Source organism: Pseudomonas sp. MWU16-30323 (assembly GCF_020515595.1).
Taxonomy (GTDB): domain Bacteria; phylum Pseudomonadota; class Gammaproteobacteria; order Pseudomonadales; family Pseudomonadaceae; genus Aquipseudomonas; species Aquipseudomonas yamanorum.
In genome coordinates this window covers 169484-227154 of the sequence record NZ_JAIWYM010000007.1, presented here as the reverse complement: position 1 = coordinate 227154, position 57671 = coordinate 169484, and the positions used below count along the sequence as shown (strand labels likewise).

The 57671-nt window shown below is 62.6% G+C and carries 29 protein-coding genes and 1 pseudogene (2 of these 30 running past the window's edge); 15 read left to right on the top strand and 15 right to left on the bottom strand.

Annotated features, from left to right (window positions below):
* Nucleotides 1-426 carry the 3' portion of a biliverdin-producing heme oxygenase gene (locus tag LIY45_RS11640; RefSeq protein ID WP_226476415.1) on the top strand. 162 nt of this gene lie to the left of the window's left edge, so only the last 426 of its 588 coding nucleotides appear in the window; the start codon falls outside the window, past its left edge; it ends in the stop codon at nucleotides 424-426.
* The gene (locus LIY45_RS11635) at nucleotides 423-2618 is read left to right on the top strand and encodes an ATP-binding protein (protein WP_226476414.1); all 2196 of its coding nucleotides are present in this window, start codon (nucleotides 423-425) and stop codon (nucleotides 2616-2618) included. Before LIY45_RS11640 ends, LIY45_RS11635 begins: the two co-directional genes overlap by 4 nt.
* On the opposite strand, the gene LIY45_RS11630 is transcribed toward LIY45_RS11635, so the two are convergent.
* The 4 genes and pseudogenes from LIY45_RS11630 to LIY45_RS11615 all read right to left on the bottom strand — a co-directional run bounded on the left by LIY45_RS11630 (nucleotide 2596) and on the right by LIY45_RS11615 (nucleotide 6734).
* Nucleotides 2596-3504 (bottom strand): alpha/beta hydrolase, encoded by a 909-nt coding sequence (locus LIY45_RS11630; RefSeq protein ID WP_226476413.1) that lies wholly within the window; start codon nucleotides 3502-3504, stop codon nucleotides 2596-2598. The genes LIY45_RS11635 and LIY45_RS11630 overlap by 23 nt on opposite strands.
* 254 nt (nucleotides 3505-3758) lie before the next feature.
* A pseudogene (locus LIY45_RS11625) lies at nucleotides 3759-4032 on the bottom strand (hypothetical protein).
* 82 nt (nucleotides 4033-4114) lie between these two features.
* Nucleotides 4115-5941, bottom strand: coding sequence for a glycoside hydrolase family 15 protein (locus tag LIY45_RS11620; protein WP_226476412.1), 1827 nt, complete (start codon nucleotides 5939-5941; stop codon nucleotides 4115-4117).
* Complete coding sequence (locus LIY45_RS11615) at nucleotides 5934-6734, bottom strand: SDR family oxidoreductase (RefSeq protein ID WP_226476411.1); 801 nt, start codon at nucleotides 6732-6734, stop codon at nucleotides 5934-5936. The genes LIY45_RS11620 and LIY45_RS11615 overlap by 8 nt, the downstream gene beginning before the upstream one ends.
* A 160-nt stretch (nucleotides 6735-6894) precedes the next feature.
* Between LIY45_RS11615 and LIY45_RS11610 the strand changes: the two genes are divergently transcribed.
* From LIY45_RS11610 to LIY45_RS11595, 4 genes are all read left to right on the top strand, one after another.
* Nucleotides 6895-7638 carry a helix-turn-helix transcriptional regulator gene (locus LIY45_RS11610; RefSeq protein WP_226476410.1) on the top strand — a complete coding sequence of 248 codons (744 nt, stop codon included), beginning with the start codon at nucleotides 6895-6897 and terminating at the stop codon, nucleotides 7636-7638.
* Between the two features lie 114 nt (nucleotides 7639-7752).
* Entirely contained in the window at nucleotides 7753-9201 is a 1449-nt protein-coding gene (locus LIY45_RS11605) for a TolC family protein (RefSeq protein WP_226476409.1), read from the top strand.
* Entirely contained in the window at nucleotides 9198-10328 is a 1131-nt protein-coding gene (locus tag LIY45_RS11600) for an HlyD family secretion protein (protein ID WP_226476408.1), read from the top strand. The genes LIY45_RS11605 and LIY45_RS11600 overlap by 4 nt, the downstream gene beginning before the upstream one ends.
* Nucleotides 10318-11829 carry an MDR family MFS transporter gene (locus tag LIY45_RS11595; RefSeq protein WP_226476407.1) on the top strand — a complete coding sequence of 504 codons (1512 nt, stop codon included), beginning with the start codon at nucleotides 10318-10320 and terminating at the stop codon, nucleotides 11827-11829. The genes LIY45_RS11600 and LIY45_RS11595 overlap by 11 nt, the downstream gene beginning before the upstream one ends.
* A 653-nt stretch (nucleotides 11830-12482) precedes the next feature.
* On the opposite strand, the gene LIY45_RS11590 is transcribed toward LIY45_RS11595, so the two are convergent.
* Nucleotides 12483-13067: a TetR/AcrR family transcriptional regulator gene (locus LIY45_RS11590; protein ID WP_226476406.1), complete on the bottom strand. Its 585-nt coding sequence runs from the start codon at nucleotides 13065-13067 to the stop codon at nucleotides 12483-12485.
* Nucleotides 13068-13200: 133 nt separating this feature from the next.
* Here LIY45_RS11590 and LIY45_RS11585 point away from each other — a divergent pair, with 133 nt between their 5' ends.
* Nucleotides 13201-14373 carry an MFS transporter gene (locus tag LIY45_RS11585; RefSeq protein ID WP_226476405.1) on the top strand — a complete coding sequence of 391 codons (1173 nt, stop codon included), beginning with the start codon at nucleotides 13201-13203 and terminating at the stop codon, nucleotides 14371-14373.
* Here the strand turns inward: LIY45_RS11585 and LIY45_RS11580 are convergent, their stop codons facing one another.
* Nucleotides 14374-14730, bottom strand: a complete 357-nt coding sequence (locus LIY45_RS11580) for a type II toxin-antitoxin system HicB family antitoxin (protein WP_017476869.1) — start codon at nucleotides 14728-14730, stop codon at nucleotides 14374-14376.
* Entirely contained in the window at nucleotides 14727-14978 is a 252-nt protein-coding gene (locus LIY45_RS11575) for a type II toxin-antitoxin system HicA family toxin (RefSeq protein ID WP_226476404.1), read from the bottom strand. The genes LIY45_RS11580 and LIY45_RS11575 overlap by 4 nt, the downstream gene beginning before the upstream one ends.
* A gap of 189 nt (nucleotides 14979-15167) precedes the next feature.
* On the opposite strand from LIY45_RS11575, the gene LIY45_RS11570 reads away from it, so the two are divergent.
* From LIY45_RS11570 to LIY45_RS11550, 5 genes are all read left to right on the top strand, one after another.
* Entirely contained in the window at nucleotides 15168-16151 is a 984-nt protein-coding gene (locus tag LIY45_RS11570; protein WP_226476403.1) for a TauD/TfdA family dioxygenase, read from the top strand.
* A gap of 155 nt (nucleotides 16152-16306) precedes the next feature.
* Entirely contained in the window at nucleotides 16307-22852 is a 6546-nt protein-coding gene (locus tag LIY45_RS11565) for a non-ribosomal peptide synthetase (RefSeq protein WP_226476402.1), read from the top strand.
* A gap of 2 nt (nucleotides 22853-22854) precedes the next feature.
* A complete protein-coding gene (locus tag LIY45_RS11560) occupies nucleotides 22855-30771 on the top strand; it encodes a non-ribosomal peptide synthetase (RefSeq protein ID WP_226476401.1) in 7917 nt (2638 codons plus the stop codon).
* 129 nt (nucleotides 30772-30900) lie between these two features.
* On the top strand, nucleotides 30901-41292 hold the full coding sequence (locus tag LIY45_RS11555; protein ID WP_226476400.1) for a non-ribosomal peptide synthetase: 10392 nt from the start codon (nucleotides 30901-30903) through the stop codon (nucleotides 41290-41292).
* Between the two features lie 60 nt (nucleotides 41293-41352).
* The gene (locus LIY45_RS11550) at nucleotides 41353-42312 is read left to right on the top strand and encodes an alpha/beta hydrolase (RefSeq protein WP_226476399.1); all 960 of its coding nucleotides are present in this window, start codon (nucleotides 41353-41355) and stop codon (nucleotides 42310-42312) included.
* 76 nt (nucleotides 42313-42388) lie between these two features.
* On the opposite strand, the gene LIY45_RS11545 is transcribed toward LIY45_RS11550, so the two are convergent.
* From LIY45_RS11545 to pvdM, 5 genes are all read right to left on the bottom strand, one after another.
* Nucleotides 42389-44848 carry a TonB-dependent siderophore receptor gene (locus tag LIY45_RS11545; RefSeq protein ID WP_226476398.1) on the bottom strand — a complete coding sequence of 820 codons (2460 nt, stop codon included), beginning with the start codon at nucleotides 44846-44848 and terminating at the stop codon, nucleotides 42389-42391.
* A gap of 95 nt (nucleotides 44849-44943) precedes the next feature.
* On the bottom strand, nucleotides 44944-46602 hold the full coding sequence (locus LIY45_RS11540) for a cyclic peptide export ABC transporter (protein ID WP_226476397.1): 1659 nt from the start codon (nucleotides 46600-46602) through the stop codon (nucleotides 44944-44946).
* Between the two features lie 203 nt (nucleotides 46603-46805).
* Nucleotides 46806-47654: a formylglycine-generating enzyme family protein gene (locus tag LIY45_RS11535; protein ID WP_076014346.1), complete on the bottom strand. Its 849-nt coding sequence runs from the start codon at nucleotides 47652-47654 to the stop codon at nucleotides 46806-46808.
* Nucleotides 47655-47741: 87 nt separating this feature from the next.
* On the bottom strand, nucleotides 47742-49022 hold the full coding sequence (locus LIY45_RS11530; protein ID WP_226476396.1) for an aminotransferase class V-fold PLP-dependent enzyme: 1281 nt from the start codon (nucleotides 49020-49022) through the stop codon (nucleotides 47742-47744).
* A gap of 9 nt (nucleotides 49023-49031) precedes the next feature.
* Nucleotides 49032-50378, bottom strand: a complete 1347-nt coding sequence (pvdM, locus tag LIY45_RS11525; protein WP_226476395.1) for a pyoverdine-tailoring dipeptidase-like protein PvdM — start codon at nucleotides 50376-50378, stop codon at nucleotides 49032-49034.
* Nucleotides 50379-50550: 172 nt separating this feature from the next.
* Between pvdM and LIY45_RS11520 the strand changes: the two genes are divergently transcribed.
* Nucleotides 50551-52179, top strand: a complete 1629-nt coding sequence (locus LIY45_RS11520; protein WP_226476394.1) for a PvdJ/PvdD/PvdP-like protein — start codon at nucleotides 50551-50553, stop codon at nucleotides 52177-52179.
* 16 nt (nucleotides 52180-52195) lie between these two features.
* Here LIY45_RS11520 and LIY45_RS11515 read toward each other — a convergent pair whose 3' ends face one another.
* Genes LIY45_RS11515 through LIY45_RS11505 form a run of 3 tightly spaced genes read right to left on the bottom strand, consistent with a single transcriptional unit; the run spans nucleotide 52196 to nucleotide 56738 of the window.
* Entirely contained in the window at nucleotides 52196-53590 is a 1395-nt protein-coding gene (locus LIY45_RS11515) for an efflux transporter outer membrane subunit (RefSeq protein ID WP_226476393.1), read from the bottom strand.
* 7 nt (nucleotides 53591-53597) lie between these two features.
* Nucleotides 53598-55565: a MacB family efflux pump subunit gene (locus LIY45_RS11510; RefSeq protein ID WP_226476392.1), complete on the bottom strand. Its 1968-nt coding sequence runs from the start codon at nucleotides 55563-55565 to the stop codon at nucleotides 53598-53600.
* On the bottom strand, nucleotides 55566-56738 hold the full coding sequence (locus LIY45_RS11505) for an efflux RND transporter periplasmic adaptor subunit (RefSeq protein WP_226476391.1): 1173 nt from the start codon (nucleotides 56736-56738) through the stop codon (nucleotides 55566-55568).
* Between the two features lie 270 nt (nucleotides 56739-57008).
* Between LIY45_RS11505 and LIY45_RS11500 the strand changes: the two genes are divergently transcribed.
* Both LIY45_RS11500 and LIY45_RS11495 read left to right on the top strand, forming a co-directional pair.
* Nucleotides 57009-57491, top strand: coding sequence for a sigma-70 family RNA polymerase sigma factor (locus tag LIY45_RS11500; protein WP_167663060.1), 483 nt, complete (start codon nucleotides 57009-57011; stop codon nucleotides 57489-57491).
* A gap of 128 nt (nucleotides 57492-57619) precedes the next feature.
* Nucleotides 57620-57671 carry the start of a SidA/IucD/PvdA family monooxygenase gene (locus tag LIY45_RS11495; RefSeq protein ID WP_226476390.1) on the top strand. It continues 1286 nt past the right edge of the window, so 52 of the gene's 1338 nt are visible here — the first part of the coding sequence; it begins with the start codon at nucleotides 57620-57622; the stop codon falls past the right edge of the window.

Genomic DNA, 57671 nt, shown 5'->3' with positions numbered 1-57671 from the left:
GCGCCGTGGGGTGAAATCATCCCTGACCTGGAATGGGGACGGCGCAGCAAAACTCCGTACTTGCAGGCTGATTTGCGGGCGCTGGGCCTGGAAAACTCGCAGATCGACGCCTTGCCGTTGTGCTCCGAACTGCCCGCCATCACCAACGTGGCCCAGGCCTTGGGCGCCCTCTACGTGCTGGAAGGCGCAACCCTCGGTGGCCAGGTGTTGCGCACGCTGATCGAGATCAAGATTGGTGTCGGCTCCATCAATGGAGGGGCGTTCATGAATGTGTACGGAGCACAAACCAGCGCACTGTGGCAGCGCTTTCTTGATTGCCTGTACCCGCTGCAATCCCCGACCGAACGCCTGGAAGCGGTGGAGGTTGCCGAGTCGACCTTCCTCTGTTTCGAGCAGTGGCTGGACCATTGCGGAGTGCTGCGATGAGCACGGTCGATACGCTGATAGACGACTGCGCCAACGAGCCCATCCACATTCCCGGATCGATCCAGCCCCACGGCTTGTTGTTGACGCTGAGCGAACCGGCGCTTGAGGTACTGCAAGCCAGCAGCAACCTGACCGTCGCCCTGGGCCTGGGCGCGGAAAGTGCGTCGGGCCAGGCGCTGGCCAGTGTGCTGGGTAGCAAGGCCGCAGCGCAGGTGAGCCGTGCCCTGGCAGACCTGGACGCCGACGAAGATGAGATGCATCAACTGACGCTTGATGGGTACGCCTACGACATCCTTCTGCATCGTCATCAGGGCCTGCTGTTCCTCGAGCTGGAGCGGGCCATGACCCTTGAGCACCGCGCCGTGGGGCAACTCGCCCGCACGATGCGCCGCTTGCAGTCCGCCAAGACGCTCGAGAGTTTGTACCAGACCTGCGTCACCGAGATTCGTAGCCTCACCGGTTATGACCGGGTCACCTTGTACCGCTTCGAGCAGGAAGGCCATGGCAAGGTCATCGGTGAGGCCCTCAGCGAGGGCATGCAGCCGTACTTGGGATTATGTTTCCCCGCTTCGGACATCCCGCCCCAGGCGCGTGAGTTGTACCGGCTGAACTGGATCCGCGTGATTCCCGACGCCGAGTACCAGCCGGTGCCGATCCTGCCGGCCCTGCGCCCCGACAACAGCCAGCCCCTGGACCTCAGCTTCGCCGTGTTGCGCAGCGTGTCGCCGGTGCACTGCCACTATCTGAAGAACATGGGCGTGCGTTCCTCCATGAGCATTTCTCTGCTCAAGGACGACCAGCTCTGGGGCCTGATCACTTGTGGTCACCGTGAGCCGTTGCGTGTGCCCTATGAACTGCGCACCGCCTGCACCAGCATCGGCCAGCTGTTGTCGATGCAGATCACATTGCTCCAGGAGCAGCAGGAGCGCCGTCAACAACGCGACAAGGCCGCCATGGTCGAAGAGATGGTCGCGGCCATGTCGGCCGTTCAGTGCGATGTGATGGAAAGCCTGCTGCCGTACGCGCAAACGTTGCTGAACCTGGCGGCCGCCGGTGGCCTGGCGATATTGGTGGAAGAGCGTCTGCATGTGTTCGGCGTTTGCCCCAAACGTGCTGAAATCCACGCCTTGTACCAGTGGGTGCGCGGGCAGGGCAAAGGCGTGGTGCACAGCCATCAACTGTCTGTGGATTTCCCGCCGGCGGCGGCCTATCAGGCCCACGCCAGCGGCCTGTTGGCGTTCTGCCTGCCCAAGCCGGTGGACAACGCGGTGATGTGGTTTCGCCCGGAGGTCAAGTCCACGGTGGAGTGGAGCGGCCAGCCGGTCAAACATCAGGAGCCGGGCAGCACGACCTTGAGCCCGCGCCTGTCGTTTGAGCTGTGGAAGCAGCAGGTCGACGGCAAGGCCCTGTACTGGTCACTCTCGGAGTTGCTGGCGGTGGAGAGCCTGCGGCGCAATGCCCTGGAGCATGACCTCGCCCGCCAGGTCATGCGCCAGGATGAAGCCGTACGGGCGCGCGATGAACTGGTGGCGGTGGTCTCCCATGACCTGCGCAGCCCGCTGACGATCCTGCTGATGCAATGCGGCATGATGCGCAGCCTGGTGCCCGCCGAGGACAGCAAGGCTGGCCGACGCCTGTCCAGTGCGATTGAAACCATGCAAAACGCCACGTCCCGCATGAACACGCTGCTGGAAGACTTGATCGATATCTCGCGCATCGAGGCCGGGCGCTACAGCGTGTCACTGCAACCACTCGATGTGGCCGCGACTCAGGAGCAGATCTGCTCGATGTGGCAGCCGCTGGCGGCCGCCAAAGGGGTGGACCTGGCTTGGCGCTCCGTGCCCGGGCTGAGTGTGCAGGCCGATCCGGAGCGGCTGTTCCAGGTGTTTTCCAATCTGCTGGGCAACGCCCTGAAATTCACCCCGGTGGGCGGTGTGATCGAGGTGATTGCCGAGGCCACGGGGGACGAGGTGCTGTTTCGGGTGTGCGACAACGGCGTCGGCATCGACCCTGCGCAGCTGCCGTACATCTTTGACCGCTACTGGACCTCCCGCGTGGGCAACCCCACCGGCAGCGGCCTGGGGTTGTACATTTCCCACGGCATCATCGAGGCCCACGGCGGCACCCTGTGGGCTGAAAGCGTGCTGGGGCAGGGCAGCGTGTTCAGCTTCAGGATCTCGGCGGGGGGCTGAGGCTCAGCAGCTCGAATATCGCCTCAAGGGTCGCTTGGGGCGCTTCCTGGGGAATATTGTGGCCCACACCGGCCAGCACTTCGCGTCGATAAAACCCGCTGAAATTTTCCAGGTCGTCATCTTCAACCGGGGCCGGACCTACGCCGTCATCGGCGCCACACAACGAGACGCTCGGCACCGAAATCGGCGGTGGCTGCACCAGGGCCTGTTCGATGCTTTCCAGCGCAGGATCACCCGGTGCGTACATGAAGCGATGACGGTAAGAGTGGACCACCACCTCGACAAAATCCGGGTTATCGAACGACGGTGCGGTCTTGTCATACAGGCTTGGCCCCTCAGCCCAGGACGGCGACCAGAGCGCCCACAGCAACTGGCAGAACTCACGCCGGTTGGCGGTCAGTCCGTCGACACCCCGTTGGGTATGAAGGTAAAACTGATACCACAGCCGATGCTCTGTTTCCGGCGCCCGAGGCTTGATCGACGCAGCGATATCCTGAATGTTGTAGCCATCGCCCGTCACCAGCCCGCGCACCCGCTCCGGCCACAACGCCGCGACGATACAGGCGGCGCGTCCGCCCCAGTCATAGCCCACCAGCGTGGCTTTTTCGATGGAGAGGGCATCCATGAAATCCCGCAAATCCTTGGCCAGTGCCGCTTGTTGGCCGGAGCGCATCACCTGGGCGTTGATAAAACGCGTGGGTCCATAACCCCGCAGGTACGGCACCAGCACCCGGTAGCCACGTGCGGCGACCACCGGGGCGATCTCGTCGTAGCCGCGAGGATCATAGGGGAAGCCGTGCAGCAGGATCACCACCTCACCGCCTTCAGGGCCATGGGCTTCGTAGGCGAGATCGAGCATGGGCGTGCGGATTTGGAGGGTGGGCATGGTGGCTCCAAGGGTGGAGGAAACGTGTTGGAACTGTAGACCAAGCGGATTACTGAACGTCGTGGGAATGACGACAATTGCTTTACTTGTGATGTTTGCCAAATAACCTGTGGCGAGGGAGCTTGCTCCCGTTGGGCTGCGCAGCAGCCCCAGGTTTTGTTGACGGTGTCCTTTAAATTAGAGGGCGATGAGCTTTTTGGGGCCGCTTCGCGCCCCAGCGGGAGCAAGCTCCCTCGCCACAGTGAGGGGCGGACTTAAATCTCTGGGTGGCTGATGAAGTGATGCCGCCACAAATCCGCGCCCAGTTTTCCCGAGCGATCCAGCGGCGAGCACACAGGTGTCAGTTTGGATGCCACACACCAGCACCCGGTCCGGCGCGAGGCTTTTGAGGTGGCTGATGGTCTCGGGCGTCGGGGCGTTCACCCGCCAGTCGGGCGGGGTGAAGGCGGGTTGTACGTCGATGATCAGCAGAACCTGGCGCGGTCTATGTGGGAGCTGGCTTGCCTGCGAAAGCGGTGTTTCAGTCATTGATGTATGAGCTGATCCACCGCCATCGCAGGCAAGCCAGCTCCCACAGGGTTACTCCTGTGCCTTCAGATTGTGCTCAGCCTCAAGGCTGCCAAACCGTCTTCACCCCACTCAACTTCCGGTCCAGAAACGTCGCTGCGCTGATCAATGCCAAATGGCTCAACGCCTGTGGGGTATTGCCCAAATGCCGTGCCTGGTTATCGAACTCTTCGGCATACAACCCCAGCGGGTTGGCATAGCGCAGCAACTGTTCAAACTCCAGATGCGCCTTCTCCACTTGACCGGCCCGGGCCAGGCATTCCACGTACCAGAACGAACACGCCGCAAACGCGCCTTCGGTGCCTTGCAGCCCATCAATCTGGCTGTCGTCGTTGCGGTAGCGGTACACCATGCCGTCACGCACCAGACTTTTCTGGATCGCTTCCAGGGTCGACAACCAACGTGGGTCCGTCGCCGCGACGAAGCGTACCAGCGGCATCAACAGCATCGAGCCGTCCAGTGCCGTGCTGCCGATATGCTGCACAAAGTGGCCGCGTTCTTCGTTCCAGAAGTTGCTCCAGATATCCGCGTAAATCGCCTGGCGGGTTTGGTCCCAGCGGGCAAACGGCGCCGGCAGCGAGCGCTTGGACGCCAGGCGAATCGCCCGGTCCAGGGCCACCCAGCACATCAGCCGCGAATGCAGGAAGTGATGCTGCTCACCGCGCATTTCCCAGATGCCGACGTCTTTGTGATTCCAGGTTTCGCAGACCTGGTCGGCCACTTCCACGGTGTGTTTCCAGCCCTCGTGGGAGATGGCTTCACCGTATTTGTTGACCAGGTATACGGCATCCATCAGCTCGCCGTAGATGTCCAGTTGCACCTGGTCGTAGGCTTCGTTGCCGATGCGCACAGGTTGCGCGCCGCCGTGGCCGCTGAGGTGGCTCAGCTCGGTTTCCGGCAGCTCCTGGCGGCCATCGATGCCGTACAGGATGTTGATTTTCATCGGCTGATCGCAGCAGTCACCCACCCGGCCTTTCAGCCAGCGCATGTAGCCGTTGGCTTCTTCGATAAACCCCAGGCGCATAAAGGCGTAGACGGTGAACGAGGCGTCGCGGATCCAGGTGTAGCGGTAGTCCCAGTTGCGCTCACCGCCAGGTGTTTCCGGCAGGCCGAAGGTGGCAGCGGCGAGGATGGCGCCGTGTTTGCGCGAGGTCAAAAGCTTCAAGGCCAGGGCCGAGCGATTGACCATCTCGCGCCAGCGCCCACGGTAGTTGGACTGGGCGATCCAGCCGCGCCAGAATTTCAGGGTGCGCTCCAGGCACAGGTCGGTACAGTCGTTTTTGACCCGTACATCGTCGAGGCCGCCGAGGACAAATTCGGCGCCTTCTTCCTGGCCCAGGTCAAAGCTCGCCACCGCGGCATCACCTTCCAGCTGCATGGCGTGGCTGCCCGCCAGGCGCAGGCCGGGTTGGTCTGCGGCCTCGAACAACACGTCGCCGTCAGCTTCAGTGGCCCGGGTCTGGGCGCGGGCGTAGTCATGGCGCACCGCGCAACGCATATGAATGCGCGCCTTGCCGCTGACCACCCGCACCCGACGAATCAGGATGGGCAGGTCGTCGACTTCTTCACTGATGGTCAGGAAGTCGGTGATTTCCACCACCGCCTCATCGCTCAACCAGCGGGTTTGCAGCACGTTGGTGTCCGGCAGGTAAATCTGCTCGCGGCGAGCGTCGGGCAGGTCCGGGGTGAGCTGGAAGATGCCGGCGGCGGGGGAGTCGAGTAACGAGCAAAAGATTGAGGGGCTGTCGAACTCCGGCCAGCAGAAAAAATCGATGCTGCCCTTGTCGTTCACCAGCGCCGCACTGCGCATGTCGCCGATGATGCCGTGGGCATCAATGGCACTTTGTGGTTCGTTTTTCAGATCAACCATTGCCACGAAACTCCGGATAAAGGCTCATGCCGCCGTCAATAAACAAGGTGCTGCCCACCACGTAGTCGGAGGCATCACTGGCCAGCCACACCACCGCATTGGCCACGTCCTCGACGTCACCCACGCGGCCATAGGGAATCAATTTGAGTAGCTCCACCTCGGCCGCGCCTTCGGTGGCGGCGCGGTTGATAGCCGTGCGGATCGCCCCCGGCGCAACGCCGTTGATGCGGATGCGCTGCTGGCTGACTTCCTGGGCCAGGGTGCGCATCAGCATTTCCACGCCGCCCTTGGAGGCGGCGTAGTTCACGTGCCCGGCCCAGGGGATTACCTGATGGACCGAACTCATGTGAATAATCTTCCCGGCGGCCCGGGACACCCCTTCGCGGATGCCCTGGCGATTGAAGATGCGCAAGGCGGCGCGGGCGCAGAGGAACTGGCCGGTGAGGTTGACGCCGATCACCGCGTTCCAGTCGTCTAGCGTCATGTCGACGGCCGCTGCGTCTTTTTGCATGCCCGAGTTGGCCACCAGAATGTCCAGGTGGCCAAAGGCATCGAGGGTTTGTGCAAACAGCCGCTCGACATCCGCTTCTTTCGACACATCGGCGCCAATTGCAATAGCCCGCCCGCCGTCGGCATTGATCTGTGCCGCCAGTGCTTCAGCCGGCGCCGCCTGGGCGTTGTAGTTCAGCACCACGGCGGCTCCGGCCTCCGCCAGGGCCTTGGCGGCCCCCGCGCCGATCCCGGAACTGGCGCCGGTAACCAGCGCCACTTGTTGCTCCAATGAAATGCGCATTGCCCACCAACCTTTTTCAGAGTGCCCACTTAGCTGACTGATGGCGTGGGCCACAAGTTCACCGGATGTCTGGAATGCGACGATGGCTGTCTATATCTATCGTTTTCGCCACAGGGCTTTTCGCTAGAATCAAGGCCTGAACGACGCGAGACCTGAGCCAATGACCTGCCAACCCCGCCCATGGCTTGAAGCCTACGCCGACAACTACCGCAACGATGACGTGGTGCACCCCCATTGCCACGCCCAGGCGCAACTGATCCATGGTGTGTCCGGGGTGATGGTGGTCAGCACTGCCCAGGGCAGTTGGCTGGTGCCGTCCGGGCATGCGCTGTGGGTGCCGGCCGGCACCCCGCACGAAATCCGCATGGCCGGCGATGTGCACATGCGCACGCTGTTCCTGATGCCCGACGCCGAGCCGGGGCTTGGGCGTACCTGCCAGGTGATCGAAGTGTCGGCGCTGCTGCGGGAACTGATCGTTGCTGCTACCCAGATTGCCGGGCACCACAGCCCGCGCCTGCAGGCCATGATCGAATTGATCCGCATGGAACTGCTCGCCGCGCCGGTGGTGGCGATGCACGTGCCGGTGCCTGGCGAGGCTCGTCTGGCCAGGCTGTGCACGCATTTCATCCGTAACCCGTCCGACGACAGCAGCCTGGAGTCCTGGGCCGACAGCCTGAACATGAGCGCCCGTACCTTGAGCCGGGTGTTCCAGCGTGAGTTGGGCATGAGTTTCGGCGAATGGCGCAAGCGCGCGCGGTTGGCCTTGAGCTTGAAGTTGTTGGCCCAGGGCGTGTCGATTCTGGAGGTGGCGCTGGAGCATGGTTACCAGAGCCCGAGTGCGTTCAGTGCGATGTTTCGCAAGTCGTTGGGGTATCCGCCGAGTCATTTCCGGCCGGGGGCTTAGTGTTGCGTCGAGTAACGCTATTGTCCGTTTAGCGACGATACATGGCCCTGACGCGGGCGAATCGGACAGGCCATCTGCCTAATCTGCAAGGCTCTTTCTTGAGCGAGCCTTGTGATGCACAGCCCTTCCTTTCATCCATGGATACCCATCGCCCTGTTGAGTGTGCTGGCCGGGTGCAGTGGCGTGTCCGGCCAGCCGTCGACCGTCACGGCGCAGCCCGCGCCGCAGCTTTCCGTCGAGTCGGCCGAGGCGTTGCCCGCCCGTTGGTGGCAGCTGTACCGTGACCCGCAACTGGACGCCCTGGTGGCGCGGGCCCTGCGCCAGAACAAAGACCTTGAAGCCGCTGCCGCCCACGTCGACGCGTTGCTGGCGCGGCTGGAGCAGGTGGACGGCGAGCGCCTGCCGTCCACCTCTCTGGACTACGGCGTGGCCTACGGTCGCAGCCGGGATGACCAGACCCTGGCCCAGGCGACCCACCGTCATGCCGGTGCCGAATGGAGCCACACGCCTGCGTTTTCCCTGAGCTACACCCTCGACCTGTGGGGCGAGGTGCGTTATCGCATTGCCGCCGCACGGGCGGATGCCCAGGTGGCGCGGGCGCAGGAAGACGAGTTACGGGTGACAGTGGCCGCGCAGACGGCCCGCGCGTATGCCCAGGCCTGTGTTTATGGATTGCAGGAGCAGGTGCAGGCCCATTCGGTGCAGTTGCTGGAGCAGAGCGTCGCGGTCACGCAAAAACTGCAAAAGGCCGGCGCGGCGACGGACCTGGACCTGACTCGCTTGCAAGGCCTGCTGGAAGAAACCCGCGCACCGCTGCCGATGTTCAAGGCCCGGCGCAGCAGTGCGTTGTATGAGTTGGCGGTGCTCAGCGGGTTGCCGCCGGAGCAGGTTGCCCCACGCAGCTGCGGCCAGAGCCCGCAGTTGCAGGCGCCGTTGCCGGTGGGCGAGGGGTGGGCGCTGGTGCAGCGGCGGCCGGATATCCGTCGTGCCGAGGGGCAACTGCACTCGGCCACCTCGACGGTGGGCCTGTCCCGGGCCGAGCTTTACCCGAGGATTACCTTCGGCGCGATGCTCGGTTCATCCGCCAGCAGCCTGGGCAAACTGGGGGACAGCTACGCGACGGTGTATTCCGTCGGGCCGCTGGTGTCCTGGCGCTTTCCCAACCGGCAGATCGCCCAGGCGCGGGTCAAGCAGAGCCAGGCCGAAGCACGCCAGGCCCTGGCGCAGTTTGACGGCACAGTGCTCAACGCGTTGAAGCAGGTCGAGCAGGCCATGGCCTTGTACCAGGGCGAACAGCAGCGTCGCCAAGCCCTGGCCGCCGCGCTGGACAACAACCGCCGCGCCTTCGACCTGGCCTCCCGTGGCTACCACGCCGGCGCGCTGGATGCCCTGCAATTGCTGGACAGCGAGCGCAGCCTGGTGGGCCTTGAGGCCCGCGTGGCCGAGTCCGACCTGCGCCTGATCAGCCGCCAGATCGACCTGTTCCAGGCCCTCGGTGGCGGCTGGCAGCGTGACGATCCAACCGACCCCTTATCTGTCGCTGTCAATGGAGCCACACCATGAACCAGGCTGTTGAACCCATTCGCCTGACCGTTATGCAACGCCATCGTCGCGCTCTGGTGACCACGGCTTCCCTCGCTACGTTGCTGGGGCTGGCCACCTTTGCCGGGTATTGGTGGCAGTGGGGGCGTTTTCTGGAAGAAACCGATGATGCCTATGTACGCGCTGATTGGGTTGCCATCAGCCCACGGATCGCCGGGTATGTGGCCCAGGTGCTGGTGGAAGACAACCAGCCGGTCAAGGCCGGCGATGTGCTGGTACGTATCGACGACCGGGATTTCACCGAGCGCCTGAACAGCGCCCAGGCGCAACTGCAACAGGCGCAGGCGGCAGCGGCGGCGCAACAGGCCTCGCTGCAGACCCTCGACGCGCAAATGGGCGAGCAGCAGCAACGCATTGCCCAGGCAAAGGCAGCGTTGAGCAGCAGCGAGGCCGAGGCCCGGCGCGCGAGGCTCGATTATCAGCGATATCGCGAGTTGGTCGCACAACAGGTGGCCAGCGCCCAGCACCTGGAAACTGTCAGCGCCAGCCAGGCCAAGGCCCAGGCGGCCCTGGCACAAGCCCGCGCCCAGGTTGCGCGGCAGCAGGCGCAGTTGCAGGTGTTGCAGGCGCGCCGGCAACAGGCGCAGGCGCAAATTGTCGAGCATCAGGCGCGCATCGGCGAGGCCCAGGCCAATCTCGCCCTGGCCGGTAATGCGTTGAAGGACACCGAGATTCGAGCGCCTTTCGACGGCGTGGTGGGCCAGCGCAAGGTCCGTCGCCAGCAGTATGTGATGCCCGGCCTGCCACTGCTGGCGGTGGTGCCGGTGGAACAGGCCTATGTGATTGCCAACTACAAGGAAACCCAGTTGCAGCACATGGCGCCGGGGCAGTCGGTGGAGATCGCGGTGGACAGTTTTGCCGGTGCGCATTGGCACGGCCAAGTGGAAAGCATCGCCCCTGGCTCCGGTGCCGTGTTCGCCTTGCTGCCGCCGGACAACGCCACCGGCAACTTCACCAAGATCGTCCAGCGGTTTCCGGTGAAGATCCGCCTGGAGCCCGGCGAGTCGCGGGTTCTGCCGGGCATGTCGGTGATCGCCACGGTCAATACCCGTCCTGCCGTGAGCCAGGAGCCTGTCCATGGAGGCTGAAGGGCGTGTGCCGTTTCGCGCCTGGGTCGCGGTGATCGGCGGGCTGTTCGGCTGCTTCATGGCCGGGATGAACGTGCACGTCACCAGCGCCGCGCTGCCGGAAATCGAAGGCGCACTGGGCGCGACCTTTGAGGAGGGCTCGTGGATTTCCACGGCCTACCTGGTGGCGGAAATCATCATGATTCCCCTCACGGCGTGGCTGGTGCAGGTGTTTTCCCTGCGCCGGGTGATGTTGTGGGGCTCGGGGATATTCCTGGTGGCGTCGGTGGCGTGTTCGCTGTCGCCCAACCTGCAAGTGATGATCCTGATCCGGGTGGTGCAGGGCGCGGCCGGGGCGGTGCTGATTCCGTTGTCATTCCAGCTGATCATCACCGAGCTGCCGGCCAGCAAGATCCCGCTGGGCATGGCCTTGTTCAGCCTCGCCAACAGTGTGGCCCAGGCGGCCGGGCCGTCGATTGGCGGCTGGTTGACCGACGCGTATTCCTGGCGCTGGATCTTCTACCTGCAACTGTTCCCGGGGATTGCGTTGCTGGCGGCGGTGGCCTGGTCCATCGACCGTCAGCCGATGAAGCTGGGCCTGTTGCGCCAGGGCGATTGGCTGGGCATCGGCTGCATGGTGCTGGGCCTGGGCGCGTTGCAGATCGTGTTGGAGGAGGGCGGGCGCAAGGACTGGTTCGGCTCGCCCTTTATCGTGTGGATGACGCTGTTGGCAGTGATTGGCTTGATCGGGTTTGTGGCGCGCCAGTTGTGGGGCAAGCATGCCTTTATCAACCTGCGACTGCTGGGGCACTACAATTTTGGCGTGGCCAGCGTGGCGATGTTTATCTTCGGCGCCAGCACTTACGGACTGGTGTTTCTGGTGCCCAATTACCTGTCGCAATTGCAGCACTACAACGCCAGTGAAATTGGCGTGAGCTTGATTGCGTATGGGCTCGTGCAACTGATCATGGCGCCGTTCCTGCCGCGGTTGATGAAGTGGGTGAGTGCAAAAATGCTGGTGGCTTCGGGGTTTGCGATCATGGCCTTGGGCTGCTGGATGGGCGCGCATCTGTCGGCGGACAGCGCCAGCAATGTGATCGTGCCGTCGATCGTGGTGCGGGGCATGGGCCAGCCGTTGATCATGGTGGCGTTGTCGGTGCTGGCCGTGCATGGGCTGGCCAAGGCGCAGGCGGGGTCGGCGTCGGCGGTGTTCTCGATGCTGCGCAATCTGGGTGGCGCCGTTGGAACAGCGTTGCTGGCGCAATTGGTGGTGGTGCGCGAGCGGGTGCATTCGGCGCGCATCGGTGAGTCGGTGACGCTGTTTGACTCGGCCCTGCAACAGCAACTTCCCGGCGGCGGGGTGTTGCAGGAGCAGTGGCCGGAGCATCAGGTGGTGCTGAATCTGCTGGACCAGAGCGTGCGCCATCAGGCGTTTTTGATGGCCTACAGTGATGCGTTCTTTCTGGCGTGTGTGGCGTTGGCGGCGTGTGCGGTGGCGGCGTTGTTGTTGCGGCGTACCTAGGGTCAATGTTGTGGTGGGCTCAAGTGAGCGCAATGGTTCAGGTGTGTTTTTATGGTTTTGGGGGCTGGGTGCATATCCGTTATTTGGGTGATGGCTTGTATGGGTTCCGCTCTTACAGCGGCTCACTTTTGAACAGCGCAAAAGTAAGCAAAACGCTCTTGCACCACCACTCGGCACCTCGCTTAGGCTCGGTGTGCCAGCGTGGTTTAACGGGGCGCCTAAGATCAAGATCAAAAGCAAGAGCACAGCGGCCTACCGGCCGGCTTGAGTGTTGAAGAGCCAAATCAAAAGCTAAAGCGGGCACGGTCAAATGTGGGAGCTGGCTTGCCTGCGATAGCATCAACTGGGTCTGCCTGATACACCGAGGTGTCTGCATCGCAGGCAAGCCAGCTCCCACAGAAAAGCAGATCTGTTTTCGCTCTGGTCTTTGTTTTTGCTTTTGATCTGCTGTTGATCTTGATCTGACTGCCCCAATAAGCCCAATGCCGGAGTGAACACCGAGCCCCAGCGAGGCGCCGACAGGCGGGGCAGAGCGTTTTGCTTACTTTTGCGCTGTTCAAAAGTGAGCCGCCGTAAGAGCCGAACCATAAGTAGCCGTTACCTAAATAACGGATATGCCCCCATATGATCCTGACAACTCCCCCCACACTCGTTCAGCAAACGGCATTGGGCTTCAAACCGCGCAACAACAACTCCAGCCCTTGCAAGGCCTCTTCCAGTCGCTCGCCCGAGTCTCCATCCTGGGCGATCCACAGCGATGCGCTCACCAGGCTGCCATTGATCAGCCTCGCCAACGCCTGGCTGCCCGCATGCTCGATGAGGCCCGCTTGCATCAGTTCATCGAGCAGTTGGCGCAGCGAGTCCACGCATTGCTGCTGGTCGGTGGCGCCCAGCACCGCCGGGGCGTCTTGCAATACGATGCGCTGGATCTCGGGATCCTGAGCCATACGCAAATAGGCCCGGCAGCGTTCGCAAAACCCTTCCCAAGGGTGATCGGCCTGTTCCGAGATACGCTGCAGGCTCGCGTCCATTTCACCGTCCAGCTGCGCAACCACCGCCGCGAGCAAGCCCTTCTTGTCGCCAAAATGATGGTACAACGCTCCCCGGGTCAGGCCGGCGCGGGCGGTGAAATCATCCATCGACGTTTGGGCGTAGCCTTGCGTGGCGAAGGCGTGGCGGGCGCTGGCGATCAGGCGGGCGCGGGTGTCTTCGATCATGTCGGCACGGGCTCGGCTCATGGGTAAGGCTCACAATAGGCGATTGACATACGGCGCGTATGTTACGCATGATTTGTCACATACGCACCGTATGTATTTTGCCCCGAATACCTCGAATAGCAAGTTTCAGGGCGCTCAGGAAGAGGTTACACACATGGCAAACCCCTACGCCGAGCTGTTCCAGGCGCCAGGTTCCAGGGCTTTTGTATTGGCGGGCATGCTCGCCCGCATGCCGATCTCCATGACCGGGATCGGCTTGATCACCATGCTGTCGCAAGTGCACGGCGGTTACGGATTGGCAGGGGCGGTGACCGCCACCTTCGCCCTGGCCACCGCGTTTTGCGCGCCCCAGGTGTCGCGATTGGTGGACCGTTACGGCCAGGGCCGGGTGTTGCCGGTGGCCGCTTCCATCGGCGGGGGCGCGCTGTTGCTGCTGTTGCTCTGCACCCGCTTGCAGGCGCCGACGTGGACGCTGTTTATCTTCGCCGCCCTGGCCGGTTGCATGCCCAACATGTCGGCCATGGTGCGGGCGCGCTGGACCGAGCTGTATCGCGGCCAGCCCAAGTTGCAAACCGCGTTTGCCCTGGAGTCGGTGCTCGACGAGGTGGTGTTCATTATCGGCCCGCCGGTGTCGGTGGGCTTGTGCGTGCTGCTGTTTCCCGAGGCGGGGCCGTTGATTGCGGCACTGTTCCTGGCAGTGGGGGTGACGGCATTCGTGATGCAACGCCGCACTGAACCACCGGTGCATGAACACCACGCCGAACACGGCCGTTGGCTGATCGCCTCGCCCTCGGTGTTGATCCTGATGGTGTTGTTGATGGCCATGGGGGTCATCGTTGGGGTGGTGGATGTGGTCAGCGTCGCCTTCGCCCAGCATCAAGGCCAGCCAGCCGCCGCGAGCATTGTGCTGTCGGTGTACGCCATTGGTTCGTGCCTGGCCGGGCTGGCGTTTGGTGCCCTGAAATTGAAAGCGCCGTTGCCTCGCCAGTTCCTGTACTGCGGCGTGGCAACGGCGATCACGACGTTGCCGTTGCTGCTGGTGACGAACATTCCCGGGTTGGCGGCGGCGATCTTCATCTCCGGGCTGTTCTTCGCCCCGACGCTGATCGTGTCCATGGCCCTGGTGGAGCAAATCGTCCCGCCGAGCCGTTTGACCGAAGGCATGACCTGGCTGATCACCGGCCTGAGCATCGGCGTGGCCATTGGCGCCGCCAGTTCTGGCTGGATGATCGACCACTTCGGCGCCCCCAGCGGGTTCTGGGTGGCGCTGGCGGCGGGGGCGGTGGTGCTGGGGGCGGCGGTGTTGGGGTATCGGCGGTTGGGGTGATTACCCTGTCACCAGTGCGCCGCGATGTTGCAGGAATTCGTTCAGCGCTTGCCGTGTGAGGTCGTTCAGCGTGACTTTTTGCCGGGTCGCCGCGAGGGCGGCGGCCAAATGGAGGTCATGGCCGACACGGACGTTGAACGAGCCCTTGCAGGGCTTTTCCGGTGTTTGCCCAAGGGCCTGGCAGGTCTCGATGTAGTCGTCTACGGCGGTGCAAAAGGCCGCGTCCAGTTCAGCGACGGTTTTGCCCTCGTAGCTGACCAGGGCCTTGATGAAAAGCAGCTTTCCGAACAGGCAGTTGTCTTCGAGGCTGGCTTCGATGGAGCCGATGTAGCCTTTGTGTTTCAGCTGGTTGTTCACTGAATCAGTTCTCCTGATTTCAATTGTTCGATGATCTGGCGCCGAATGTAGTGTTTCAGTTCGTTGCCGGGGTGAGGCTTGTGCAGGGTAATCATTGCACTGGGGTCGCCTATGTCGAACCTGACCCGGCTACCCGCCCCTTCGATTTGCGTGTAGCCCAGTTGCCGCAGCAGCGTTACCCGTTCGGGCCAGGTAAAGGCCGATTGTCCATTGAGCAGTTTGGCCAGCAGCTTTTCATTTTTCGACACGGCGATCCTTGCCTGTAACTAAATGTAGTTGCAGTTGATGGGTTGCGTCAATGATAGGACAGCCTCGCCGAGCCGCTCGGTGTTTGATGTAACCCTTGATGACACGGTTGCCTGCGTCGCAAATCCCCCGCTAATTTTTCCCCTCCGGATTCGTTTTATAGGGACGACGTGCCTTTGGAGCAGAGCCACATGGACCTATTGCTGGAATTGAATGCCTCCCCTCTGTTGAGTGAGCGGGGCAGCTTGCCATTGTTGATTGAGGCCCCGGAGCCCGGTCTCGCACTGATGGATGTGTTCAACGAATTGCAACCGTTGGTTGAACGGCATCTGCCAACGGCCGGCGGCATTTTGTTTCGCGGTTTTGAGGTGGGGGGTGTCGACGCGTTTCGCCAGTTTGCCCAGGCATTCGGCCACCCGTTGCTCAACTATGAGTTTGGCTCCACACCACGCAGCAACGTCACCCAAGGCGTGTACACCTCTACCGAGTACCCGGCGCATCAAAGCATTCCGCTGCACAACGAGCAGGCCTACACCCTCGAGTGGCCAATGAAAATCTGGTTCTACAGCGTGATTGCCGCGCAGACCGGCGGTGAAACGCCGATTGCCGATAGCCGTGAGGTGTACCGCCGAATGCCGGAGTATGTTCGCCAGCGTTTTATCGAGAAGGGCCTGATGTATGTGCGCAATTATGGCAATGGCCTGGATGTGGGGTGGGAGCAGGTATTCAACACCGAAGATCGGGGTGTGGTAGAGGCCTATTGCCAAGCGCACGCCATTGAGTGGGAGTGGAAAGACGATGGCGAGTTGCGCACTCGCCAGACCTGCCAGGCGGTGGCCCGGCACCCGTCGACCGGCGATTGGGTGTGGTTCAACCAGGCGCATTTGTTCCATGTTTCCAACCTGCCGGACGAGGTGCGGGAAACCTTGCTGGATATCGTCGATGAAGAGGATCTGCCCCGTAACGTTTATTACGGTGACGGCTCGCCCATCGAAACCGAGGTGCTGGACGAGGTGCGTCGGGTGCTGGACGAGTGCGCTATCAGTTTTCCCTGGCAGGCGGGGGATGTGCTGATGCTCGACAACATGCTCGCCGCTCACGCGCGTTCGCCCTTTACCGGGCCCCGCAAGGTGGTCGTGGCGATGGCGCAAGGTTATAGCGAGCAACCTCGCTGAACCCTTGCTTGGCGAGCCCAGGCGCAGCGCCCTGCGGCGTTGTGGGCAGGTGATCGGCCAGCGGCTTTACTGTCTAAATTAGCCCCTCCCTTGCTCGTTCTACTGGAAACGCCTTGGCCCGCAGGCCAGGCCGCAGATCAGTAAGGACGGAATGCATGAACGCTCAAGATTCACTTAGACTCGCTCGTCGTTTTATCGAGTTGCCTGCGCAGAAGCGGCATTTGTTTCTTGAAGCCTTGAAAGCGGAGAACGTCGACTTTTCGCTTTTTCCCATTGCGTCCGATGTGCAGGTGGCGGGGCGGGACGCCTTGTCCTATGCGCAACAGCGTATGTGGTTTGCCTGGCAGTTGGACCCGCGTGGCAGTGCCTACAACCTGCCCATGGCCGTGAAGTTGCTGGGTGAGGTGGATCGGCAAGCGTTGCAGCAGGCTGTCGATAGTCTGCTGGGCCGTCACGAAACCTTGCGTACGGTGTTTCGCGAGCAGGATGACCAGGTGCTTCAGCACGTCCTTGATGCCGGCGAGGTCAGGGTCGAATTCATCGACTTTTCAGGGTTCGAAGACGCTGAGCGCGACGGGCGGATCGACACAGTCACCCGTACCGAAGCCCTTGCACCGTTCGATCTGATTCAAGGGCCTTTGCTGCGTATCAAGTTGTTGAAGAAAAACCATGACGAACACTTGTTGCTGGTGACGTTGCACCACATCGTCGCCGACGGTTGGTCGATGGGGGTTCTGATCGATGAACTGGTGCGGCTCTACGATGCTGCCAGTTCGGGTGAAACGGCGACGTTGCCGGCCTTGCCCATTCAGTACCGCGATTACGCACTGTGGCAGCGCAGTTGGCTGGAAGCGGGTGAGCAGGCACGGCAACTGGCCTATTGGCTGGACAAGCTCGGTGACGAGCATCCGGTCCTCGAATTACCGGCCGACCGTCCACGGCCTGCGGTGCCGGGGCATCGTGGCGAGCAGTACGCCGTGGATATCGACCCGCAATTGGCGGCCCAACTGAGGGGCGTCGCCAGAAAACACAATGTCACCCTGTTTATGCTGATGCTGGCTTCCTTCAGTTTGTTGTTGTACCGCTACAGCGGGCAAAACATCCAGCGCGTAGGGGTGCCGGTTGCTAATCGGCAGCGTTCTGAGGTCGAGGGGTTGATTGGGTGTTTTATCAATACCCAGGTGCTGCACACCCACATTGACCCCTTGATCGATACGGCTGAGCTGTTGCGCCGGGTCAAGGTCAGCGCGCTGGAGGCACAGTCCTTTCAGGACCTGCCGTTCGAGAAACTGGTGGAGGTGCTCAACCTTGACCGCAGCACCGCCCACAGTCCTTTGTTCCAAGTGTTGTTCAACCACCAGGCGAACGTGACGGACGTCCAGACCATCAAGACCCGCTCCGGGCTGGTGCTGGAAAAATTCGCCCAGCCCAAGACCACGGCGCGCTTCGACCTGGCCCTCGATACCGTTGAAAGTGACGGGCAGTTGCAGGCGGCGTTTACCTTTGCTGTCGACCTGTTTGACCGGGCGACCATTGCCCGTCTGGCTGAGCATTGGGTGCAGGTGCTGCGGGGCCTGGCGCAGGAAACCGGACTGCCCATCGGTGAATGGCCCTTGGATGAGCAATTGCGGGCTCAGGACGGGCTTGCCGTCGAGCCGGACACCTGCGTGCACAGCCTGATCGAACAGGTGGCCCGCGATTTTCCCGAGCGTGTGGCAGCGGTCCATGAGGGCCATGCCATCAGCTACGGTGAACTGAACCGGCAGGCCGGGCAGTTGCAGCAGCAGTTGCAGGCGGCAGGTGTTATGCCGGAGCAGGCCGTGGGTGTGGTGGCCGACCGGTCACCGGGCATGCTGGTGGGCATGCTGGCGATCCTCAAGGCCGGTGCAGCCTATGTGCCCCTCGAGCCTGACCAGCCGGCCCAGCGCCTGGCCTTTATGCTTGAAGATGCAGGCATTGTTCACGTCCTCGCTCCTTCGGATTGGGCGCAAGCGTTGCCTGTGGGCATACAGTCGATCGCCTTCGACCGCATCGCGGATCTGCCGGGTACGCCAGCTGGCGTTGAGGTTGCGCCGGGTAATCTGGCTTACATCATCTACACCTCCGGCACCACTGGCACGCCCAAGGGCGTCGCGGTTTCCCATGGTGCACTGGTCAACTACGTGCAGGCTGTTTCGCGGCGCTTGCCGATGGCCGACATCCACAACCTGGCGATGACTTCCACCCCGGCTGCGGACCTTGGGCACACGGTATTTTACGGTGCGCTGTGCAATGGCAAGACCGTGCACCTGTTGAGCAGGGAGCGGGTGCTGGATGCGGATGCATTTGCGGCCTATATGACCGAACACCGGATCGATGTGCTGAAGATCGTACCGTCGCACCTGGATGCCATGCTTTCGGCCAGCGGCAGCGGTGCAGTGTTGCCCCGCGAGTGCCTGGTCCTCGGTGGCGAAGCCTGCTCCGAGGCTTTGCTGTCGCGGATTGCCGGGTTTTCTCCAGCGCTTGCGGTCATCAATCACTACGGGCCGACCGAAGCTACGGTGGGCGCGCTGACGGCGCCGCTGGTAGCCGGGCAACCGCTTCCTTTGGGTGGCCCGCTGGATAACGTCCGGGTACAGGTGCTGGACGCGAGCCTGCTGCCAACACTCGGTGGCGCCAAGGGTGAATTGCACATCGCGGGCGTTGGCCTCGCGCGTGGTTACGTTGCTCGTCCGGGGCTGACGGCCGAGCGCTTCGTGCCGGACCCGCAGGGCCCTGCCGGCTCGCGGATGTATCGTACCGGCGACTTTGTGCGGCGTGATCCAGCTGGCGCTTTGCGGTTTATCGGGCGCATGGACCATCAGGTGAAAATTCGTGGCTATCGGGTCGAGCCAGGCGAAGTCGAGCAGCGTCTGCAAGCGCTGCCGGGCGTCAGGAAGGCGCTGGTCCGGGTCACCGGTGTGCCCGATGCGCTGCAATTGGTTGCGTACGTGGTTGCCAGCCAGGCGCCGCAGGATGAGGCGGCCCTGAACGCTTCAGGCGGCGAGCTGCAACAGGCGCTCAGGGGCTTTATGCCCGAGCACATGATCCCTGGGCAGATCGTTTTTCTTGATGAAATGCCCCTCACTGCCAACGGTAAGGTCGACGCCAGCCGTCTGCCGGCCCCGGGCGCCGCGGGTGATGAGCGCCAGTACGAGGCTCCCGTCACCGACCATGAAAAACTCATGGCCAGCATCTGGGCAGAGGTGCTCGGGGTCGAGCGTGTGGGGGTGAGCGACAACTTCTTCGCACTGGGCGGACACTCGTTGCTGGCCACGCAAATCGTCTCCCGGGCGCGCCGCCAGTTGGGCCTGGATATCCCGTTGCGATTGCTGTTCGACACCGCGGACTTGCGCAGTTTCTGCGCCGACATCACCGGCCAGGCCGGCGCGGATGACGCGCCGTTTCGAATCCTTGATCGCCAGCAGAACCTCGCGGTGTCTCACGCCCAGCACCGGCAATGGTTGTTCTGGAAAATTCACCCGCAGAGCTCGGCCTACAACACGCCGATGGCCGTGCGAGTCAGCGGTAGTCTGGACAAGCTGGCGCTGCGCGGGGCATTCGATGCGCTGGTGGCGCGCCATGAAAGTCTGCGCACCGTGTTTGTGGAAGAGCAGGGCGTGCCCTGCCTGAAAGTCCTGCCGAGCCTTTCGGTGCCCCTCGCCGAGGAATTCATCGGTGCGTTGCAGGGCCAGGCTTTGGAGCTCAAGTTGCAGGAGGAGATCCAGCGCCCCTTTGACCTGGCGAACGGCCCGTTGCTGCGTATCAAGCTGCTGCAAGTCGGGGCCAAGGAGCATTTGCTGTTGCTGACGCTGCACCACATCGTTTCCGATGGCTGGTCCATGAGTGTGATGGTGCGTGAGTGCATCGCCAGCTACAACGCCCGGGTTTCAGGGCAGGCACCTGTCGCGCTCGCGCCGCTGGCTGTGCAATACGCAGACTATGCCACGTGGCAGCGCGAGCGCCTCAACGACGGGCAGATGCAGGCCCAACTGGGCTACTGGAAAACCCGGCTGGAAGATGACTTCAGCGTGCTGGAACTGCCCGCCGACCGCGTTCGGCCGCAGGTCCAGAGCTACCGTGGCGGGCGCATTGACGTGCGCCTGCCCGCTGAACTGGCGGTCGGTTTGCGCCGCTTGGCGGTGAGCGCCAATGCCACCTTGTTCCACATTTTCCTGGCTTCTTTCGCCTTGCTGCTGGCGCGTTACAGCGCCACTGAAAAGATCAACGTCGGTGTGCCGGTGACCAACCGTAACCGCCTGGAACTGGAAGGCCTGATTGGCTTTTTCGTCAACACCCTGGTGGTGCGGGTCGGGGTGGATTTTACCGCGACCTTCAATCAGTTGTTGGCCCAGGTCAAGGAAACCAGCCTGCAGGCCCAGGCCAACAAGGACATCCCCTTCGACGTGCTGGTGGAGGAGTTGGCGCCGGAGCGTGGCCTTGGCCATAACCCGTTGTTCCAGGTGATGTACAACCACATGCGCGACCTGGGCGAGCAGGTTACGGGGCAAAGTCTGATCGGTGCGGATGTGCAGGAACTCGACCTGATCGAAGGCACCTCGCAGTTCGATTTGTCGCTCGATACCGTGGAGCGTTCGGACGGTGTACTGGCGACGTTCGTGTATGCCAGCGACCTGTTTGACCACGCCCGCATCGAACGCATGGCTGAACATTGGTTGAACCTGTTACACGCCTTGGCTGCACAGCCCCAAGTGAGCGTCGACCGGTTACCGTTGTTCTCGCCGCAGGAGCAGGTACGCCTTGAGCGCGACTGGTGCCAGGGGGCACAGACCACCCACTTGGCCGATACCGACGTGGCGCGCCTGTTCGAAGCGCGTGTGCACGAGCAGCCCCAGGCACCGGCGCTGCTGATGGGTGATGAGCAACTGAGCTACGCCGAGCTGAATCGCCAGGCCAACCGCCTGGCCCATAAACTGCGTGAACTGGGTGTGGGGCCGGAAGTGTTGGTTGGGGTTGCCGTTGAGCGCAGCCTGGACATGGTGATCGGCCTGCTGGCCATCCTCAAGGCTGGCGGCGCCTACGTACCGCTGGACCCGGACTATCCCCGTGAGCGCCTGGCCTACATGATGGAGGACAGCGCGATTGTCCTGCTGCTGACCCAGACCGCCCTGCAGTCCCGGCTGCCGATTCCGCCGGGGCTGCCCAGCCTGTGCCTTGACCAGCCGGCCGACTGGCTGGCCGCCTACAGCACCGACAACCTGGCCGTGCCTGTTGACCCGCAGTCCCTGGCGTATGTGATGTACACCTCGGGTTCCACCGGGCGGCCCAAGGGCGTGGCGATTAATCAGGGCTCCCTGAGCCTGCACGCCCAGGTTTCGCTGGGGTTTTTCAACCTGTCGGCGAGCGACCGGATCCTGCAATTCGCCACCTTCAACTTCGATGGGTTTGTCGAGCAGTTGTACCCCGCACTCACCTGCGGCGCCTCGGTGGTGATACGCGGGCCGGCGTTGTGGGACAGCGAAACGTTCTACCGTGAATTGATCGACAAGGACATCAGCGTGGTCGACCTGACCACTGCCTACTGGTTCATGTTGGCCAAGGACTTCGCCGCCAAGGGGCCGCGCGATTACGGGCGCCTGCACCAGTTGCACGCAGGTGGTGAAGCCATGCCGCCGGAAGGTGTCGTGGCGTGGAAACAGGCAGGCCTGGGCCATGTACGGTTGCTCAATACCTATGGGCCGACCGAAGCCACCGTTACGGTCACCGCTCATGACTGCACGGCGTTCGCGGCGCCAGACAGTTCGGCACCGCCGGCGTTGATGCCTATCGGCAAGGCCTTGGGCGGGCGCTCGATTTACCTGTTGGATAACAGCGCGGGCCTGACCGCTCCCGGCGCCATTGGTGAGCTGCAGATCGGCGGCGGGCTGTTGGCGCGCGGCTATCACCATCGCCCTGCGCTGACGGCGGAGCGTTTTATCCCCGACCCGTTCAGCGAACACCCTGGAGGTCGCCTGTACCGCACGGGCGACCTGGCACGCTACGTTGAAGACGGCGTAATCGAATACGTCGGGCGCATTGATCATCAGGTGAAGATTCGTGGCTTTCGCATCGAACTTGGGGAAATCAGTGCGCGGCTGTTGGAGCACCCGGCGCTGGGCGACGCCTTGGTCATTGATATCGATGGCGTGCTCGGCAAGCAACTGGTGGGTTACCTGGTGCCGACCGATGCGGCCATCCTGCATGCCGACGCCGAGGTCCAGGCCGCGTTGCTGGGGCGCATTCGCGAGGACTTGAGAAGCAGCCTGCCGGACTACATGGTGCCCGCGCACCTGATGTGGATGGCCGAGCTGCCCCTGACCCCTAACGGCAAGCTCGACCGCAAGGCCTTGCCGGCCCCGGATGCGCGTCAGATGCAGGCTCACTACGTCGCCCCGGCCACGGACCTTGAGCAACAACTGTGTGACATCTGGGCCACGGTGCTGCGCATCGAGCGGGTCGGCATGCACGACAACTTCTTTGAGCTGGGCGGCCACTCCTTGCTGGCAGCCCAGGCGATTTCCCGAATCAACACCCAACTGGGCATCGATATGCCAATTCGCCAGATCTTCGAGACACCTGTCTTGAGTGAGTTTTCACGAACCCTGGAAAGTGCCGGCCAATCGCTGACTGAAGCGGGCTTGTCCGATATCGAGCAACTGATGAACGAAATGACGGAGGCTTGAACATGGATAAGACTACAGCTGAACGGATTGCCAAGCGTTTCGTTGGCCTGCCGCTGGAGCAGCGCCGCCAGATCCTGGAAAAAATGCAGGCCACCGGCCAGAGCTTCAAGCTGTTGCCGATTGCGGCTACCCGTCATGACGTGGCACGCATCCCGCTGTCGTATGCGCAACAGCGCATGATGTTCCTGTGGCAACTGGAACCCGACAGCTCCTTCTACAACATCCCGATGGCCGTGAGCCTCAAGGGCGAGCTGAGCCTCGACGCGCTGAACCAGGCGTTAATCCAACTGGTGCAGCGCCACGAAACCTTGCGTACGCGCCTGGTCTCTCAAGACGGCGAGTTTTATCAGGAGATCCTCGAACACCCAGGCGTTGCCCTGGAACACGAAACCGTGGACGACCGTGCAACGCTCGACACCCTGGTCAAGCAGGCGCTGAGCCGGCCGTTCGACCTACTTAACGACCCGCTGCTGCGGGTCAAACTGTTCCGCCTGGATGCGCACGAGCATGTGTTGACGGTGTGCATGCACCACATCGTCAGTGACGGCTGGTCCAGCGAACTGATGGTCGAGACCTTCGTGCAGTGCTATGACAGCCTGGTGACCGGGCAGGCGGTGAACCTGCCGCCGTTGCCGATCCAATACGCCGACTACGCCATCTGGCAGCGCGCCTGGCTGGAAGCGGGCGAGGGCGAGCGTCAGTTGCAGTATTGGCAACAACAACTGGGCAGTGAGCAACCGGTGCTTGAGTTGCCTCTGGACCACCCGCGTCCTGCCCAGGCCAGCTACAAGGGCGCCGTGCTGCGGGCGGATATTGCGCCGGCCTTGTCGGCAAGCCTCAAGGCGCTGGCGCAGAAAAACGGCCAGACCCTGTTCATGCTGATGCTCTCGGCATTGGCCGTGGTGCTGTCGCGTTACAGCGGGCAGTCAGATATTCGCATCGGCGTGCCGAACGCCGGGCGCAATCGCAAGGACCTGGAGGGGCTGATCGGCTTCTTCATCAACACTCAGGTCATGCGGGTTCAGGTCGATGAATACACCACCTTCCAGGCTCTGCTTGAGCAGGTAAAACACGTGGTGGGTGGCGCACAATCCCATCAGGAATTGCCATTCGAGCAACTGGTGGATGCCCTGGCGCCGGAGCGCAACCTGAGCCACAACCCGCTGTTCCAGTTCAAGCTCAACCAGAACGTCGCGGGCGAAGCCAGCAGTGCAGGCGCCCGCAAGACGCTGAGCGGGTTGAGCGTCGAAGAGTTCCCCTTGAGCGGTGCTGATGCACGGTTTGACCTGGCGTTTGACTTCAGCGACAGCCCCAACGGTATCGAAGCCTGGTTCACCTATGCCACAGACCTGTTCGAAGCGCCGACCATTGCGCGTATCGCCCAGTCATTGCAGCAGTTGCTGCAGCAATTGGCACAGGCCCCGGACAGTCGCTTGCTCGACCATCCACACGCCGCCCCGGCTTCCCTGGAAGGTGACGTGCTCGCGTTTGCGCACACCGATTTTCTCGGCCTGTGGCGGCAGTCGCTGGAAATGGCGGGTGACACGCCAGCGGTGCGCTGTGGCAACCAACTGCTCACTTACCCGCAGTTGGAGCGCCAGTCGAACCAGTTGGCGGCTTACCTGCGTCAGCAGCAGATCGGCGCCGGCAGCCTGGTTGCCTTGTGCCAGGAGCGCTCTGTTGAGTGGGTCATCAGCATTCTCGCGGTGCTGAAAACCGGTGCGGCCTTCTTGCCGCTGGACGGCGCCCAGCCAACCGAACGCCTGCAAACGCTATTGGTCGACAGCGCTGCGGCCTTGCTGATTCGTCCTTCTGGCGATGAGCGGTTGGCGCAACTGGACGCCTGCCCGGTACTGGCCTTTGAGCCGGCTACCTGGCGTCACTGCGATGACGCGGCCGTGAGCCGCGACGTATTGCCCCAGCACACCGCCTATGTGATCTACACCTCGGGCTCCACCGGCCAACCCAAGGGCGTGGTACTCAGCCACCAAATGCTGGCCAACTACGTGCAAGGTGTTCTGGAACGCTTGCAGGTACCGGCGGGGGCGAGCATGGCCATGGCATCGACCGTGGCCGCGGATTTGGGTCACACCCTGCTGTTTGGCGCACTGGCCAGCGGCCGGCTGTTGCACCTGCTGACCAAGGACCATGCTTTCGACCCGGACAGTTTTGCCAGCTACATGAACGAGCATCAGGTGGATGTGCTGAAAATTGTGCCCAGTCACTTGCAGGGGCTGCTGCAGGCCGCCGACGCGGGTGCTGTGCTGCCTCGGCGCCTGCTGATTGTCGGTGGCGAGGCGTGCCCTTGGTCATTGGTCGACAAGGTGCGTCAACTGCATCCGGATTGCCGCGTGGTCAACCATTACGGGCCAACGGAAACCACCGTGGGGATTCTCAGTCATGAAGTGCTGGAAAACCTCGAGGGTTATCGCACCGTGCCGGTGGGCCGGCCGCTGGCCAACAGCCGGGTGCGGGTGCTGGATAGTGGGTTGAACCCGGTGCCTGAACGGGTGGCGGGTGAGTTGTACCTGGGCGGGCAGGGCGTTGCCCAGGGTTACCTGGGCCGTGCGGCACTGACCGCCGAGCGTTTTGTGCCGGACCCGCAGGCGCGTCACGGCGAGCGCCTGTATCGGGCGGGCGACCGGGCACGTGTCGAACAGGGCCGGGTGGAGTTTTTGGGCCGTGCCGATGAGCAAGTCAAAATTCGCGGTTACCGGGTTGAACCTGGGGAAATCGCCGAGCTGTTGCGCACCCTCGAGGGTGTGCAGGACGCGGTGGTCCTGGCGCAAGCCCTGGAAAGTGATCCGAGCCGTCTGCAACTGGTTGCCTATTGTGTGGCGGCCCCGGGCATCAGTGCTGCGACACTGGCCCCGCAGTTGCAGGCACGTTTGCCGGACTACATGGTCCCGGCCCATCTCCTGCTGCTCGAGCGCTTGCCGCTGACCCTCAATGGCAAGCTCGACAAGCGTGCCTTGCCCCAACCAGAAGTGGTCAGTCGCGAGTACGTGGCACCTGTGGGCGAGATTGAAGAGACGCTCGCGAGTGTGTGGGCTGATGTGCTCAAGCTTGAGCAGGTGGGCACCACGGATAACTTCTTCGCGTTGGGCGGCGATTCAATCCTCAGCCTGCAAATCATTGCCCGGGCTAAACGCCAGGGCATCAAGATTTCTCCCAAGCAATTGTTCGAAAAGCAGACCGTCGGTCTGTTGGCACAAGTGGCCAAACGGGTTGAGGAGAAACCTCGCACCACGGCGCCCCGGCCGGTGCAGGACGTGAATGGCAGCGTCCCGTTGTTGCCGATTCAGGCGCGTTTTTTCCAGACGCCTGTCGATCAGCGGCAGCGCTGGAACCAGTCAGTGCTGTTGACCCCCACCGAACGCCTGGCCCCGGCGGCCCTGGAAACCGCATTGCAAGCGCTGGTGCAGGCCCATGATGCGTTGCGCATGAGTTTCAGCGAGCAGCAAGGCCAATGGCGTGCTGAACTGCGGGTGCGTGCGCCTCAGCCCATCCTTTGGCAAAACACCCTGGATGACCTCGCGCACCTGCCCAATGCAGCCGATGAAGCCCAGGGCAGCCTCGACCTGAACGAGGGCCGGTTGGTGCGTGCGGTGCTGTTCGATCTGCCGGACGGCCAGCAACGTGTGTTGCTGGTGATTCACCATCTGGTGGTGGACGGTGTTTCCTGGCGCGTGCTGCTGGAGGACCTGCAAGCCGCCTATCAACAGGCTAACCAGGGCGTCGCCATCACCCTGGACGCCAAGACCAGTTCGCTCAAACTCTGGGCCGCGAATCTGCAGCGCTATGCCGGCGATGAAGCCCTGGCGGCTGAACGTGATTATTGGCTCAACGCGCTGGATCAGGGGAGCGCGGCGTTGCCTTGCGACTTCGCCGACGGTGCGTTGACCAATCGTCAGGCAGCCAGCGTCTCGTCACGCCTGGACAAGGACCTGACCCACAAACTGCTCAAGCTGGCGCCCGTGGCGTATCGCACCCAGGTCAACGACTTGTTGTTGACTGCCTTGGCCCGCGTGCTGTGCCAGTGGAGCGGGCAGCCGGCGGTGAGCATTGCCCTGGAAGGTCATGGTCGCGAAGACCTGTTCGACGACGTCGACCTGAGCCGTACCGTCGGCTGGTTCACCAGTTTGTTCCCGGTCAAGCTCACACCCCAGGCCTCGGTTGGCGAGAGCATCAAATACATCAAGCAGCAACTGTGGCAGGTGCCCAACAAGGGGATCGGCTACGGCGTGCTGCGTTACCTCGGTGCCGAGGCGTTTGCCGCTCAACTGCGTGCGCTGCCCGAAGCCCGGGTGACGTTCAATTACCTCGGGCAGTTCGACGGCAGTTTCGCCCGGGACCAGGGCGCGCTGTTCGTGCCGGCCAGCGAAGGCACCGGCAAGCGTCAGAGCGACGATGCGCCCTTGGGTAACTGGCTGAGCATCAATGGCCAGGTGTATGACGGCGAGCTGACCCTGGACTGGACCTTCAGCCGCGAGATGTTCCGCGAGGACACGGTGCAGCGCCTGGCCAGTGCCTACGAGCAGGCACTCAAGGAGGTGATCGAACACTGCCTTGACGAAACCAGCCAAGGCGTCACGCCGGGGGACTTCCCGTTGGCCGGCCTGACCCAGCAGCAACTGGACCGCCTGCCGGTGGCTGCGCGGGACATCGAGGACATTTACCCGCTGTCGCCGATGCAGGAAGGCCTGTTATTGCACACCTTGCTGGAGCCCGGTTCGGGCATCTACATGATGCAGTATTGCTATCTGGTGGAGCATGGCATTGACGTGCCGGCGTTTATGCAGGCCTGGAAGCTCGTCGTCGGACGCCACGAAGTGCTGCGTACCTCATTCTGCTGGGAGGTCAGCGAGCGCATGATGCAGATCGTTCACCGGCGACCGGAGCCGGCCATTCGTTTCTACGATTGGCAGCACGTCGACAGTGCCGATTACGAAAGCAAGCTGGCTGCCGAGCTGGCGGAGGAGTTGCACCAGGGCTTCGATCTGGCCAGGGAAGTACCGTTCCGCCTGCGCCTGATCCAGCTGGCGCCGGAGCGCTTTGGTTTCGTCTTCAGCAACCACCACGTGCTGTTGGACGCCTGGTGCCGAATGGGCATTGTGGATGAGTTCTTCAAAATCTATGACGGGCTGCTCAAGGGCGTGCCGGTGCAACTGCCGGTGCCTTCGCGCTACCGTGATTTTATTGCCTTGCTCGAAGGGTGGGATCAGGGGGCCTCCAAGCAATTCTGGACGGACACCCTGCGTGGTTTCGAGCGGCCGACGCCGTTGCCGTTCGACCACACCATCAACCGTGAACAAGGGGAGGCGACGGTGGACGACCGGATCGTCTACTTCAGCCGCGAACAGAGTGCCGCATTGGCTCAGAAGGCGCAGAGCGCACAACTGACGGTCAATACCCTGGTGCAAGGGGCCTGGGCAATGCTGTTGCAACGTTACAGCGGCGAACGGGACGTACTGTTCGGCATCACCGTGGCGGGGCGGCCCATCGAGTTCCCGGAAATGCAGGCGACGGTAGGGCTGTTCATCAACAGTATTCCGCTGCGGGTAGCCGTGCCGGGAGCGGGGTCCACGCAGAGTGCCAGGGCGTGGTTGCAGTCACTGTTCGAACATAACCTGGGGTTGCGCGAGCATGAACACCTGCCGTTGGTGACTGTCCAGGCTTGCAGTGAAATCGGCGCCGGGCAACCACTGTTCGACAGCCTGTTCGTGTTCGAAAACGCTCCGGTGGAATCCAGCGTGGGGGTGCAGGCGGCGAGCATGAAAGTCCAGGCCGGGACCTCTCGCACCCACACGAACTACCCGATCACGGTGGTGGTGTACCCGGGTGAAGTGCTGGGCCTGCATTTGTCCTATGACCAGCGTCTGTTCGACGCGGCGACCATCGAAACCTTGCTGGCTGATTTCCAGGCCACGTTGCTGGCGCTGGCCGAGGGTCTGGATCAACCGTTCCATCAATTGCCGGGCCTGAGCCACGGCGTGTCCGAAGTCGATCAACTGCCGGCGTCACTCAACGAGGGCTATGCTCGGTTGTTCGGCGCAACCGTTGCGGATAACCGCCAGCGTATCGCCGCCAGTTGCCAGGGCCGTAGCTGGACCTATGACCAACTGGACGTGCAGTCCACCCAATTGGCCCGGGTCCTGCAATCGGCAGGCGTCGAGGCCGATGGCCTGGTCGCTGTGCTGGGTGAACGCGACCTGCCGTTGCTGGGCATGGTGATCGGCACCTTCAAGGCGGGTGCGGGCTACTTGTCCCTGGACCCGAACCTGCCGCTGAAACGCCTGACGGATGTACTGGGCTTAAGCCGTGCGTCGGTGCTGGTGTGCGACAGCGCGTGCCACACCCTTGCCCGGCAGTTGCTCGAGGGGCTTGAGCAGCCACCGGCCTTGCTCGTCTGGGAGCAGGTGCAGGCGCAACCGTCGCAGACCAGCCCCTTGCGCACACTGCCGCTGGAGGCCGGGCGCCTGCTGGCGTACGTGATCTTCACGTCGGGCTCCACCGGCGTGCCCAAGGGCGTCATGGTGGAACAGGCCGGTATGCTCAATAACCAATTGAGCAAAATCCCTTACCTGGGCTTGAGCGCGGCGGATGTGATTGCCCAGACAGCGTCCCAGAGTTTTGACATCAGTGTGTGGCAATTGCTGACCGCCACCTTGTGCGGTGCCCGGGTGCACATCATCCCGGATGCCATTGCCCAGGATCCGCAACAGTTGCTGGAGCATGCACGCACCGCCGGCGTGAGCGTACTGGAGTGCGTCCCCGCGATGATTCAGGCGGTATTGGAGCTGCCCGCAGTTGCGTTGCCCGCCTTGCGTTACTTGCTGACTACGGGGGAAGCCATGCCGCCCGCACTCGCTGCCCGCTGGCTGGAACGCTACCCGCAGATCGAGTTGATCAACGCCTATGGTCCCGCGGAATGCTCTGACGACGTGGCCCTGTACCGCGTCCGCGAGCCCGCTGGGCAAACGCACTTGCCGATTGGCACGCGCACCGATCACAACCGTTTGTATGTGCTGAATGATTTGCTCGAACCGATGCCGGCACGGGCTACGGGTGAGCTGCACATTGCCGGTGTGGGAGTAGGGCGCGGCTACCTGGGTGACCCGGTGCGCACCGCGCTGAGTTTCGTTCCCGACCCGTTCAGCAGCCGTCCCGGCGGGCGCCTGTACCGCAGCGGCGACCTGGCCCGGCAGCAGCCTGGCAGTGAGGTGCTGGAGTACATTGGCCGAGCCGATTTCCAGGTGAAGATTCGCGGTTATCGCATTGAGCTCGGAGAGATCGAGGCGCGCCTGCAGGCTCACGAGGCGCTGCTGGGCGTGGTGGTTGTGGATGTCGAAGGTGTCGGTGGCAAGCAATTGGTTGCGTACTGCGTGCCTCGCGACCCGGCGCTGATCGAGGCCGGCCCGCAGGTGCTGGGCGAGCTGCGTACCGCGCTGGCGGAGCATGTACGTGCCAGCCTGCCGGGCTACATGGTGCCAGCGCAGTGGGTGATGCTGCCTGCCTTGCCGTTGACCGCCAACGGCAAACTGGACCGCAAGGCACTGCCGCAGCCCTCGGCCAGCCAGTTGCAGGCGGACTATATAGCGCCGGTGACTGAGCTGGAGCAACAGATGGCCGCCATCTGGGCCGATGTGTTGAAAGTGCCGCAGGCAGGCCTGGGTGACAACTTCTTCGAACTGGGTGGCCACTCGCTGCTGGTGGTGCAAGTGGTGGTGCGTGTGCGCGAGCAGTTATCGATCGAGGTCAGCCTGCGCGAACTGTTCGAACATCCGACCCTGGCGGCGTTCAGCAAGGTGGCCGCCGGCAAGCAGGACCAGAGTCAGACGATTCACAGCGAATTGGCTAAATCTTTGGAGGCCCTCAAACGTCTTACTACAGAGGAAATTGATGAGCTGACTTTGTAGGAGGGAGAGGGACACCTGACTCCCACATTGCAGCATTCAAGGAGCCGGACATTGTCCGGCTCTTTCATGTGTTCAACACCCCCGCGTGCCCCCGGGCGTTGAGCCGGTATTGGTGTAGGAGAGGTTCAAGTGCAAGCATTGCTCGATTCCGTAGAGTCACTGTCACCCAAGGAACGCAAGGCGCTGGCCACCTTGCTCAAGCGACAGGGCGTCAACCTCTATGGGCTCACCCCGATATTCAAAAGGGCCAGTGCCGAGCTTCCTTTGCTTTCCTACGCGCAGCAGCGCCAATGGTTTCTCTGGCAACTGGCACCGGACAGCAGCGCCTACAACATTTGTGCCGCGCTGCGCCTGGAAGGTGTGCTGGATGTGGATGCCCTGCGCGCCAGTTGCCAGGCATTGGTGGAGCGCCATGAAGTGCTGCGCACCACCTTTCGCCAGGAAGATGACCAGACCGTGCAGGTGGTGCATCCGACGGGAGGCTTCACTTTGCAGGTCGATCCGTTGGCGGGCGCCGACCTCGACCGGCAGATCAAGGCGTACGTCCAGGCACAGACCGCCCAGCCGTTCGACCTGGAGCAAGGCCCGCTGCTGCGCATGAACTTGCTGCGGGTGAGTGAGCAGGACCATGTGCTGGTATTGACGGTGCATCACATTGTTGCTGACGGCTGGTCGATGCCGATTCTGGTCAACGACCTGGTGCAGTTTTACGCCGGCCACTGCCAAGGCCAGGCGGTCACGCTGCCTGAGTTGCCGATCCAGTACGCCGACTATGCCCTGTGGCAGCGCAACTGGATGGAAGCCGGCGAGCGTGAGCGTCAATTGGCGTATTGGCTGGAGAAGCTGGGGGGCGAGCAGCCGGTGCTGGAACTGCCCGCCGACCGCATGCGCCCGACGGTGCCCAGCGGCGCCGGTGCGCGCGTGGCGATGGACCTGGACGTGGCGTTGCTTGCATCGCTCAAGGGCGTGGCGCAGCAACACGGCGTGACCTTGTTCATGGTGCTGCTGGCGTCCTTCCAGGCGCTGTTGCATCGCTATTGCGGGCAGCGCGAAATCAGGGTCGGCGTACCCATTGCCAACCGTGCCCGCAGTGAAACCGAAGGCTTGATCGGCTTCTTCGTCAACACCCAGGTGTTGAAGGCCGAATTCGATCCGCAGCTGCGATTCAGTGACTTGCTGCACCAGGTCCGGCAAACCGCGTTGGATGCCCAGTCCCATCAGGACCTGCCCTTCGAACAACTGGTGGAGGCGCTGCAACCCGAGCGCAGCATGAGCCACAGCCCGTTGTTCCAGGTGATGTTCAATCACCAGACCCAGGTTGCCAACACCAGCCGTAACTTGCCGGGCCTGACGGTCAGTGGGCTGGACTGGCAAAGTCATACCACCCAGTTCGACCTGACCCTCGACACCACCGAGCACGCTGCCGGCCTGTCGGCCTCCCTGACCTACGCCGTTGACCTGTTCGATGCCCGTACCATCGAACAGCTCGGTCGGCACTGGCACAACCTGCTGACTGCCATTGGCCAACAGCCTGCGCAGCGGATCAACGAGTTGCCGCTACTTTCCGCCGACGAGCGCCAGCGCATCGTTCAGGACTGGAACCGCACTGCCGCGTCCTATCCTCGCGAACACTGTGTGCCGCAACTGTTTGAAGCGCAGGTTCAAGCCACTCCGGATGCCTGTGCACTCACCTTTGCCGGGCAGTCGCTGACCTACCGACAGCTCAATCGACAGGCCAACCAACTGGCGCACAAGCTGCGCGACATGGGTGTCGGCCCGGAGGTGCTGGTGGGCGTGGCGCTGGAGCGCGGGCTGGAGATGATTGTCGGCCTGTTGGCGATCCTCAAGGCCGGCGGTGCCTATGTGCCCCTGGACCCGAACTACCCTCGTGAACGCCTGGCGCACATGATGAACGACAGCGGCCTGAAGCTGCTGTTGACCCAGGGCAGCCTGGTGGAACAACTGGCGGTGCCGGCCACGGTCAGCAGTCTGTGCCTGGACCAGGCTCCCGGCTGGTTGGGTGACTGCAGCGAAGAAAACCTGCCGGTGCTGGCTTTGCCGGCGAACCTGGCCTATGTGATCTACACCTCCGGCTCCACGGGTTTGCCCAAGGGCGTAACGATTCGCCACGACGCCTTGGTCAATTTCCTCTGGACCATGGCTGAACGTCCGGGCGTCGACGCCGGCGACCGTGTGCTGTCCCTGACCTCGTTATCCTTCGACATCGCAGGCCTTGAGCTGTACCTGCCGCTGCTGCGGGGCGCCTGTGTGGTGCTGCTGCAAGACCAGCAGAACCAGGACCCCCACGCGCTGCTCAAGGTGATCGACGAGCAAGCCGTCAGCGTGATCCAGGCCACCCCATCCACCTGGCGCATGCTGCTGGATGCCGCTCCCCCGCAGGCTCTGGCTGGCAAGAAAGTCCTCTGCGGTGGCGAAGCACTGACTGCCGAGTTGGCCGAACGCCTGATCGCTCAGGCGGGCCATGTGTGGAACCTGTACGGCCCGACGGAAACCACCATCTGGTCGGGCGTGCACTATGTGGAGCGCAGCAGCGACGTCTGGCTGGGACGCCCTGTCGGCAACACCACGTTCCATGTGCTGGATGGCAACTTCGATGCTGTCCCGGTGGGCGTCAGTGGTGAGCTGTACATCGGGGGGGAGGGCTTGGCCCGTGGGTATCTGCAACGTCCCGGGCTGACGGCCGAACGCTTTGTGCCGGACCCGTTCGGCAACGGCCGTCTTTATCGCACGGGTGACCTGGTGCGCTACCGTCAAGAGGGCGTGCTTGAGTACATCGGCCGTCTCGACCACCAGTTGAAGATTCGCGGGTTCCGTATCGAGCTCGGCGAAATCGAAGCGCGCCTGCAGGCTCACGAATACGTGCGCGAAGCGGTGGTCATCGACATCGACGGGCCGTTGGGCAAGCAGTTGGTGGCTTATCTGGTCGGCCACGACCCAAGCGCCCACCAGGCCGATGACGAGACCCAGAATGCCTGGCGACAAACCCTGAAAACCTGCCTGAAACAACAGCTGCCGGACTACATGGTGCCGACCTACCTGGCCTTTGTAGAAAAGATGCCGCTGACACCCAATGGCAAACTGGACCGCAAGGCCCTGCCGCGGCTGGACGCCAGCAGTGCCCCGCCAGGGAGTTATGTGGCGCCGCACACCCCGCTGCAAATGGCGCTGGCTGAGATCTGGGCGCAGGTGCTGAAGGTCGAGCAAGTTGGCCTGAGTGATAACTTTTTTGAGCGGGGTGGCCATTCCCTTCTGGCAACGCAGATGATCGGCCGTATCCGTCAGCGCCTGGGCCTGGAAGTGCCGCTGCGCCGGCTGTTCGAGGCCCAGGACCTGGCTGGCTTTGCCGAACTGGCGGGGCGGGCAGCGAGCGCTGCCAGCGTGCAGGCGATTACCCCGGTCGACCGCAGCCAACCCATTGCGGTGTCTTACGCACAGCAACGGCAGTGGGTTCTTTGGCAACTGGAACCCACCAGCGCCGCCTACAACATCAGCGCGGCCTTGCGCCTGAGCGGGCACCTGGACAGCGAAGCGCTGCGTCGTGCGTTCGAAGCATTGATCGGCCGCCACGAAACCCTGCGTACCACGTTTACCCAGCACGGCAATACGCCGTTGCAGGTCATCCATCCGGCCGGCGAGTTTGTGCTGCAAAAGGAGACCCTGGCCGGGCAGGCGCAGTTGGCCGCGCGGGTTCAGGCCCTGGTGCAGCAGCCGTTCGACCTGGAGCACGGACCGTTGCTGCGGGCACGCTTGCTGCACTTGAGCGACGAGGAGCAGGTGCTGGTATTGACCCTGCACCACATCGTGACTGACGGTTGGTCGACACCGATCCTGGTGGACGAACTGGTGCAACTCTACGCCGGCTTCAGCCAGGGCCAGGCGGTGGACCTGGCCCCGTTGCCGATCCAGTATGCCGACTACGCCGCCTGGCAACGCCAATGGATGGCGGCCGGCGAACGCGACCGGCAGTTGGCGTACTGGACGCAAAAACTTGGCGGCGAGCAGCCTGTGCTGGCGTTGCCCACCGACCGTGCGCGCCCGGCATCGCCCAGTCGTGCCGGCGCCCAAGTGGTGGTCACCCTCGAACCTGCGTTGATCAATGACCTGAAGGCCCTGGCCCAGCGCCAGGGTGTCACGCTGTTCATGCTGCTGCTGGCCTCGTTCCAGACCTTGCTGCATCGCTATTCGGGGCAGGCCGAGGTGCGTGTCGGCGTGCCGGTGGCCAACCGTACACGGGGTGATATCGAGCGATTGATCGGTTTTTTCGTCAACACCCAGGTGCTCAAGGCCGAATTCGAACCGTTGGTGAGCTTTGCCCAGGTATTGCAACAGGTCAAACAGACAGCGCTGGAGGCCCAGGCCCATCAGGACCTCCCCTTCGAGCAATTGGTCGATGTGTTGCAGCCCGAGCGCAGCCTGAACCACAGCCCGTTGTTCCAAGTGATGTTCAACCACCAGACCGATGCCAAAAGCAGCCGTCAGCCATTGCCGGGGCTTACTGTCGAAGGGCTCGACTGGCAGGCCCACAGCACGCAGTTCGACCTGACGCTGGACACCGTCGAGCATCAGGATGGCCTGTCGGCAGCGTTCACCTACGCCAGCGAACTGTTTGATGCCGGCACCATCGAGCAGTTGGGGCAGCATTGGCGCAACGTGCTGCTGGCGGTCATCGAGCAACCCTCGCAACGGGTTGAAGACCTGGCGCTGCTGGACGATGCACAGCGCCGTAAAATCGTGCGCACCTGGAACCGCACCGAAGCCGTCTACCCCGGTGAGCGCTATGCCCATCGCCTGTTTGAGTATCAGGTACGCCAGCAGCCTCATGCCACGGCATTGCTGTTTGCAGAGCAAACCCTGAGCTACGCGCAACTCAATCAAGAGGCTAACCGCCTGGCGCACAAACTGCAGGAACTGGGCGTCGGCCCGGAAGTGTTGGTGGGGGTGGCCCTGGAGCGTAGCCTTGAGATGGTGATCGGCTTGCTGGCGGTTCTCAAGGCGGGGGGCGCCTACGTGCCCCTCGACCCGGATTACCCGTCGGACCGCCTGGCCTATATGTTGGCCGACAGCGGGGTGGGCTTGCTGTTGACCCAGAGCGCGCTACTGCAACAAATACCGGTCCCGGAGTCGGTGCAAACCGTCTGCCTGGATCAGCACGGAGACTGGCTGGAGGGCTACAGCGACCGTAACCCTGAGCCGTCGCTGGCACCGGGTAACCTGGCCTATGTGATCTACACCTCGGGCTCCACCGGCCGGCCAAAGGGGGTAGGCAATACCCATGAGGCGTTGCTGAATCGGCTCAACTGGATGCAGAAGGCTTACGCCTTGCACGCCGATGACACGGTGCTGCAAAAGACCCCTTTCAGTTTCGACGTCTCGGTTTGGGAGTTCTTCTGGCCGTTGATGGCCGGCGCGCGGCTGGCGGTTGCCCAGCCAGGAGAACACCGCGACCCGGAACGCCTGCGCGATGCAATCTTGCGCTATCAGGTCAGCACCCTGCATTTCGTGCCTTCGATGTTGCAGGCCTTCATGGCGTGTGAGGGGGTACAAGCCTGTCGTGGCATCCGCCGCGTAATCTGCAGCGGCGAGGCGCTGTCCAAGGCTCTGTCGGAGCAGACCCGTGCCCGTCTGCCTGGCGCAGGCTTGTACAACCTCTATGGTCCGACCGAAGCCGCCATCGACGTCACCCACTGGACCTGCGGCGAAGAGCACGGGGTCAGCGTGCCGATCGGCAGGCCGATCGATAACCTCAAGACCCATATTCTTGAGTCGAGCCTGAACCCCGCAGCACGCGGTGTCAGCGCAGAGCTGTACCTGGGGGGCATTGGCCTTGCCCGGGGCTACCACCAACGTGCGGCGCTGACCGCCGAGCGATTTGTACCCGACCCTTTCGACCCGGTGGGAGGTGGCCGCCTGTACCGCACCGGCGATCTGGCGCGTTACCGGGAGGAGGGCGTCATTGACTACGTCGGGCGTATTGACCATCAGGTGAAAATCCGTGGCCTGCGCATTGAATTGGGTGAGATCGAGGCGCGGTTGATGGAGCATCCGCAGGTTCGCGAAGCGGTGGTGCTGGCGGTAGACGGGCCTTTGGGCACGCAACTGGTTGGCTATTTTGTACCGGCGACCAGTGCCTCAGCCCAGGCTGGCGATGCGTTGCGCAGCGAGCTGGCAAGCTTCCTCGGCCAGGGGCTGCCGGACTATATGGTGCCTGCGCACCTGATCAGCCTGGATGGCATGCCCGTCACGGCCAACGGCAAGCTCGCCCGCAACCTGTTGCCAGCGCCGGATGTCAGCCAGGCGTTGGTTGACTACGTTGCCCCGCGTTCGGCGATCGAGCGCCAATTGGCGGATATCTGGCAAGACGTGCTGAACCTGCCCCGGGTAGGGATCACCGATAACTTCTTCGCTTTGGGCGGGGACTCCATCATCTCGATCCAGTTGGTCAGTCAGGCCCGGCAGTCGGGTTTGCAGATGGCGCCCAAGGATCTGTTCCTGCAACAGACCATCGAGAAACTGGCCGCCATCGTGACCCCGGTTCATGCCCAGGCCAATACGCAGCCGGTCACCCTGCATGGGTTGAGCGAACAGCAGGTGCAAGCCTTGCCCCTTCCCCATGGGCAGGTCGAGGCCGTGTACAGCCTTTCACCGATGCAGCAGGGCATGTTGTTCCTGGGGCTGAACAGCAACCCTGAAGACGAGCTGTACATCAACCAGCTCAACGTGTCGGTCGACGGCTTGCACGTAGAGCGCTTGCGCCAGGCCTGGGCCGACGTGGCGCAAAGGCACGACGTGTTGCGCACCGGGTTCCTCTGGCAAGACCTGGACGAGCCGCTGCAATTCGTCCTGCGCGACGTTGCCCTGCCGATGACGGAACTCGACTGGCGCCATGAGGCGGCCACGGACGGGTTGATCAAGGACATGGCACGGGACGAGCGCCTGCGGGGCTTTAATCTCGACCAAGCGCCGTTGCAGCGTGTGGTGCTGATCCGCCTGGCGGATGACCGTTATCAACTGATCTGGACCTATCACCATATCCTGCTGGACGGGTGGAGCACGTCCCAGTTGATGGGCGAAGTGTTGGCCCGATATTCCGGGCAAACCCTGGACCCTGTGGTGCCGTATCGCAATTACATTGGCTGGTTGCGTCAGCAGGACCGTGTGATCAGCGAAACCTTCTGGCGCCGCCAGTTGGCCGAGTTCCAGGAGCCGACTTACCTGGCGGATGCCTTCGCCAGCGGCGAGCGCGAGCATGGGCACAAGGCGTTGTACAGCCGCTTTACACCCCAGGTGACCCAGGGTTTGAAGGCATTTGCCGCCGCGCAGCGCATCACCCTGAACACATTGGTGCAGGGCGCATGGTTGTTGTTGCTCAGCCGTTACAGTGGCCAGCGCAGTGTGTGCTTCGGGGCTACCGTGGCCGGGCGTCCGAGTGCCTTGCCGGGCGCGCAGAGCATGTTGGGGCTGTTCATCAACACGTTGCCGGTGATCCACGACGTCGATCCGCAAGCCCGTGTGGGCCAGTGGCTGCAGGCTGTGCAGCGGGTCAACCTGGAGCTGCGCGACCATGAATACACCCCGCTGGGGGATATCCAGCGTTGGGCCGGGCGTTCCGGGCAGGCTTTGTTCGACAGCATCATCGTCTTTGAAAACCAACCGCTGGATCGCACTTTGCGGGAGTGGAAGGATGATTCACTGCGTTTTGGCGATGTCGGCGGGGCAGGCCTGACAGACTTTCCGATGGACCTGATGGTGACCCTGGAAGACTACCTGGCGATCGAGTACATGTACCTGCGCCAATGCTTCAGCGACGTGGCGGTGGAAGGGATCCGGGCCAACATGGAAGCGTTGCTGCTGGCACTGTCCGCGAACGCCGACCAGCGTGTCGGCAATCTCGGCCTGCTGCACACGCCGGCCGTGTACGCCCCGAGCCCTGTCCAAAACCTGCCGCAGCCTTTGGTCCAGCAGCGCATCCAGTACTGGGCCGAGCACCAGGGCAGCGCAACGGCGGTCAAGGTCGGTAACCGAAGCCTGTCGTTCGCCGAGCTGGAATCCCGCGCTAACCAGCTGGCCCATCGACTGATCGCCGAAGGCGTGGGGCCGGAAGTACGGGTCGGCGTGGCGTTGCCTCGTAGCGAAACCATGATTGTGGCCTTGCTCGCGGTGCTCAAGGCGGGCGCCGCCTATGTGCCTGTCGACGCCGCTTATCCGCGTGAGCGCCTGAGCTTTTTGATCCAGGACTCCGGCATCGCGTTACTGTTGACCGACTCGCGGCTCGCCGCCAGCTTGCCGATCAGCCCGGCGTTGCCTGTGCTGGAGCTTGACCGCCTGGACGGCAGCCAGTGGCCTGTTACCGTGCCAACCCATCGGGTGCACGAGGAAAACCTCGCCTACGTGATCTACACCTCCGGTTCTACCGGGCAGCCCAAAGGCGTGGTGGTCAGTCATGGACCGTTGGCGATGCATTGCCGTGCGGTGGGCGAGCGCTACGAAATGAGTCCCGCCGACTGCGAGTTGCTGTTTATGTCATTCGCCTTCGACGGTGCCCACGAGCGCTGGCTCACGACGCTCACGCACGGCGGTTGCCTGTTGCTGCGTGACGACGAGCTCTGGGCCCCCGAGCAGACCTACGAGGCCATGCACCAACACGGCGTCACTGTGGCAGCGTTCCCACCTGTGTACCTGTTGCAGTTGGCCGAACACGCACGGCTCGATGGCAACCCGCCGCCGGTGCGGATTTATTGCTTTGGCGGTGACGCGGTGCCAGAGGCCAGTTATGCCCTGGCCCGTGAGGCGCTTAAACCGCAGTACATCATCAATGGCTACGGGCCGACTGAAACCGTGGTGACGCCACTGATCTGGAAGGCTGCCGAAGGCCAGGCGTGCGGGGCGATCTATGCGCCGATCGGCGAATGTGTGGGCCAACGCAGTGCCTACGTCCTCGACATCGACCTCAACCCGCTGCCGGCGGGTATCGCGGGCGAGTTATACCTGGGCGGGGAGGGTGTTGCACGGGGCTATCTGAACCGTGCCGCGCTCACGGCCGAGCGCTTCGTGGCCGATCCGTTTACCCCGGGCGGTCGCCTGTACCGCACCGGCGACCTGGTGCGCCAGCGCGAGAGCGGTACCTTCGACTACCTCGGTCGCCTGGATAACCAGGTGAAAATCCGCGGGTTCCGTATCGAGCTTGGAGAGATCGAGGCCCGCCTCAATGAGATGCAAGAGGTCGGGCATGCCGCCGTCGTGGTGCGCGAGGGGCCTGGCGGCAATCAACTGTTTGGGTATGTCACGCTTAACGGCGATGAGGGCGGCGCAATCGTTGAGCAACTGCGCGAGCGCTTGAAGCAGGCGCTGCCGGAGTACATGGTTCCGGCGCAATTGATCGTGCTCGACCGGCTGCCGCTCAACCCCAATGGCAAGCTGGACCGCAACGCCCTGCCGATGCCGGATGCGCGCAGTGAATATGTGGCACCGCGCAACGAGTTGGAGCAGGCCATGGCGGATATCTGGCAAACCGTTCTCAAGGTGGAGCGGGTCGGGGTAACGGACAACTTCTTTGAGCTGGGGGGTGATTCGATCCTCAGCATGCAAGTGGTGGCCAAGTCCCGCAGCCTGAAGAAGTTCGGTTTCACCCTGCGCCTGCGGGACCTGATCCAGAAGCCGAGCATTGCGCAGCTCACCGCCGTGCCTGGGAAGAACGTGCCGCTGCTGGCCCTCAATGCCGAGCTCGGGGCCACGCCTGCGTTGTTCTGTGTACATGCCGGTTTCGGCACGGTATTCGACTATGAGCCGCTCGCGCGCCGTCTGAACGGCAAGTGCTCGGTGATCGGTATCCAGGCCCGGCAACTGCTGGACCCGAGCTGGCAGGATCAATCGCTGGTGGCCATGGCCCGGGACTATGTCGGCTATCTGCGGGACAAACAGCCCCAAGGCCCTTACCGCCTGTTGGGCTGGTCGCTGGGCGGCACCTTGAGTCTGCTGATGGCGGCTGAGCTTGAGCAGCAGGGGCAGACGGTCGAGTTGGTCGCGTTGCTCGACAGCTTCGTGCCGTCACCCGCCAACGCCGAACAGCAGGACCACTGGCTGGATGATTTGAGCGAGCTGTTGCGGGCGACGGTACCCGACGCGGGGGCCGTGGATGTCAGCGATACCCGCCAGGAAAGCCCGCAGCTCGCGCGTGCCCTGATCAGTGAGGCCCTCAGCCAGCGGCCGGCCACGCAGGGCCTGGGGGTGGATGAACTGGCGCAGGTCTTTGCCTGCGCCCGTACCCTCAAGCGGCTGTCCCGCGAGCTGGATTATTGCCCGAAAGTCACGGCCCGCCCCCTGAGCTGGTGGGTGGCGGGGCGTGAAGATGAACAACGTGAGCTGGCCCGGCAGATCGGTTGCCCCGACCTGCCTGGCCTTCCGCTGACCTGCGGGCACTTTCAGGTGCCCAGGGAGCTGTCGGTGTTGCTTGAACTGGAAGACGCCCTGGATGGTTTGACCATCGTCGCCGAGCCTTCCTGAACCTTGACCTGTGTCGACAGGCACCGCCACCGGCGGCGCCTGTCTGGAGAAACCTTGCCCATGCCCCTTAATCCTGATCTCGCCGCTTACCTCCAGTTGGTGGAAAGCGGCCGCCGCAGCGGAAAAGCGCTGCCGATGCACCAGTTGCAACCGGAAGAAGCCCGTCGCCAGTTCGATCAATCCTCGGCACTGATGGACCCGGGTGCCGATGAGCCGGCGTTTATCGAGTCGCGTACCTTCACGGCCCGCGATGGTCACCGTGTAGAGGCCCGGTTGTACCGGCCGCCCGAACTGGACGATCGCCAACTGAGTGGCGCCGTGCTTTACCTGCATGGCGGGGGGTATGTGGTGGGCAGTCTCGACTCCCACGACGCCCTGTGTTGGAACCTGGCTCAGGAGTGCGGGTTGCCGGTGTTGTCGGTGGGTTACCGGCTGGCCCCGCAGTGGCGGTTTCCGACGGCACTCAATGATGCCCAGGACGCGTGGCAATGGCTGGCGCTCAATGCGCGGGAATTGGGTATCGATGCTGAGCGCATGGCGGTCGTTGGCGACAGCGTGGGCGGTAGCCTGGCGACGGTGCTTGCCAGCAGCCTCGCTGGCCAGGAGGAGCTGCCTCGCCCGTGTCTGCAGGTGCTGATTTACCCGGTGACCGATGCCAGCCGCATCAGTGCTTCGGTGGAGCGCTACGGGGTTGGGCACTTGTTGGAAAAAGACACCCTGGAGTGGTTCTACCAGCAGTATCAGAACGATCCGGCCGACCGCCTGGACCCGCGTTTCTCGCCGCTGCTCGGCGAGGTGAGCGTTCACGTGGCGCCGGCCTTGCTGATCGTGGCCGAGTGCGACCCGTTGCATGATGAGGCGGTGGCCTACGCCCGGCACCTCGAGGCTGCGGGAGTGCAGGTGCAACTGGAAGTGTTCGAGGGCATGTCCCATGATTTCTTGCGCATGGGCTCTATCGTTGATGAGGCCGATGTAGCTCGGGAGCGTATCGTCCTGGCGTTGGCCGAGCGCCTGGGCTGAGACACCGGTTTTACGGCGGGCATAAAAAAACCGCATCCCCAGGGATGCGGTTTTTTTTATCGCCGTTCAGCCGCCATCAGAAGGTGTACTTGGCGGTCACGGTGAAGTTGCGTGGGTCACCGTAGACGTCATACGGGCTCCAGGTGGAGTTGCTGGCGATGCCCTGGTAGTACTTTTTGTCGAACACGTTGTTGACGTTCAGCTGGGTGTCCAGGTTTTTGGTGACCTGGTAGCCGGCCATCAAACCGACGATGGCATAGGCGTCCTGCTCGACGTGGAAGTTTTGACGCTGGCCGTTGAAGGTGCTGACGCCTTTGTTATAGGTACCGCTTTGGCTATAGACGTTGGCACCGATACGCAGTTTGTTCAGGTCACCCTGCAGGTGGTACGTGGTATTGGCCTTGAACAGGTGGCGTGGTACGTCGGTGTCGAACAGGGTGCCTTCCTTGTTCTTGTCGGCATCTTTCTCGTACAGCGCCTGGGCGTAGGTATAACCGGCACCCACTTGCCAGTTCGGCGTCAGCGCACCGTTGACCTCCAGCTCGATACCCCGGCTCCTGACCTTGCCCGCGGCTTCATAGCAAGCGTAGCTGCCGGTCGGGATGACCTTGCAGCTGTTGTAGTCGGCCACTTCAGCGGCGCGATTGAGCTGGTCGATCTGGAACAACGAGGCGCTGGCGTTCAACGCACCGTCAAAGTATTCGCCCTTGATACCCACTTCATAGTTCTTGCCGGTGATGGGCTTGATACTGGCACCGAGCTCGTCCTTCTCGCTCTGTGGCTGGAAGATATCGGTGTAGCTGGCATAGAGCGAGTAGGTGTCGTCCAGGTCATAGATGACGCCGGCATAGCGGGTCAGGTTACGCACCACCTTGGTTTTGCCCGAGGTGTAGTACTGGTCGCTGATCTCGTTGTAGACATCATCGGAGTCGTACCAGTCCAGGCGCGCGCCGAGAATCACCTTCAGCGGATCGGCCACATTCCAGCGAGTCGTGACGTAGAGGCCTTCCTGGTTGACCTTTTCGCTGAGGGAGTAAACGTCTGGAACGGTGGGTTTTGGCTGACCCTTGGGGTTGAAATTGTTGATGTCGACGTTGTTGAAGAAGATCGTGCCGCCGGTGGCCTCGGTCTTGAGCTGGCGCTTGCTGGCGCCCACCACCAGTTCATGCTGGCGGCCGAACAGCGCAAACGGGCCACTGGCGAAGAAGTCATAGGTGGACTGGTCGTAGTCGCGGCTCTGGTTGAACACACGTTGCCGGTAGGAGTAGTCGCTATTGCGTTCCAGCACCGCACCCAGCAGCTTGAAGTCGGACCAGTTTTTCGACGCGCCAAAGTGCAGGCGCCAGTCGTTGTCGAGGCGGTGATCCAGTTCGGCGAACACGGTTTTGTTGTCGATGTCCTGGTGTGACCAGTCGTAACCGAACGTCTGGGAGCGCTTGAAGCCCATGCTGCTGCCGTCGGGGTTCACGGGTAAACCGCCCCAGTTGATGTTGTTATTGTCATTCTGATCAGACGCGCCCACGGTCAGGGTGGTGCTGTCGTTGAGGTCAAACTCGGTGATGCCGTAGAACACGCCGCGCTCGCGACCGGCGTAGTCCTGGTAGCTGTCCTTGTCCTGGTAGGCGCCGACGAAGCGACCGCGCACGGTGCCGCTGTCATTTACCGGCCCCGACACATCCAGCTCGCTGCGGTAGTTGTCCCAACTGCCGGCGCTGCCGGTGACGCTCGCCTGGAACTCCTTGGTAGGACGCTTGCGCACCATGTTGATGGCGGCCGAAGGGTCACCGGCGCCTTGCATCATGCCCGTGGCACCGCGTACCACTTCGACACGGTCATATGGGGCCAGGTCGGCCGTGGCGACCCAGTCGGCTGAATAGGTCGTGGGCAGGCCATCGAACATCAGGTTGTTGATGGGGAAACCGCGGGCGAAAAACTCACTGTTGGCCGGTCGCGCTGCGGACAGGCGCAGGCCTGGTGCCGCCTGGACCACATCGTCGAGGCTGCGCATGCCCTGGTCGTCCATGCGCTGGCGAGTGATCACCGTCACCGCCTGCGGGGTTTCACGCAGGGACAAGGGTAACTTGGTGGCCGTCTGCATCGCGCCGGTGGTGTAGGAGCCGCTGTTTTCAGTGGTCGACCCCAGTGTCTGGCCATTGATGGTGGTCGCGCCCAGTTCCAGCGCGCCGCCCGCCGAGGCACTGACGGTTACCGCTGAGCCTTGCACCTGGAAATGCACGCCGCTGCCTTGCAGCAAGGTGGCGATGGCGGCAGAAGGGTCCAGGTTGCCATGCACGGCGGTGCTGCGCTTGCCCTCAAGGTCCTGCGGGCTATACAGCACTTGCAGGTTGGATTGGGTACCGAAAGCCTGCAACGCACTGCTCAACGACTGCGCCGGAATGTTGAAGGGCATTTCCTGGGCGTGTACCAGCATGGGCAGAAGGCCTGCCAGGCCAGCCGCGCAAACGCGCAGATTTGGCGTGAGCGCGTGGCGAATCATCATGGCCAGAAGGTGGGGGCGAAGTCGATGTGCAGGCATTATTGGAGTGCTCTTAAGGGTCAACGAACGAGAGATCTTAGTGAGATTACTTCTCAGTTACCAAGTGAGACGCACGTCATCGGCAAAACCGGAAATTAAACCTCGGCAATTTCCTGTTGTTGTGCCGTGACCTTGCCTGAGCGCATGTGCACCAGTTGGTCGGCGACGTCGAAATAGCGGTCGTCATGGCTGATGACGATGATGGTTTTGCCCAGGCGCTTGAGGTCCGGCAGCAGTTCGGTATAGAAAATCCGGCGGAAGGTCGGGTCCTGGTCAGCCGCCCATTCGTCAAACACCAGCACCGGCCGTTCCTCAAGCCAGGCATTGACCAGGGCCAGGCGTTTGCGCTGGCCGGTGGAGAGGTCGGTGGTGGTGAAAGCGCCGTCCTTGATGCTGACCTTGTGGGCGATCTCCAGGCGTTGCAGGTATTGGTTGGCGGTGTCGGGGATGTGCAGGTCGTCGCGTACCAGGTCATCGAACAGGTAGTAGTCGGCGAAGATCGTGGTGAACAGTTGGCGATAGTCGTCGCGGTTCTCGGCGGTGATGGCGTGGCCGTTGAGACGCACCTCACCCTGTTGTGGTGCGTAGAGCCCCAGCAACAGTTTGATCAGCGTGGTCTTGCCGCAACCGTTCTCGCCGACGATGAAAATGATGTCGCCTTGTTTGATGTTCAGGTTCACGGGGCCCAGGCGGAAGGGTTCGCTGCCTTCCACGGGAGGGAAATCAAAGCGCACGTTATTGAGCTCAAGGTTGTGCACCACGGTTTTCGGTGCTTCGGCGTCGCTGAGCAACAGGTGCGGCTCCGGCGAAGAGAAACGCTCCGACAGATCGGCAATGCGCCGGAAGGCAATTTGAGCGCGGCTGACGATGGGCAGGGTGCCGATCAAGTGCTCAAGCGGGCCTTTCATGTACAGCAGCACGAGGACGAAACCGCTCATGACGGTCTTGTCGGCACTCGGCCAGTAAGCCTGCAAGGCCAGGGCGAGACCGATGACCACGAAAAACAGCATCGAGCCGAACGTCTTGGCAATGATGAAGATATTGACCGAACGTACCTGGGTGTCGCAGATGCTATTGGCCGCCGCCTGGATGCCGTCCACGTTCATGCGATGGCGGCGGGGGCGGTGAATGCGCAGCTCCTTGGCGCCGGAAGCAATCGCGGTGTAGTGCTTCTGCAGCTCTTCTTCCTGCTCCCGTGCTGCGTAGAAACCACTCATGCCGCGGGCCCGGGCGATGTACTGGGCAACGCTGCCGATGAAGATGGCAATCAGCATGATCAGGAACATTGGCCACGAGAGCATTGCCAGGTAGCCCAGGCAACCGAGGGTTACCGTCAGGGAAATGGCCAGGGGCGCAAAGGCGAAGGAGAAGTCGCTGATGGTGTCGATATCGTGGGTCAGTACTGGTATGAGCCGGTGATTGCGGTAGCGTTCGATCTGTTCGATGGGCGCCGACAGGACTTTTTCGCCGAGTTCCTTGCGCAGTCGCGCGATGATTTTCTGGCCCACATAGTTGGTGCCGATATCGGAAAAGATCGAGCTGGTCAGCGCCAGTACACACAGGCCGGCGAACAGCAGGACCACACCTTGGGTCAAGCCTTCGTCCGAGTGCAGCGAGGTGTTGATGGTCGCCAGCAGGGTCGTGATGGCGAGGCCACCTACCATGCCCAGCACAATCGAGAGCGTCACAATGGGCCAGAAGGGTTTGAGCAGGGCGAACAGTTCGCTAATGGCGCCGCGTGGTTGGCTGGTCATGAAATCTTCCTGTGTGTGGGGATGCCCGGCAATGGCGGGCCGAAACGGGCAGGCACGAACGACCCGCAAGGCAAGCCTGGAGGCTTCTGGCCTGCTGGGTTCTTAGCGAATAGACGAAGGGAGTGGTGCCGGATTTAGGGCAGCATCGCGCGGCGCACGCGCAGTGGTGAGGGGCGGGAGCCCTCACCACAGGGTTTTGAGGGTCAGAGTTCCCGTGCGACACGGAACCCCAGGAAATCACCTCTTACGTTTTTCTCGCGGCTGTTACGGTTTCCCGATCGGGAGAATACCGGCGCCTCGCCCCAGTCGTTGCCTCGGATGTGGGCGTCGTTGCAGTCACCACCGGTCAACCAGGCGCTGCCGTCGGCAGGTGCCCCTTCGTAGTTGGGGTGCCAGCAGTCCGCAACCCACTCATAGACATTGCCGTGCATGTCGTACATGCCGAACGCGTTGGGCGGGTAGCTGCCCACCGGTGCGCTATAGGTATAGCCATCCTTGGGGCCGTAAGTGTTGGCATGTTTGCTGATCTGGTATTCGCCCTCGTCATCGAACGGGAAGGGGAATGATCCGGTGCTGCCGGCGCGAGCGGCATACTCACGCTCGGACTCGCTGACCATGCGGTATTTCTGCCCGGTTTTTTTCGACAGCCATTCGGTGTAGGCCTGGACCTCGAAGTAGTCGATACACACCGCCGGCTGGCGCGGTCCCTGTTTGTAGCTGGGCTTGCTGGCCTTGCACAGGCGGCCCGGGCGCGTATCACCGTCCTTGATCACTACGCCGGTTTCGCGGATGTAGGCGTCCAGTTCGGCGGCGGTGACATGGAAGCGGCTCATGGCGAAGGGCTTGGCGAACGTCACAGTGTGCTGCGGGCCCTCGTCGCCTTCACGGCCGATCTCGTCTTCCGGCGTGCCCATCAGGTAGCTGCCGGCGGGCAGCACCACCATTTCCGGGCAATTCTTGCAGTCCTTGAACACCTTGCCTGGGGCTGGAGCGGTTGCCGCGTGTGCAGTCAGGGGCGCCAGGTTGGCGAGCAGGGTCGCCAGGCACAGCATCAGCAGCGCTCGTAACGAGCGGGGCTGGCGGGTAGGGAGCGGGGCACTGTTCATGTGTCGTCTCTATAGGGGAAGGGAAGTGGCGGGTTACAGGGTCTTTTCGAGCACGGCCATGAAGCGATCAATCTCGCCTTCATTGTTCAGCAGTCCGGGAGCGCTGCGCACCACCGGGCCGGCGTCGCGGTCCACGGCATCGACCACGACGCGGTTGTGCATCAGGTAGGCTGCGACCTTGTCGCTGTCCTGGCCCTTGACCCGGAAAAACGTAAACCCGGCTGACAGCTCAGGGCTGCGGGGCGTGACCAGCTCGATGGACGAGTGGGCCTGCAGGCGGCTTTTGAGGTAGTCATTGAGCTCATGGATGCGGGCCTGGACTTGAGCCTTGCCCAACTGCAAATGCAATTTGAAGGCTTCGTCCAGGGCCCAGCGATGTTCGAAGGCGTGATAACCGCCGGGTGTCATGGTGGTGGCGAAATCCGTGTCCTGGGAAAAGGTCGGCTCGGTGGGGGTGACGTCCTTGAGTTCCTCGGACCGGGCACAAATAATCCCCGTGCCTCGGGGGCCAAACATCCATTTATGGGTGCCAGCGATGAAAAAGTCGCAGTGCATGTCCGGGAACGCCAGGTCTTCGACGCCAAATCCGTGCACGCCGTCGACCACGTAGAGGATGCGATCCTTTTCGTCGCGATCGCGGTTGTGCTCATCCACCAGTTTGCCGATCTCGCCGATGGGCAGCTTCACGCCGCTGCCCGACTGCACCCAGGTCATGCCCAGCACGCGGGTGTTGGGGCGAATGCCCTTGGCAATCGAGCCAAGCACTTCATCCACCGACACCTGGTGGGCGTCATCGAAGAGTTTGATCTTGCGCACCTGGGTGCCCTGTTTCTCGACACGGAACTGCAGGCTGTTGCGGGTCGAATAGTGTTCATGAATGGTGGTCAGAATCTCCTGGTCAGGCCGTACATGAATACCGCCATAAATCATCGCCAGGCCTTCGGTGGTGCTGCCGGTAAGTGCGATTTGTCCAGGCTTGGCTTGCAGATAGCGCCCGGCCCAGTCTCGCACCTGGGCTTCGCATTTCCAGGTGTGCTGCAGGTCCCAGTCCATGGCCAGCGCGGGGTTGCGGTCCAGCTCGGCCCGATGGCGATCAATAGCCTCGCGCACGGGTTTGGGATGGGACGTGATCAGGAAGTTGGAGAAGTGCAGGTAGTCCGGGTCCTGGGTAAACAGTTGGCGCAGCTGCGCCCATTTATCGGGATTGACGGCGGGCACGGGTGCTGTGCCGGCCCGGGCCTCGAGGGCTGCGCCCAGGGGCAGGCTGGCAGCCAGAATGCCTGCATGTTTGAGAAAGGTGCGGCGATCAGTCATGGCGGCAGTTCACTTGGCAGAAAGGGCGGCGACGGGTTTGGCTGCTTGTTGGACCTGGTCCCAGACCCGCAGGAAGTTGCCGCCCCACAGTTTGGCGATGTCCGCTTCCGAGTAGCCTCGCTGCAACAGTTCAGCGGTGACGTTACGAATTTCGCTGACGTTGTCCCAGCCCTGCACGCCGCCACCGTCGTTGAAGTCCGAAGCAATACCGACGTGATCGATACCGATCTTGCGCACGGTGTAGTCGATGGCATCTCCCAGGTCCTTGAGGGTTGCCTTGGGCTCCTCGTCGAGGATTGCGTACAGGCTGCTGGCGTATTGGCCGAATTTCTGCTCGGGCCACGCGGCGATTATCGGGTCGCCGGGCATCAGTGCGACATGCAGGTTAGGCAGGGGAGGCAGGTCGAACCGTGCGCGCAGGGCATTGAGTTTGTCCTGGGTCTTTTGCGTCAGTGGGCGCAGGTAAGTGCCGAACCCGACCACCTGCACGACGCCGCCGCTTTGCTTGATCAGTTGCATTTCCTTGTCGCTGAGGTTGCGTGGAATATCCACGGCCGCCCGGGGCGCGGAGTGGGAGGCAACCATCGGCGTGCGGCTCAGTTGTGCAACCTGCTCCAGGGCTTTGGTCGACATCTGCGACACATCAATGATCACCCCCAGATCGTTGAGGCGCTGCACGGCCTGCTTGCCGATATCCGACAAGCCATCGAGCGCGTCCGGTGAGTCATTGAAGAAGGGCAGCGGGCGGGATGAGTCGGACCAGCTGTTGTTGCCGACATAGCTGAAACCGAACATGCGCATGCCACGGGCCGTCCACAGGTTCAGTTGGTCAAGGTCATCACCCAAGGGGTAGGCGTTGAGCATACTGATGAAGATTGCGAACTTGCCTTCACCGTGCAGGCGCCGGAAATCGTCCGGGGTGTAGGCGATGCCCACCTGGTTGGGAAAGTCGCGAACCATGCCTGTGATGATTTTGTAGCGCACTTCCTGTTGGTTGCGGGCCTCATCGACGAACCCGGCGGTGGGCTTGTGGGGGGCGTTGTTGCCGTTCCACATTTCGGGCCAGCCAAATATCGTCAGTGCAGCCCCCGACAGGCGTCCACGGTTGGCCTTGGCGAGGTCGAATTGCCGTGGGCCGTCCTTGTCGGCTTCGTTGCCCTCGGTGCCGAACGTCAAGGGCACGGTGATATGGCTGTCGAAGGAAATGATGCGGTCCTGCAACTCCGTCGCCTGCTTCATCACCTTGACGGGATAGCCGGGGGAGTAGCTCCAGACAAGCCAGGCCGCGCCGGCGGCCACGGCTACCAGCAGCGGAAGGCCGATATACAGGGCTTTTTTCGAACGAGGTTTAATCATCGCCATCTCAGTCAGGTCTACCGTCGAAATGCAGGCGCAGGGGCCTTTGCTATCTGGGAAGAACGAGCCGCGGGGGAAAAAATTTAGCCGCAGGGGCGCGGCTTAAATTTTCTCGCGCCATGAACGTTCTAGCTTGGATAAAGCCTGCTTCAGGGCTGACACAGGTAGGGCAATGACGATTTCTCGACGATGGTTCATGGCGGGTCTGGCGCTGACCGGAGCAGCCGTTCCGGCAGCGTTCTATGGGCGTCGCGAGCTATTGCGCCAGGCGCATCCCGAAACCCCGGGAGAGGCGACGGTCGAGTTGGCGGACACCGCCGGCCAGCATTTGGCCAATAGCCTGCGCGGGGTTTGGGGCATCCAGTTCATCGGTGCCGATGGCGGCCTGGAGGGTTTGCCGGTCGAGGGGCTGGAACTGTTTCTCGACATTGCCCCGCGCGGGCGTGGCCTGGTAGGCGTCCTCGACACGGCCGAGGCGTTGCGCAGTGATGCCGAGCCGCGTTACCAGGTGGTCGGCGACCTGGCCCCGGGCAACGCGGCCCAGCTGTATTGGCGAGTGGGGCGCAGCGATGCGGCCGATGGCGCACCTGGCTACGAGTTCAAGGCGAGCCTGGACGAAGTATGGGCGGCCTATGGCAACGCCGGACCCGGCACCCTCAGTGGATCTGTACAGCGATTGGATCGCGCCCTGGCGCTGCCCGAGCTGGACCTGCGCTTTGTGGCCGTCAAACGTCGCTTTCCCGAGGCGCGCGAGCGGATCGGGCTAAACGAAACCTTGCTCGCCTGGCTGATCGCTCCGCAGCATCGGTTGTTCCACCAGTTGTGGCACGCCTCGCGGGATAAATGGCACAAGTTGCCGGAGGACAAGCGCGGTGCCCTGCGCGGTATCGGCTGGCAGCCGGGGCCCAGGGACCAGGAGCGTGGCGCACGCGGGCCGGACAAGGACCGAAACGGCTCCGGGATCGACTTTTTTTTCATGCACCGGCACATGCTGGCCACGGCGCGTTCGATGCAGGCACTGCCCTCCTGGCGCCACTTTCCTTTGCCACAGCCTGAGTTGTTGCGCGATCGACTGGGGTTTGCCCGCTATTTCGATAACCATGACGGGTTCGCGTTACCGCCAACCTGGCTGGCGGAAGGGGACGATACCTACAGCCAGTGGGTCAGTGATATCAAGTCCGCCGAGACCTACCACAGCAACTTTCAGGTCTGGGAATCTCAGTACCGGGACCCACGTTACTTGTCGAAACTGACCCTTGGCCAGTTCGGCTCCGAAATCGAGCTGGGCCTGCATGATTGGTTGCACATGCGCTGGGCCTCGGTGCCGCGTGACCCGTCCAACAACGCGCCGGTACCCTTTGCCAGGGGGCAGGCCGATTTCTCGCCGCGCTGGTATATCGCCGAAAACGACTTCCTGGGGGATCCTTTTTCCTCCCATGTGAATCCGGTGTTCTGGCATTTTCACGGATGGATCGACGATCGGCTGGAAGATTGGTTTCGCGCTCACGAGCGCTTTCATCCCGGTGAACTGACGCGCATGGAGGTCAATGGCGTGCCCTGGTTTGCGCCGGGGCGCTGGGTCGAGGCGGGCGACCCTTGGCTCGGCCCCACCACGCACGGGTGCAGCACGACACCCGGGCTGCAGGTGGGTACTTCGGTAGAAATGGATCCGGAGACCATGAAGCTGGCACTGCGCATCATTTTCGAGGCGGATGAGAGCATGAAGGACCTGTTCCGCCGAGTGCCGCAACGCCCATGGTATGCACGGCACCTGTCCCTCGGACGTTCCTTCCGGGACTGACCCGGCTGGCAGGGCTTCACTGTGCCTGCCAGCCTCCCCCCAGAGCCTTGTACAGCGCGATACTCGCCTGCATGCGCGCCAGTCGTAATTGCACGTTCAGGTCCTGCGCTGCATACAGTGTGCGTTGAGTCTCCAGCACCGTCAGCAAATCCTCGGCACCTGCTTCATAGCGACGCTGAGCAATCTCAAATGCGCTCTGCGCCTGGTCCAGCTCTTCACGCTGCCACTGCCGCTGCGCGTCGAGGCCGTGGATGCTGTTGAGGGCTTTTTCGACGTCGGCAAACCCGTTGATGATCGCGCCCCGGTAGAGTTGCAGGAGCTCATCCTGGCGGGCCAGGGTTTTGTCGCGCTCGGCCCCCAGGCGCCCGTTGTCGAAGATGGGCGCGGTGAGTCCGGCGGTGAGGGTGTAGAACGGGCTTCGCAGAATGTCTGACGCGGTGCTGGCGCCCGAGCCGATGCTGGCTCCCAGCAGGACGGTCGGCAACATGGCCGCGCGGGCCACGACCACGTCGGCCTGGGCTGCGGCAAGTCTGGCCTCGGCGCTGGCAATGTCGGGGCGGCGGCTGAGCAGTTCACTGGGAATCCCGGCGGCGATGCCCGGCCAGTTGATGTGTTCGAAGCGTTGTTGCCCCAGGTCGAGCTGTTGCACCGGTACACCGAGCAGGGCAGCCAGGGTGATGACAGCCTCCTGCGCCTGTTGCTGCACCTGCGGCAATTGCCTTTGCTGTGCCGCCACCAGGCTCTTTTGCTGGGCCAGCTCCAGGGCGGTGGCGGAACCTGCGGTGTAGCGTGCCTGGACCAGGTCAAGCACGTTGCGCGCGTTGGCCAGGTTCAGCGCGGCGATCCGGTGTTGCTCCTGGAGTGCCAGCGCTTGCGTGTAGCTGTTGGCCACGCCGCTGAGCAGGGTCAGTTCTACGGTGGCTTGATCGAATTCGCTGGCACGCACCCCAAGTGTTGCGCTGTCGCGCGCCGCGCGGCGGCCACCCCAGAAATCCACTTCGTAGCTGGCGGTGAGGCTCGCGTCAAAGCTGTCCACGGCCTTGTTCTCATCGTCGACATCCAGTTGGCTGTAGCCCTTGCCGCGCAACAGTTTCTGGCGGCTGGCATTGACGCCGCCCACCAGGGAGGGCAGCAACGGCGCACCGGCGATCACGGCACTGGCTTGCGCCTGATGTACCCGGGCGATCGCGGCCGCCAGGTCGTAACTGCCAAGCTGGGCTTGGGTCACCAGCCGGTCGAGGGCCGGGCTGCCGAAGGTGCTCCACCATTTTCGGCTGTCCTGGCGTGTGGTGTCGGGGTTGGGTGACTGCCAGGCGGCGGGCGCTTGCACACCACTGTCTACGGGAGGAGCCAGGTTGCTGCAGGCCGCCAGCATCAGGCTGACGGCGAGGAGGGACAATTGCGCTTTCATGGGGCGATCATTCACTGGTAAGGGCCGTGACCGGGTCAAGGCGAGCGGCTTTGCGGGCCGGCATAAAGCCGAAAACGACACCCGTAATCAACGCACAGGCGAAGGCGCCGAGGCCCGCCGGGAAGGAAAATGCAACGGCGATATCGCTGAGGGTCAAGACACCGCCGATGAGCAAGGCCAGGACAATTCCGGTCACGCCGCCCACCAGTGAAAGCATCACGGCTTCAGTCAGGAACTGGCGCAGGATGTCCCGCTGGCGGGCGCCGGTGGCCATGCGGATGCCGATTTCCCGGGTGCGTTCCCGTACGGTCATCAGCATGATGTTCATCACGCCGATGCCACCTACCAGCAGGGAGATGGCGGCAATCGCCCCCAGCATCAGCGACAGGGTGTTCTGGGTACGGGCTTCAGCCTGAATCATCGCAGCGTTGTTGGTCAGCTCGTAATCACGCTTGCCGTCATGCAGGTGCAGCATCAATTGGTCGATGGCCTGTTCAGCGTCTTTGACATTGCGCGCATCGGCGGCGGCGATCGCCACGTATTCGGGGTCGCGGCTGCCGAACAGTCGGATGCTGGCGGCGGAATAGGGCACGGCAATCCGGTCGTCGCTGTCCTGGTCGCCAGAGCTTGCGCCCTTGCCGGCCAGTACGCCGACCACCTGGAAGGGCACGTTTTCAATCAGGATGTACTGGCCGATGGGGTCGGCGACGTCTTTGAGCAGGGTGTCCCGGACCTTCTTGCCGATCACCGCCACGGCCGAGGCTGCTTGTTCGTCCGCCTCGGTAAAGTAGCTGCCTTCGACCACCGGCCAGTTGAAAATAGTCGGGAAGTTGGTGTCGTTGCCACCCACGTAGGCTGCATGGTCCAGGTTGCCGAAACGTACCGTCGCCCGTGCGCCGTTGACGGGCATGATGCGTTGCACCTGCGGCAAGTCGGCAAGGGCGGCCACGTCATCCAGGGTGATAATGCCAGGCGGTGAGCGTGGGTTCGGTGTGTGGCCGCTGAGGTAAATAATGTTGGAGCCGAAGGCGCCCATCTGTGCCATGACCTGGCGCTTGCTGCCTTCACCCACGGCCAGCATCACCACCACTGAGGCCACGCCGATAACGATCCCCAGCAACGTCAGCGCCGTGCGAAACCGGTTGATCCACATTACGCGCCAGGCTGCGCGGACCGCGTCCAGCAGTTCACCTTTCCAGGCGCCGGTGTGCTCGCTGCCCAGGGCCAGGCGCTGGCGCAGGTCCACCGCCTGAAGGGCACCTGTGGGGGCATCGGCAGCGGTGGCGTGTCGGGCGGTATCGCTGATGATCTGGCCGTCGCGGATTTCAATGATGCGCTTGGCGCGGGCGGCGACTTCCCGGTCGTGAGTAATGAGAATGACCACGTGCCCCTGGCCTGCCAGCTCATCCAGCAGGGCCATGACCTCCGCGCCGCTTTGGCTGTCCAGGGCGCCGGTGGGCTCGTCGGCGAGGATGATGTGCCCGCCGTTCATCAAGGCTCGTGCAATGGACACCCGTTGCTGTTGGCCGCCGGACAATTGATGGGGGCGGTTGCCGGTGCGGCTGGCCAGACCCAGGCGGTCCAGCAATGCAGCCGCACGGGCGTGACGCTCGGCTGCCGGCAGGCCGGCGTAGATGGCTGGCATCTCGACGTTTTCCTGGGCCGAGCCCGACGGGATCAGGTGATAGCCCTGGAATACAAAACCGAAAGCTTCCCTGCGCAACCAGGCCAGCTCATCGCTGTCGAGTTGGGCGACGTTTTCGCCGGCGAACAGGTAGTCACCCTGGCTGGGTCGGTCCAGGCAGCCAAGGATATTCATCAGGGTCGATTTGCCGGAGCCCGAGGTGCCGACAATCGCGACAAACTCGCCCGCATGAATCGACAGGTCAATGCCTCGCAGCACGTCGACCTTGGGGCTGTCGTCACCGCCGTAGGATTTGCGGATATCGCGCAGTTCGATCAGAGGCGTTTGCATTCAGCCGTCCTTGCCATCGGCTGTGCCGGTCAGCAGGTGATCGCCCTCGTTCAAGCCCTCCAGTACCTGAATGTGGCGCCGGTCGCTGATACCGGTGCGCACTTCGAGGCGTTTGATCGTGCCATTGGCCGCCACCACTTGGGCGATGTGCCGGTCTGGGGTGGGGCCGCTGCGCAGTGCTGCGATGGGCGCCGTGAGGGTATTGCGGGCCGCACTGGCGACAAAAAATACCTGGGTGGTCATTTCGGCCATCAGCGCATGGTCGGTGTTTTCGACATCCAGCAACACCGTATAGAGCACCACCCGGCCGCTGCCGCTTTTGCTTGAACTGGCAGGGCTGCCGCCGCCCTGGCTGGTTTCGTTGAGAGGCTTTGGCGGAATCGGCAGGATCTGCCGCACCGTGCTGGTCCAGCGCCGTGCTCCGCCACTCAAGGTGGTGAAGTAGGCGCTCATGCCGGGTTTGACGTGGCCGATATCGGCCTCCGACACCTCGGCCCAGACGGTCATGGGCGAAAGCTTGGCGATACGCATGATAAGCGGCGTCTGCTGCTGAGCGTTGAGGGTCTGGCCAACGCGAGCATCCACGGCCACCACTGTGCCCGACATCGGTGCGTAGATGCGGGTATAGCCCAGTTCGGCTTCGTCGCTGCGCAGGCTGGCCTGAGCCTGGCGGATCTGAGCCTGGAACATGTCGACTCGCGCCTGGGTGGCGCTCAGTTCGGCCTTGGCGGTCTGGACGTCTTCCTCGCGCGTGGCGTTACTCGTCACCAGCCGTTGCTGGCGCTGATACTTCTGTCGCGCCAGTTCGTGCTGGGCCCGTTGTTCCTGCAACTGGGCCTGCAGGTTTTCAATCGCATAGCGACTGGCGTCCAGCTTGGCTTTTTGCGTGGACGGGTCGATCTCCACCAGCAGTTGGCCTTCCTTGACCTCGTCACCCGCTTCGACGTGGATCTTCTGGATCTGTCCGGACGCCTGGGCACCCACGTCTACATAGCGCCGTGGCTGAAGGGTGCCGAGCGCGGTCACACTGCTTTCGATATCACCCCGGGTCACGGTGACGGTCGTCAGGCGGTCCCGGCCCGGTGGCAGGACCTGCCAGGCAGCGACAGCAATAACAGGAATCAGGCACGCGACCACAAGCAGGGCGCGTCGGGCAGGTCGAGGGCGTTTCATGCTTAGGTTCCAGCCAGGAAAGATCGGGCCGCAGGTGCGGGAAGCTGTCAGGTAAACGAGAGAATTGGCCGAAGATTTAGGCCGTTACATATGTGGTTACAGCTCTTGTCGAAGAAAAAATGGCCCGTCGATGCAAGTCTTCTTTAAAACTAGATGAGAATTACTATAAATTACACACGCCTCAAACTGCCATCATCGAGCAGCGTCACCGAAACGGCGGTTATCTTCGATTTCAAGGACCTAATGCCGCTCTCCAGGCGGTTGGGAGTCATGTTGGAAAACTACTACCGCGAGCTGGTGTGTTTCCTCAATGCCAGGCTGGGCAACCGTCAGGTGGCCGAAGATGTGGTGCATGACGCTTATGTGCGAGTGCTGGGGCGCGCCAGTGAGGTTCCGATCGAGCAGCCCCGGGCGTTTCTTTATCGCACGGCGCTGAACCTGGTGATTGACGGTCACCGGCGCAACGCCCTGCACCAGGATGAACCCCTGGAAGTACTCGACAGCGAAGAGCGTTTCTCGCTGTCCTCGCCCCACCACAGCCTGGATCACGGCCAGCGCCTGGAGATGCTCGAGCGCGCCCTGGCCGAACTGCCGCCGCTCTGCCGTGACAGCTTCCTGCTGCGCAAGCTCGAGGGCATGTCCCACCTGCAAATCGCCGAACGCCTGAGCATTTCCCGCGCGCTGGTGGAAAAACATATCGTCAATGCCATGAAGCATTGCCGGGCACGTATGCGTGAGTGGGATGCGCACTGATTCCAGCGGTAGCTAAATTTTTTTTCATTGTCCTCGTCTTCTATCAACACATGACCTGTTGTACTGCCTTCAGGTCGCTGAGGCTTTCCCGCCCCCAACGCCACGGGGCTTATCCAGAGGACACTGGAATGACACAGGCAATTGCATCGCCCGCGGTTCACGACCTGATCGGTATCGGTT

Coding starts and splice junctions, on each gene's coding strand:
- LIY45_RS11545 (WP_226476398.1), bottom strand. CDS start 44,848: ATGCCTGCACATCGACTTCGCCCCCACCTTCTGGCCATGATGATTCGC.
- LIY45_RS11505 (WP_226476391.1), bottom strand. CDS start 56,738: ATGAAACGCCCTCGACCTGCCCGACGCGCCCTGCTTGTGGTCGCGTGC.
- LIY45_RS11560 (WP_226476401.1), top strand. CDS start 22,855: ATGGATAAGACTACAGCTGAACGGATTGCCAAGCGTTTCGTTGGCCTG.
- LIY45_RS11600 (WP_226476408.1), top strand. CDS start 9,198: ATGAACCAGGCTGTTGAACCCATTCGCCTGACCGTTATGCAACGCCAT.
- LIY45_RS11550 (WP_226476399.1), top strand. CDS start 41,353: ATGCCCCTTAATCCTGATCTCGCCGCTTACCTCCAGTTGGTGGAAAGC.
- LIY45_RS11565 (WP_226476402.1), top strand. CDS start 16,307: ATGAACGCTCAAGATTCACTTAGACTCGCTCGTCGTTTTATCGAGTTG.
- LIY45_RS11535 (WP_076014346.1), bottom strand. CDS start 47,654: ATGCTGTGCCTGGCGACCCTGCTCGCCAACCTGGCGCCCCTGACTGCA.
- LIY45_RS11520 (WP_226476394.1), top strand. CDS start 50,551: ATGACGATTTCTCGACGATGGTTCATGGCGGGTCTGGCGCTGACCGGA.
- LIY45_RS11605 (WP_226476409.1), top strand. CDS start 7,753: ATGCACAGCCCTTCCTTTCATCCATGGATACCCATCGCCCTGTTGAGT.
- LIY45_RS11500 (WP_167663060.1), top strand. CDS start 57,009: ATGTTGGAAAACTACTACCGCGAGCTGGTGTGTTTCCTCAATGCCAGG.
- LIY45_RS11570 (WP_226476403.1), top strand. CDS start 15,168: ATGGACCTATTGCTGGAATTGAATGCCTCCCCTCTGTTGAGTGAGCGG.
- LIY45_RS11515 (WP_226476393.1), bottom strand. CDS start 53,590: ATGAAAGCGCAATTGTCCCTCCTCGCCGTCAGCCTGATGCTGGCGGCC.
- LIY45_RS11610 (WP_226476410.1), top strand. CDS start 6,895: ATGACCTGCCAACCCCGCCCATGGCTTGAAGCCTACGCCGACAACTAC.
- LIY45_RS11510 (WP_226476392.1), bottom strand. CDS start 55,565: ATGCAAACGCCTCTGATCGAACTGCGCGATATCCGCAAATCCTACGGC.
- LIY45_RS11595 (WP_226476407.1), top strand. CDS start 10,318: ATGGAGGCTGAAGGGCGTGTGCCGTTTCGCGCCTGGGTCGCGGTGATC.
- LIY45_RS11615 (WP_226476411.1), bottom strand. CDS start 6,734: ATGCGCATTTCATTGGAGCAACAAGTGGCGCTGGTTACCGGCGCCAGT.
- pvdM (WP_226476395.1), bottom strand. CDS start 50,378: ATGATTAAACCTCGTTCGAAAAAAGCCCTGTATATCGGCCTTCCGCTG.
- LIY45_RS11590 (WP_226476406.1), bottom strand. CDS start 13,067: ATGAGCCGAGCCCGTGCCGACATGATCGAAGACACCCGCGCCCGCCTG.
- LIY45_RS11620 (WP_226476412.1), bottom strand. CDS start 5,941: ATGGTTGATCTGAAAAACGAACCACAAAGTGCCATTGATGCCCACGGC.
- LIY45_RS11585 (WP_226476405.1), top strand. CDS start 13,201: ATGGCAAACCCCTACGCCGAGCTGTTCCAGGCGCCAGGTTCCAGGGCT.
- LIY45_RS11530 (WP_226476396.1), bottom strand. CDS start 49,022: ATGACTGATCGCCGCACCTTTCTCAAACATGCAGGCATTCTGGCTGCC.
- LIY45_RS11540 (WP_226476397.1), bottom strand. CDS start 46,602: ATGACCAGCCAACCACGCGGCGCCATTAGCGAACTGTTCGCCCTGCTC.
- LIY45_RS11630 (WP_226476413.1), bottom strand. CDS start 3,504: ATGCCCACCCTCCAAATCCGCACGCCCATGCTCGATCTCGCCTACGAA.
- LIY45_RS11635 (WP_226476414.1), top strand. CDS start 423: ATGAGCACGGTCGATACGCTGATAGACGACTGCGCCAACGAGCCCATC.